The organism is Allobosea sp. P5_A5 (assembly GCF_056400625.1).
This window is the reverse complement of record NZ_JBFUKY010000001.1, coordinates 1-55,149: the sequence shown is the minus strand read 5'-3', so window position 1 is coordinate 55,149 and position 55,149 is coordinate 1. Positions and strand designations below refer to the sequence as shown.

Sequence of the window (55,149 nt, the reverse complement as noted above, 5' to 3'; positions counted from 1 at the left end):
CAATCCCAGGCGTAGAAGACGTTGGCGCCGACCGTCAGCGCTTCGGCATAGGTGTAGGACACCTTGCCGTAGACTTCGGTGAAGTCGGTATTCTTCGGCGTCCAATAGGTGCCGACCGGGAAGATGAACTGCTTCTCGCGCGGATAGTAATACTGCCAGACGCCGAAATCGAAGGCGACGTCGCCGAATTTCGGCCGGATGCCGCCATAGAAGTCGACCTCGGCGTTGGGCTTGGTCACGAGGTCGACGTTGGAGCCGGCGACGCCGATATAGAACAGGTTGTTATAGATCTGCAGCTCGGCGCTGGCCTGGATCGCCGGCTTGCGGTCGGTCTGCGAAATGCCGCGGAAGTTGTAGTCGGTCACGCCTTTGACGCTGACCGCAACGTCGAACCAGGTGAATGACGGAGCGACGGGAACCGGCGGCGCGTCCTTCCTGCTGGGCAGGTCGGCGGCCTGTGCACCGACGCAGATTACCGACAGCGCAAGTGCCGCCATGGTGGAACGAAGACTACCTAAACCCATCTGCCCGACCCCTTTGCGCCGTCACGCTTTCGCCATGATCAAGCAGGCGAAGGGGGAATTTGGGCAAGACGAGCTTTTTGGCAGGCTGCATGCCAAATAAGCAAAAGCCCCCGAAGCCGGGGGCTTTTGCGCCTAAGCAGTGAGCAACACGAAAAGTTCGCCGCGATGTTGCTATTTTAGCACGTCAGACTGCAGGAAATTGCGTCTCAGCGGATTGCGCCCGACTGGCTGGCGTAAGCCGCCGGCGACCCGTCGAGGCTGCTGGTCTTGAGGCTGTTCGCCCGGCGGGGCGGCAAGGTCGTACGAACACTGCCCGTGGCAGCCGGAACCTCGACCGCGACATCCGCCACCGGCGCGGTCTGCGCCGTGTCGGGAGCCGAACCTCCGAAGAAGGGAACGAACCCAAGCGTCCGCTGCATCAGCGTCTTGTCGGTTGCCGGCGCGGGGGTGGCGCTGGCCAAAGCGGGGCCCGGCTCCGCATTGCCGGGCTGCACACGCGCAAGCTGCGCCGTGGCCGACGACAACACGGGCTTCGTCGCAGGCTTGGCAGTTTCGGCTTTGACAGGGTCAGGCTTGGTCAGGTCGGCTCTGGCTGGCTCCGGCTTCACGACATCCTCCGCCGGCGCGGCCGAGACAGCGGCCAGGATCGCGCTGTCATCGGCCGAAGTGGCGCGGACGGTCGCCTTCGTCCGGCCCTTGTCGTCGAGAATGACCACGCGCGGACCGGATGCCAGCGCATCCTCGCGGCTGATGCCGACATCCCGCGAAGCCCAGGACGCCTTGCGGTTCAGGGCGTCCGAGCCGCCGGCCGTCAAGGCCTGCTTGAAGGACGGGTGCTGGTCGCCATCGTCATAGACCAGCCGGATGGCGGGCGTGCCCTTGGCCACCAGCGCCGCAACGCGGGACGTATCCTGACGGTCCTTCTGCGCGACATCGGCAGGCTCGCTGCCGCCATTGAAGACGTAGCGGCTGCCCGAGACCGAGACCACCGGTTCGTCATGCGTCACTTCGAAATAATCGGTGCCCTGCTTCAGGTTCTTCCAGAAGGCGATGTTCGGGTCGAGGCGATGCTGGGCGAGGTTCTCCGGCGTCATCCGGAACGGCAGAGCCTGCATCTGCACGGCACGCTGGCCGCCATTCTGCGCTTCGCGCACCAACGCGTAGATCTCGCCGATCTGGTCGTCCGTCATCGAATAGCAGCCCGCCGAAGAGCAGGCGCCATGCACCATCAGCAGCGCGCCGGTGCGGCCGAGCGAACGATCATACGCATTCGGGTAGCCCATGTTGAACGAGACGTAATAAGAGGAGTTCGGGTTCATCTGCGCCGGCGTGATGGCGTAGAAGCCTTCCGGCGCCATGCGGTCGCCTTCGCGCGTCTTCGGGCCGAGCTGACCCGACCAGCGGCACATCGGATAGGTCTTCAGCAGAGCGTAGCGGCCATCGCCCTTGCGCTTCCAGACCTCGAGCTCCGACTCCTTCTTATAGGAGCGGATCAGGACCGGCTGGTCCTTGCTCATGCCCTTCTCGGACATCAGCGCATAGGTTGCGCTCGGGATCGGGATATTGTGCCGGGAAGCACCGGCAGAGCGCTGCTCCTCGCAGGCGCCCAACGTCAACGCAACAAAAGCCAGGATCGCGAGTTGCTTGAATGCCACGTCGTCATTCCCATCGAACGGCAGGCCGGATAAGACGACCTGTGACTTCGCAAGACGGCCAAATTGTGCCGGTCGTCCGGTTGTAGAAGCGTTAGCCTTGAGAGACCCTTACCACAGCCGGCCATTGTCTGGCCACATGGTGAACGACGGGTAAAGAACCGTGCGCCGCCGCACCGGCCACAGGGTCAAAGATGGCGCCCGATCGCCAGGAACTTTTCAGCCCGCTTATCCATCAATCCGGTCGCATCGAGATCGGCAAGCTCCGCAAGGGCTGATTCGATGGTATCCCCGACGCGGTTCAACGCCAGCTGGTGGTCGCGATGGGCGCCACCGACCGGCTCCGGCACAATCCTGTCGATGACACCAAATCGCAGCAGATCCTGCGCGGTGATCTTCATGCCGGTCGCGGCGTCCTGCGCGCGCGACGTGTCGCGCCACAGAATCGAGGCCGCGCCTTCCGGCGAAATCACCGAATAGATGGCGTGTTCCATCATCAGGACCCGGCTCGCGGCTGCGATCGCGATCGCGCCGCCAGAGCCGCCCTCGCCGATGATCAGCGCCACGCTCGGCGTCGGCAGGCCGAGCCAGGCTTCCGTCGAACGCGCGATCGCCTCGGCCTGGCCGCGCTCTTCCGCGTCGATGCCCGGATAGGCCCCGGCGGTATCGACGAAGCTCAGCACAGGCAGGCCGAAACGGCCGGCGATCTCGGCCAGACGCACCGCCTTGCGATAGCCCTCGGGCTTGGGCATTCCGAAATTGTGCCGGATCCGGGTTTCCGTGGAGTCGCCCTTCTCCTGACCGATGACGCAGACCGGCTTGCCGCGAAACCGACCGAAACCGCCGATGATCGCTTCGTCCTCGCCGAAGGCTCGGTCACCCGCCAGGGGCGTGAACTCGGCGATCAGCGCCGCGCAGTAATCCTTGAGATGGGGCCGCTGCGGATGGCGCGCCACCAACGTCTTCTGCCAGGGCGTCAGCGCGGCATAGATTTCCTTCAGCGACTGGTTCGCCTTAGCGTCGAGCTTGCTGATCTCCTCCGAGAACGAGATTCCGTCGCCTCGCGCTTCCAGCGCCCGCAACTCGTCGGCCTTCGCCTCGAGTTCGGCGACCGGTTTCTCGAAATCCAGATAGCTACGCATCGTGATCCAGTTCAGCTTCCGCGCCATCACGGCAGGCGGATCGGCGGTCTGTCGTCAAACCGGGCATGAAAAGCGGCGGACCTTGGTCGTGACCAGGCAAAATTGTCAACCCGTGCGCCATCAGCCCGCGGGGAGCGTCTCGCGCGCCGTCTGCGGCGGCTCCGAAAGGCGCGGCGCCGGCTGCGGCAGCAGGACCGGACGCAGGGCGAAGCTGCGGCGCGTCGCACGGAGAGGCGCGCGCCGATAGAACTGCTTCGTCGCGTCGATGACGTGCACGCCGGCGAAGGGCATCGCGAGATTGGCGCCGATCTGCTCCAGAATCCCCGCCGAACGCATCAACAGCCGCCGCTGCAGGGGCGGAACATAGAGCACCTCGGCCCAGTGCTCGGGCGAGAACTCGGCGCCGCGCAGCAGCGTCGTCAGCTGCCGGCGGCTGAAGGGGCGGCCTTGCCCGAACGGGGTCCCGTCCATCCGTGCCCAGAGACCCCCGCGATTGGGCACGACCAGAATGAGCCGCCCGCCCGGATTGAGAACGCGGGAGACCTCTTCAAGCAGATCGTCGGGGCTTTCGGTCTCCTCCAGCGCATGGACCAGCACCACGCGGTCGATCGAGGCTGTCGGCAGCGGCAGCAACGTCGGCTCGACCAGCGCCGAGGCGGAAAGCCCGGGCGAAGGCCAGTTCACCACGCCCTGGGCCGCCGGCATGAAGGCGATGCTGCGTTCTGCTTCCATGCCCAGCACCGATAGATAGGGCGTGGAGAAGCCGAGGCCGAGCACGCGCTGGCGCGCGCAATCAGGCCAGAACCGCAGCATCGCTCGCCCGATGAAGCGGCGCGCCACATGCCCCAGCGGGCTGGCGTAGAAACTGCGCAGGTCGACGACGTCGAGTGGCATGGCGCTGACATGGCCGGTGCATGCGAGGATGGCAAGGGGCGGGGTCAGCAGGAGACGGTCGCGGCAGGATACTGCCGCCTCATGCTCTGAGCCCGCGCCTCCGGGTTGATCGCCGCGCGCGCTTGGCCCATGCAGGGGCCAACGATCCCCGAAGGCTTTTCGCCGCCAGCCGGAGAACTCCCATGCCGCTCGATCTTCATGTCTTCCGCACGCTCAGCGACAATGCCGGCGCGCTGCTGCACGATCCGGCGACCGGCGCCTGCGCCGCCGTCGACGTGCCGGATGCCGGCGAAGTGCTTGCCGCGGCCCGCGCCAAGGGCTGGACGATCAGCGACGTCTTCATCACCCACGCCCATCACGACCACACCCAGGGCGTCGCGATGGTGAAGCAGGCGACGGGCGCCACTGTCGTCGGCCCGCAGGACGCGAAGTCCGCCGCCCCGCTCGACCGGATCATCGGCGAAGGCGATACGGTCTCGCTCGGCAGCGATAGCTTCGATATCTGGCATACGCCCGGCCATTCCGACGGCCATCTCAGCTATGTCAGCCTTGGGGCCAAGATCGCGCTCGTCGGCGACGTCGTCTTCGTCATGGGTTGCGGCCGGGTGCAGCCCGGCCAGATGGACGCGATGTGGACCTCGCTCTCGCGCCTGATGGCGCTGCCCGGCGATATCCGCCTCGTCGGCGGCCACGATTACACGCTGGCCAATGCGCGCTTCGCCCACTCGGTCGACCCGTCAAACGCGGCTGTCTCGGCCCGTTTCACGGAGGCGGAGACCGCAAAGGCGGAGGGTCGCTTCTGGGCGCTGACGACGGTAGCCGAAGAGCAGGCCACCAATCCGTTCTTCCGCGCCGGCGAAGGCGCCTTGGCGGCGGCGGTCGGCCGGGTCGGCGCACCCGCTTCCCAGGTCTTCGCTGCGCTGCGCGAAGCCAAGAACAAGTTCTGAGGGACTTGCCGGCAATGCCGCATCGTCTCGAAGGGCTTACTGCGGCGGAGGTGATCCGCCTGCTCGACCTGAAGCCACACCCCGAAGGCGGGCATTATCGCGAAACCTTCCGCGACAAGGCCGGTCCCGAGGGGCGCGGCCATTCCACCGCGATCTACTACCTGCTCGACACCGGCGAAACCTCGGAGTGGCATCGTGTCGATGCCGCCGAAATCTGGCACCACTACGCCGGCGCGCCGCTCGTCATCACCGTTTCGCCCAATGGCCACGATGCCTCGGCGCACCATCTCGGCTCCGACCTCGCGGCAGGCCAGCGGCCTCAATTCGTGGTCGAGGCCGGCTGGTGGCAAAGCGCGACCTCGCTGGGCGCCTGGACCCTGGTCGGCTGTACGGTGGCGCCGGGGTTTGCCTTTTCCGGCTTCGAGATGGCCGCGCCGGACTGGCGGCCGACGCCGCGCAGCGTTTCGAGGGGATGACGATGACGACCGCGAATGAGGATAGCCGGCTGGCGCTGGAATGCGAACGGCGCATCATCAATGCCTGGCCGGCGCTCTCGACCCTGATCGTCGGCGACTGGGTCCTGCGTTTCGCCAACGGATATTCCGGGCGGGCGAACGCCGCCACGCCGCTGGTCGATGGTGCGGACCTCGACGACACCATGCTCGACCTGATCGAGGAGCTTTACCGCGCCGACGGCCTGCCGCCCTGCATCCGCCTCACCCCGCTGGTGGCGCCTGCCGCCCGCGAGGCCGTGCTCGCGCGCGGCTACAAGCTCAAGGACGCGTCCTTCGGAATGATCGCCCCGCTCGAAGGCATCGCGGTGTCGTCGGAAGCCGAATTGCAGATCGAGGCGCGGCCCGAGGCGGAGTGGCTCGCCGGAGTCGCGGCCCTCCAGACGGGCGCGAAGACGCATATCGGCAATCTCGCGGCCATCGTCGAGAAGGTGCGCCTTCCGGCGGCCTTCGCGACCTGGCTGATCGAGGGCGAGCCCGTCGCCTTCGGCATGGGCGTGGCGGAGCGCGGCATGGCGGAGATCGGGCTGATCTGCGTCGATCCCGACCATTGCGGCATGGGGCTCGGCCGGAGCCTCGTACAAGGGCTGATGGGCTGGGCCGGGGCGATGGACTGCCACAGCGCCTACCTTCAGGTGGAGCAAGGCAATGCGGTCGCCAACAGCCTCTATGGCAGCCTCGGCTTCCGCGAGCTCTATGCCTACGAGACCCGCATTCTCGCGTGAGCCTCAGCGCGTCAGCAGCGCCGTGCCGTAAAGCCCGATCGCGAAGACGATGTGCCCGACGATGTTGAGCACCCGGATCTGCGTGGCGTTCGGGCGTTTCGAGGCCGCGATGCCCATTCCCATGCCCGGCTGCAGGATGAACCAGCCGCAGCCCACCGTGGCGAGCCCGACGATCAGCGCCGGCAGGAAGCGTGGCTCGCGCGCCCAGTCGAGCCCCCAGATCGCCAGCAGCACCGCCGCGAACAGGATGCCGACGAGATAGTGGAACAGCCAGCCGATCGCGGTTTCGCCCACGACCGCAGGCGCCTGGCCGATATCCTCATGCGCCACCTGTCCGCGCAGCAGATGCGCGAACCAGCGTCCCGGCGGCGCCCAGTTCGGCTTCGGAAGTCCAAACAGCCGCAGGAACTGCGCCCACAGGTCCAACAGCACCGTCGCCCCAACGCCGATCACGATCGCCCGACCGATGAATTCCAGCATAGTGTCCCCCAGCGCGCTCTGCGGCGCAGCCTTACTCTTGGAGCGATCTCGCGAAAAGCCGTCAAGAGCGCTGGGCGCAACGCCCTGCTGCCTCGTATGCAGCGGCCTGCGCCAGGGGTAGCGGGAACACCGCAGGTCGCTCCAGGGTTGCGTTGTCTCGACAGCAGCAGGGGAATGTCCGAATGAGCGGTGAAGCGGCCGAGAAATCGAACAAGCATCCGGCAGGGCCGCACGGGGCCGCCGAACTGCCCTCCGTCGTGGTGACGAGCTACAATCTCGAGACGCGCGACGAGGATGGTTTCGTCGGCGATAAGGCGAGCCGACGCGCTTTCTTCGAGCATCTCGATGCGTTGCGGACGCATTTGAAGAAAAAGGGCGACGACCCGCTCCAGGGCGAGACGGCGGCGATCAGCAAGAAGGAACTCGACGCCCTGCTCAAGGATGGCAGCGCGGCGCAGGCGGCGGTGGTGCTCAGCGCGGTCGAGAATTTCGCCCAGTCGCTCGCCTTCGTCATCCGCCGCTTCACGCGGCTGAAGACCTGGGCGGAGATCGAGCGCATCGCCGTCGGCGGCGGTTTCCGCGAAAGCCGGATCGGCGAACTCGCGATTGCCCGCGCGGCCATCATTCTGCGGACCGAAGGCCGGGAGATCGACCTGGTTCCGATCAGCCACCATCCCGACGAGGCCGGATTGGTCGGCAGTGCGCATCTCGCGCCGAAATGGATGTTCGAGGCCTATGACAGCCTGGTCGCCGTCGATATCGGCGGCTCCAATATCCGCGCCGGCATTGTCGAGCTGCGTCAGAAGAAGGCGAGCGATCTGAGCAAGGCCAAGGTCTGGAAATCCGAACTCTGGCGTCATGCCGATGAGGAGCCGAGCCGCGACGAGGCTATCAAGCGCCTCGGCAAGATGTTGAAGGAGCAGATCGCCAACGCGACGCGGGAGGGCCTGCGCGTCGCGCCGTTCATCGGCATCGGCTGCCCCGGCCTGATCGACGGCGACGGTAGCATCGAGCGCGGCGCGCAGAACCTGCCCGGGAACTGGGAAAGCAGCCGCTTCAACCTCGTCGAGAGCGTCAGACAGCTCGTACCAAGCATCGGCGACCACGACACGGAGGTCGTGATGCATAACGACGCCGTCATTCAGGGCCTTAGCGAAATGCCGACGATGCAGGATGTCCGGAACTGGGGCGTACTGACGATCGGAACGGGCCTGGGCAATGCGAGCTATCGCAACCGAAACAGCCCCGATCCGAAACCAAAGCGGACGAAGAAGGCTTGAAGATTTCCAAATCCGCGCGCGGCCTGCCATCATCAGGTCGCCTTTGCCGGTGAAGAGGCGAGACTTATTGCCCGCCTTCTCCGGAGTGTTTCCTTGCCGGTCCAAGAAACGCGCTTCTCGACTTGCCAGCCTGCGATTGCCATGACGAGGCTGGCAGCGTCGTCGGATCGTTCGGGCGCCGATCATGTGGGCTCAGTTCACTTGGGCCTAAATCCTTCAGGCAAGCGGGACCGCGCGACCATGGCCACGTCTTCGACCGGATCGCATCGGACTCGGCGCAGCATCCGGACGATGCTCGCGATGCTTCTGCTGTTCTGCGGCATGGCTTTGACGCCGGTCGCGGCACAGCAGCCGGCTGCTCCGGCGCAGGCCACGGTGCCCGCCCCGGCGGCAGCGGACCCTGGCAGTCTCCGCGCCCGGCTCGATGCGATCCGCAGCGAGTTGACCCAGATCGAGACCGTCGTCGATGCACCGAGCGCCAACGATGCCGATCTCCAGCGGCAGCGCCTGCGCCTACAGCCCTCCCTCGAACAGGTCCGCGCGCTGATCGAGGAGCAGACGCCCCGCGTCGATCAGGCCAAGGCCAAGCTCGACCAGCTCGGCCCCAAGCCCGAGGGCAGCGCCCCGCCCGAAAGTCCCGACATCGCCCGCGAGCGCGAAACCCGGGCAAAGGCCTATGGCGACGCCGACGAGACGCTACGGCTCGGCAAGGCGGCCCTTCTCCAGGCCGAGCAGCTTCAGACCACGATCGGCGACAAGCGGCGCGACATCTTCGCCAAGACTCTGTTCGCGCCGGGGCCCTCCATCCTCAACCCCGATATCTGGGCCAACGCCTTGGCGACCGCGCCGGAGGATCTGCGCGCCTCCGGTTATATCTTCGGCGGCTGGCTGGAAGGTGTGAACGACGCGCTGTCCGGCTCGCGCGGTCTCGTCGTGCTGCTCGCCTTGGTCGTCGCTCTCTTGTTGTATCTCGCCCGCGCCCGCTACCTGCCGCGCTTCAAGGCTCGCTACACCAACATGAACGAGGTGGGTGGGCTTCACACCCTCTATGTCGCGCTTGCTCATATCGTCGCGGGGGCGGCCCCGCCCGTCCTGGCGAGCTGGCTGATCTACAAGGCCCTGGCGACAACTGGGCTGCTGCCGTTGCGCATCCAGCCGGTCATCGTGGCCTTCGTCATGGGCCTGGCCTTCTTCGCCTTCGTTCAGGCCCTGGCCGACGCGCTGTTCGCCTCGGGCAACCGCCAGCGCCGCCTGATCAGCGTGATGGATTCCACGGCGCGTAGCGTCGTCTGGATCGCCTCCTCGCTCGCATTGGTGATGGCGATCGGCAAGGTCTTCGAGGCCTGGCTGCAGGCGATCGCGGCGGGCCTTGCGATTTCGATCATCGTCAAGGCGAGCTTCGCCATCCTGTTCGCACTCGCGCTGATCGCCGGGCTCTACCAGATCCGCGATGACGAGGAGATCGAGCAGGAGGCCTGCCTCGGTCCTTACGTTCCCGTCGATGGCGCCAAGCTCGGCCCGGTTCGCATTCTGGGCTGGATGGTGGGCATCGCGATTATCGCGGCTGCGCTCGGCGGCTATGTCGTCTTTGCGTCGTTCCTGGCCGAGCAGGCCCTATGGCTTGGCGTCGTTGCCTGCCTTTACCTGCTGGTTCACCAATTCATCGACCTCGGCATTCCGCGCCTGCTGGTCGGAAAGGGCCGGCTGGCGATGACGCTGAAGGCCGGCGTCGGGCTGCGCAGCGCCACGCTGGACAAGATCTCGGTCATCTCGGTCGGCGTCCTCAAGCTGCTGCTGATTATCGTCGCGCTCCTGCTGGTTCTGGCGCCATGGGGTCTGGAATCGACCGACTTCCTCGTCTCGGTCCGGGCCGCCTTTTTTGGCGTGCAAGTCGGCGGCGTCACCATCTCGCTGTCGACCATCGTCATCGGCGTTCTGGTCTTCGCGCTCGGCATCGCAGTGACGAAGGCGATGCAGCGCTGGCTGGAAAATCAGTTTCTGCCGACGACGGCGCTCGACCCCGGCCTGCGCAACTCCATCACCACGGCGGCGGGCTATGTCGGCTTCATCGCGGCGGTCGCGATTGCCGTGTCCGCAATCGGTCTGAGCCTGGAGCGGCTGACGCTGGTCGCCTCCGCGCTTTCGGTCGGTATCGGTTTTGGCCTCCAGTCGGTGGTGTCGAACTTCGTCTCGGGCCTGATCCTGCTGTGGGAGCGGCCGATCCGCGTCGGCGACCAGGTCGTCGTCGGCGATGTCGAGGGCATCGTGAAGCGCATCAACGTCCGCTCGACCGAGATCGCCACCTTCGACCGCGCCAGCGTGATCGTGCCGAATTCGAACCTGATCTCCGGCGTGGTCCGCAATCGCGTCCGCAACGATCGCTCGGGCCGCGTCCTGATCTCGCTGTCCGTGCCTCGCACGCTGGACGCCGCCGCCGTGCGCACCATGCTGGCCGAGGTTTCCGGCAATCATGGCGACGTCATGCAGAAGCCGCCGCCGACGATTCTGTTCAAGAAGCTCGGCACGACGACAATGGATTTCGACCTGGTCTGCGTCGTCGCGGATGTCGAGATCGTCGGTCGCGTCAACAGCGACCTCAACTTCGCCATCCAGAAGCGCCTGACCGAGCTCGAGCCGGCCGCTGCGACGCCGGAGCTGGTGGTCCGGGGCCTCGAAGGCGTCGAGCACTCACTGGGCGAGATCGCCAGCGCCGTCGGGCGCGGCGAGGCACCGCGCAAGCCCACTCCGCGCAAGGCTGCGCCTGCCCTTTCGGCCACGCCGCGTCCATTGCCACTCCCGGATCCGGACGAGGACGAGGGCGATCAGAAAGACACCCCGGAACGGCCTGCCACAGCAGCGCCGGCCGAGCCGGCCAAGGACGACAAGGAATGACGCCATGCCTAGCCTGCCTCTCCCGCGCCCTCTCTTCCGCGCTGTCGTGAGCTGCCCCGTCGCCATCGCGGGCGCGCTTGCTCTCCTCGGCATCGCGGGTTGCGCCGAGCCTCAGCGTCAGCCCCAGCAGCCGGCCTTCTATCGCGATCTCGGCTCCGCCTCGGCACAGGTCGACCTCGAACAGGCGCGTGCCATGATCTCCGCCTATCGCCTGAACGCCGGCCTGAGCACGCTGACGCTCGACCCCGCTCTGGTCGAGGCTGCGCAGCGCGAGGCCGACATGATGGCGCGTGCCGACAAGCCCGCCCAGGCCGACGCGGTGAAGGCGCGCCTGGTGCGGACGGGCGTGCCGGGCGCCGAGGCGAACCTTTCGGCAGGGTATCGCCGGCTCGCCGAGGCTTTTTCGGGCTGGCGCGATTCGCCCCAGCACGACCGCGTGATGAAAGACCCGCGCGCCAGGCGCATGGGGCTGGCCACGGCCTACGCTCCCGGCTCCAAATATCAGGTCTACTGGGCTCTCATCCTCGCCCCCTGAGGGCGGGCCCACCCCAGGCTCAACCGCAACTTGGGGTTGTATCTTAGTTCTTCATCAACCATTACAACACTGAGTTGTAATCTCTTGAACACGCCAACCGGCGCGACTCCGAGGGATTACAATGGGAAGACGCATTCTCCTCGCCGCCCTCGCAATCCCGCTGACGGCCTGGGTCTCGAGCGCACAAGCCCAGTCGACCGGTCTGGTGGATGTTTGCACCGGACTGGGCGTCACCCTCCCGGTGCTCCAGCCTGTCGCGGGCGTCACCTCCAACCTGCTTGCGGGCCTGCTCGATCCGGTGCTCAACGGCATCGTCGGCAGCGTGAACCTCAATCTGCGTGACGCGCTGAGCGGCAAGCAGATCGGCCTCAACATCCGCGACCAGAACGGCAATCTCGTCACCGCGCCGGGCGGCTGCAAGCTGAAGGCCGACAGCATCACCGTCGACAAGCCCGGCGGCATCGCCGTCGGCGGTGGCGAGATCAGCGGCCTCAGCAGCACGACCCGGCCCAAGGCCAGCGCCGCGGATGCGGACGCGATCGCCTTCGGCAACGGTGCCAACACCTCGATCGCGGCCACCGGAGCCGTTGCGATCGGGCTGCGAGGCGCTGTGACGGCGGCGGACGGAGTCGCGATCGGGCGAGATACTCAGGTTTCCGCAGCCGGCGGCATCGCGCTTGGAGCCGGCTCCGTCGCCCTGCGCGGCGGCCTGGCCGGTGCGGTGGAAAGCTTCAGCGGCGCCACTGTGGCATCGGCACAAGGCGCGCTCTCGCTTGGCAGCGTCGGCAACGAGCGTCAGATCACCAACGTCGCTGGCGGCACGCAGGCAACGGACGCCGTCAACCTGCGCCAATTGCGTGCTGTCGCGGGCAACACGGTCACGGCGCTGGGCGGTGGCGCCAGCTACGACGCGGCCGGCACTTTCACCGGCCCGAGCTATGTGCTGGGCGGGACGACCTATACCAATGTCGGCGCCGCGCTTGCGGCACTCGACCAGGGACCGAGCGGCACGAACGGCGCCATCGCCACCAACAACACCAGCCATTACGTCGCCGCAGCAGCCTTGGGGGCCGATGCGCTCGGCGTCGGATACGGGACAAGCGCGGCCGGTTTGCGTTCGGCAGCGATCGGCACACAAGCGCAGGCGGCAGGCGCCAACGCCGCCGCATTCGGTGCGAGCGCCAACGCCGCAGCCGATGGCTCGACCGCGCTAGGCGCGGGAGCCAATGCCCAGTCCATCGGCGGCGTCGCCTTGGGCGCGGGCTCGGTCGCGGCGCGCTCCGGGCTTGCCGGTGGCCGCGAGATTTTCAGCGGCGCGACTGTGGCCTCGGTGCAGGGCGCGGTGTCCGTCGGCAGCGCCGGCAACGAGCGTCAGATCACGAACGTCGCAGGCGGCACGCAGGCGACCGATGCGGTCAATCTGCGTCAGCTCGGTGCCGTCGCTGACAATGCCGCGACCGGTCTCGGCGGCGGCGCCAGTTACGACGCTTCGGGGAATTATACCGGGCCGCGTTATATCCTGCGCGGTGGGATCTACACCGATGTCGGCACGGCGCTCGTCGCACTCGACCAGAACGCCGCCGGCACCAGCGGAGCCATCGCGGCCAACAACACCAGCGGTTATGCCGCCGCCGCCGCGCAGGGACGCGACGCGCTTGGCGTCGGTTATGGCAGCAACGCGACCGGCGACCGTTCGGCGGCCGTCGGAACGCAGGCCCAGGCCAGCGGCGCGAATGCGACCGCGCTCGGCGCCGGCGCCAGCGCCAGCGGGGACGGCTCGACGGCCATCGGTGCCGGCGCCTCCGCCACACGCCCGCGCCAGGTCGCGATCGGCACCGCGACCTCGACCTATTCGCTGCCGGGGCTTTCGTCCTCGGCCAGCCGTGCGGCCCAGAGCGGGCCGACGCAAGTCGTTACCACCGACGCCGCCGGCAATCTCGGCTCCGTCCCTGTCAATATCGCCGCGCTCGACCGGCGCGTGGACGGGCTCGGCCAGCGTGTCGACGGGCTCGCCGCCTATGGACGCGAGAGCAGGCGCGAAGCGCGCCAGGGCATCGCCGCCGCTATGGCGATGACCGGCGCGGCCATGCCGTCGCGGCCGGGTCGGACGAGCTGGTCGGGAAACACCGCGACCTTCAAGGGCGAGTGGGCGGCCGGCTTCGCGGTCGCGCATCGGCTCGACATCGGCATTCCCGTGGCGCTGAACGCCGGCATCAGCCTGTCCGGAAACAGTTTCGGCGGCGCTCGTTTCGGCCTCAGCGGCGAATTCTAGCCGCGCGCGTCACCGCTCCCGCCAGCGGATGTCAGTGCTGCGGCGGCAAGCCCTTACGCATGAGGCCGGCGGCGGCTAGCGTGAGAGCATGCCGCCGCGCAAGATCTCGACCCTCGCAACCGACCAGGCCCGCCGCATCTGGCTTCATGCGCAGCGGCTCGACAGCCGCGCGCCCTTCGGATCGGGGCCGACCGCGGCGCGTGCAGCGGTCGAGCAGCTCGGCTACGTGCAGATCGACACGATCAACGTGATCGAGCGCTGCCACCATCATATCCTCTATGCCCGCATCCCGGCCTATCGCCGTTCGGATCTCGCGCATCTCCAATCGGTCGAGAAAAGCGTCTTCGAATATTGGACGCATGCGCTCTCCTATGTCCCGACGCGCGATATCCGCTTCTTCCTTCCGGACATGAGGGCCCATCGCGAGGAGCCGAAACGCTGGTCCGCCGTCGGCGCGCGCGATGAAACGCGCAAGCTGCTGCGCCGCATCCGCAAGGACGGACCGATCAGCATCCGCGACATCGACGAGGAGCTTGTCGAAAAAGCGCATCTCTGGGCCAGCAAGAAGCCCTCGAAGGGACTGCTCGAACGCGCCTTCTACGACGGCGAACTGGCGATCTCGGCCCGATCCGGCATGCTGAAGACCTACGCCCTCTTCGACGCCCATTTCGGCTGGGACAAGCGCCCGTCACCTGCGACCGAGCGGCAGGTCTCGGTCTATAAGCTTGACCGGGCCTTACGGGCTCAGGGTGTCGTCAGCCTCGATTCGATCTGCCACCTCGACGCACCCGCCAAGAAAGGCGTCGCGGCGCAGATCGCAACCCGGCTCCGCAACCGGACCCTCGTGCCCGTCGCCGTCGACGGCGCGGGTAAGACCGCTCATTGGGCTGCCCCGGAGACGTTGGGGGCAGCACCGGAGCCCGAGCCCGGTCTCGTCCATATCCTCTCGCCGTTCGACCCGCTGATGATCCAGCGCAAGCGGACGAGCCTGTTCTTCGGCTACAACCACGCCTTCGAGGCCTATCTCAAGCCCGAAAACCGCGTCTACGGCTATTTCGGCTTGCCGGTTCTGGTCGGCGATGAGGTCGTCGCCGTGCTCGACCTCAAGACCGATCGCATGGCGGGCAAACTGCTGATGCAGCGCTGGACCTGGGCGAAAGGTCATGAGCGGGCGGAGACGCGAATCGCGATCGAGGAGGAACTTCAGCGTTTCGAGCGCTTCCAGCTCGGTCGGGACGACAATGTCCTGGCGGAGGAATCGCCCCTCACGCTCCCAGAAGGTCGATCAGCGGCGGAATGAGGGGCTCGTCGGCGGGCGGCATCGCGAGATCCCGCAGCTTGCCGGGGCGCACCCATTTCAGCGCCTGACCCTCCTGCGACGAGGGCGTGCCCTCCCAGCGCCGGCAAATGTAAAGCGGCATCAGAAGATGGAAGTCCGGATAGGCGTAGCTGGCGAAGGTCAAAGGCGCGAGGCAGGCCTCCTTCACCGTAATGCCGAGTTCCTCCGCCAGTTCGCGGATCAGCGCCGGCTCCGGTCGCTCGCCGGGCTCCAGCTTGCCGCCAGGGAATTCCCATAAGCCCGCCAAGGCCTTGCCCTCGGGCCGCTGCGTGACGAGGACGCGGTTGTCGGCATCGATCAGCGCGCAGGCAACGACGAGGAGCAGTTTCACGGACAGCAAGTCTCAGTTGCCGGAGAGGATGACATGAACAGGCTCGGTTTCCTTGCCCGTCAGTGTCACCGTGTCGTAGACCGAGCCGCCCTCGCGGGTGAAGGCGGTCTCGTCGCCCCAGATGATCTGCGTGGTCAGATAGTAGCTGCCCGGCGCGACGTTCTCGAAGCGGAACTTGCCGTTCGCCTCGGCCTTGGTCGTGCGGGTATACTCCGAATACAGGGGATCGACGCCATCCTCGCGCGGATAGGCCGCGTGCGGAATGTATTTGCGGTTGCCGTAGAGGTTGGCGAAGCGCTCGCGGGCGAAGCCGGTGGCGGGGATCAGCCGCACCACCTGCCCCGCCGCATTGACGACGACCGCGCTAGCTTTGGTGCGGAAGGCATGACCCGTGATGACGCCGGTCCCGCTCTTCTTGATGAAGGCGGCCTCCTCGGTCGAAAACGCCACCGTCGACGGCTTGCGCTCGACGCAGGCCGTCAGCAGGGCAGCGGCAAGACCAGCCGCCACGATCGCATATTTCATCTGCCCTGCCCCACCTGATCGATCGCCGCCCACATGCGATGATGCCGCCGCCGATGCGTGGCTGCAACCATCGAGAGCACCCGACAAACCCGCTTGTCCTCAGGAACGATAATCGCCGTTGATCTCGACATAGGCCTTGGTGAGATCGCAGGTCCAGACCGTCGATTTGCCGCGCCCGATGCCGAGGTCGGCGGTGATGACGATGGTGTCGCCCTTCATGTACTCGGACACGGCCGCCTCATCGTAGGACGGCGCGCGGGCGCCTTGCCGGGCCACGACGATCTCGCCGAAGCCGATGTCGAGCGTGTCCCGGTCGGCCGGCTCGCCAGCCTTGCCGACGGCCATGACCACGCGGCCCCAATTGGCGTCCTCACCGGCGAGCGCGGTCTTGACGAGGGGCGAATTGGCGATGGAAAGCGCTACGCGCTTGGCCGAACGCGAGGATGTCGCGCCGCTGACGCGCACTTCGACGAATTTCCGCGCGCCCTCGCCATCCTTGCAGACGAGATGCGCGAGTTCGAGCAGGATCGAATTCAGCGCGCGCTTGAAGCCGGAGAGGCGCGGATCGCCGATCTCGGTGATCGGCGGCGCGCCCTTGGCCTTACCTGTCGCAAACAGCATCAGCGTGTCGGAGGTCGAGGTGTCGCTATCCACCGTGACCGCGTTGAACGAACCCTTCACGCCCTTGGAGAGCAGAGCCTGCAGCACCGGTGCGGCGATGGCTGCATCGGTGAAGACGAAGGAGAGCATCGTTGCCATGTCCGGTGCGATCATGCCGGCACCCTTGGCGATGCCGGCGATGACGACCTCGTGCCCGTCGATCTTCGCCTTGCGGGTCAGTGCCTTTGGAAAGGTATCGGTGGTCATGATCGCTTTGGCCGCGTCGATCCAGGGGCCATCGGCGGCGCGTTTCGCGCAATGCTGCAGCACGCCTTCGAACTTGGTCGCGTCGAGCGGCTCGCCGATCACGCCCGTCGAGGCGATGAAGACCTCTTCGGGCTTGCAGCCGGCCGCCTTCGCGGCGATCTCGGCCGTCAGCTTGACGGAGTCGCGGCCTTTCACGCCCGTAAACGCATTGGCGTTGCCGGAATTGACCACGACGGCCCGCGCCGAGCCTTGGGCCAGATTCTCGCGGCACCAGTCGACCGGCGCGGAGGGGCATTTTGAGCGGGTGAAGACGCCGGCGACCTGGGTTCCCTCGTCGAGCAGCGCGAACCAGACATCCTGCCGCCCCTTGTAGCGGATGCCGGCCTCGGCCGTGGCGAAGCGCACACCGGCGATCGGCGGCACCTTGGGCTGGCGCTTCGGCGCCAGAGGAGAAACGGGAACGTCCTTGCCGGCCATCGGGCATCTCCTGCGGATCGGCCGTCCCGAATCGGATCCAGGCCCGGCCCCATCTGAAGCTGCCTTGCCCTCTGCCGCAGAGCGATGACGAAAACAAGAAGGGCGGCCTTCCGGCCGCCCTTCGATTTCAAGCTGGCGTCGTGCTCGGGCTCGACCCGAGAATAACGAGTTCGACCGATCAGTTCTTCTTCGGCTGCGCCGGAGCCGGCGCCGCAGGGGCGGCCGGGGCCGGCGTCACGGGAGCAGCCGGCTTGTCGAGGCGCTCGATCGTGGCCTTTTCACGCAGCGCCAGAACCAGATCCTGCTGCGACTTGCGCTCCAGATACTGGTCGATCTGCGGCTTCACTGCTGCGAAATCCGGCAGCGGCTTGCTGCGCTTGTCTTCGAGCTTGATGACATGCCAGCCGAACTGGCTCTTCACCGGGTCGGAGACCTCGCCCTTCTTCAGCTTGAAGGCAGCTTCAGCGAATTCCGGCACCATCTTGTCCTTGGTGAACCAGCCGAGATCGCCGCCCTCCTTGCCGGAGCCGGGATCCTTCGAGATTTCGCCGGCGACCTTGGCGAAATCCTCGCCCTTCTTCAGCCGCGCCTCGACCGCCTTGGCCTGGTCCTCGGTCTCGACGAGAATGTGCCGGGCATGGGCCTCCTCTTCCGGCGCCATGGCCTTGGTGGTGTCGTCGAACAGCTTCTTGGCGGCGTCTTCCGTCACCGCCTTCTTGCCTTCGCTGGTCAGGTATTGATCGAGCAGCACCTTGTCGCGGTAATAGGCGAGGCGCGCCGTGAAATCGGGCGTGTCGCCGATCTTGGCTTCGGCAGCGGCCTTGGACCCCAGCTTGAGGTCGACGAGATAATTGATCACCTCGTCGCGGCGCCGCTCTTCCGGCAACTGAGCCAGGCGATCGCCGAGATCCTCAGTCGCGAGATCGACGTCCTTCTGCGTGATCGGCATGCCGTTGACCTTGGCGACGACGGTGTCCGCCGCAACCGGGGCGGGCTGCGCCAGGGCAGGACCCGCCATCAGCACGACGAGGCCGAACGCGGCGATGAAACGGTTGGACTTCATGCGGAACGGCCTTTCGCAGGGGAACCGGAACGATTGCCGGTGCACTGCCAGTTGAACGCGGCAAAGGCAAGGCGGATCCGCTACGGTAAGGCAAGCGGCCGCGGCTATGGATGCAGCATCGCCGCGGGGCCCTGCCGCATCCGCCGCGCCTCTCTTGGAAGCATCGGTGAAACGCACCACATGCAGCACGAATTCATCCGCGCCTTCGGCCTGTCGGGGACGAAACGCGTGCTGGACCCTGCCCGCGCACGCGGCTAAACACGCGGTCGCATTTGAGAATACCCGCGCTTCGGCCCGGGCGTGGCCTTTCGGCTGGCGCCCGCCTGGGCGTCGAGACACCATCTGAAAGGCCCAACATGCTTGGCGCGCTCGCAAAGAAACTCTTCGGCTCGTCGAATGACCGCCGCGTCAAGGGCTATCAGCCCCGCGTCGCGGCGATCGGCGCGCTCGAAAGCGAGATCGCCGCGCTGAGCGACGAGGCGCTGAAGGCCCGCACCGAAGAGTTCAAACAGCAGATCGCTGCCGGCAAGACACTGGACGATCTGCTGGTCCCGGCCTTCGCGACCGTACGCGAGGCCGCCAAGCGCGTGCTTGGCCAGCGGCCTTACGATGTGCAGCTCGTCGGCGGCATGGTGCTTCACGAAGGCTCCATCGCCGAGATGAAGACCGGCGAAGGCAAGACGCTGGTCGCGACGCTGCCGACCTATCTCAACGCGCTTGGCGGCAAGGGCGTGCATGTCGTCACGGTCAACGACTACCTTGCCCGGCGCGACGCCGAGTGGATGTCGAAGCTCTACAACTTCCTCGGCCTCACCGTCGGCATCATCGTGCACGGGCTGGACGACGAAGACCGCCAGAAGGCTTATGCCTGCGACATCACCTACGGCACGAACAACGAGTTCGGCTTCGACTATCTGCGCGACAACATGAAGTACGAAGTCGGGCAGATGAGCCAGCGCGGCCACCATTTCGCGATCGTCGACGAGGTCGACTCGATCCTGGTCGACGAAGCCCGCACCCCGCTGATCATCTCCGGCCCGCTCGATGACAAATCGGATCTCTACGTCTCGATCGACAAGGTCCTGCCGGGTCTCGTCCCGACCGATTACGAGGTCGACGAGAAGCAGCGCACCGTCGCGCTGACCGAGGACGGCAACGAGCATATCGAGGTGCTGCTGCGCGAGGCCGGCATCCTCGTCGAGGGCGATCTCTACGACGCCCACAACATCACCATCGTCCACCACGTCAATCAGGCGCTGCGGGCGCACAGCCTGTTCACGCGCGACAAGGACTACATCGTCCGTAACGACGAAGTCGTCATCATCGACGAGTTTACCGGCCGCATGATGCCGGGCCGGCGCTATTCGGAAGGCCTGCACCAGGCGCTCGAGGCGAAGGAGGGTGTCACCGTCCAGCCCGAGAACGCGACGCTGGCCTCGATCACCTTCCAGAACTATTTCCGGCTCTATTCGAAGCTCGCCGGCATGACCGGCACGGCCGCGACCGAGGCCGAGGAGTTCTTCCAGATCTACAAGCTGGAGGTCGTCGAGATCCCCACCAACGTCCCGGTCTCGCGCAAGGACGAGGATGACGAGGTCTATCGCACCTTCGAGGAGAAGGTCCGCGGCGTCATCCGCGAGATCCAGTCGGCGCAGGACAACGGCCAGCCGGTGCTCGTCGGCACGACCTCGATCGAGCGCTCCGAGCTGATCGCCGACATGTTGGAGAAGGCCGGCTACAAGCTGCTCGACTTCACCGACCCGACCGCGCTCGAACCGGTTTATGCCGCAGCGCGCGAAGGCAAGACGATCAAGGCCTTCGCCGTGCTGAACGCCCGCTTCCACGAGCAGGAGGCTTATATCGTCGCCCAGGCCGGCGTGCCCGGCGCGATCACCATCGCGACCAACATGGCCGGCCGCGGCACCGACATTCAGCTCGGCGGCAATGCCGATATGCGGATCAGCCATGATCTCGCCGGTGTCGAGGAAGGCCCCGAGCGCGACGCCAAGGCCGCCGTCATCCGCACTGAGGTCGCCGATTTCAAGCAGCGTGTCCTGAAGTCGGGCGGGCTCTACATCGTCGGCACCGAGCGCCATGAAAGCCGCCGCATCGACAACCAGCTGCGCGGCCGCGCCGGCCGCCAGGGCGACCCCGGCCGCTCGAAGTTCTTCCTGTCGCTGCAGGACGATCTGATGCGCATCTTCGGGTCCGACCGAATGGATGGCATGCTGACCAAGCTCGGCCTGAAGGAGGACGAGGCGATCGTCCATCCGTGGATCAACAAGGCCGTCGAGAAGGCGCAGGGCAAGGTCGAGGCGCGCAACTTCGACATCCGCAAGAACATCCTGAAATACGACGACGTCATGAACGACCAGCGCAAGGTCGTCTTCGAGCAGCGCCGCGACTTCATGAAGCAGCCGACGGTGCGCGAGACCATCGACGACATGCGCCACGGCACGGTCGAGGATCTGGTCGCCCGCCATATTCCCGAAGAGGCCTATCCCGAGCAGTGGGACACGCCCGGCCTCAAGCAGGAGGTGGTGCAGTATCTCAATCTCGAGCTGCCGATCGAGGATTGGGCCAAGGAAGAGGGCATCGCCGATGGCGAGCTGCGCGAGCGCATTCGCAAGCTGGCCGACGAGGATTATGCCGGGCGCATCACCCGCAACAGCGAGGAGGTGATGACCTATGTCGAGAAGCAGGTGCTGCTGCAAACGCTCGATCAGCTCTGGCGCGAGCATCTCGTCACGCTCGATCATTTGCGCCAGGTCATCGGCTGGCGCGGCTACGCCCAGCGTGACCCGCTGCAGGAATACAAGGCCGAGGCGTTCGAGCTGTTCGACGGGCTGATCGGCCAGCTGCGCCAGCAGGTCACCGGCCATCTGATGCGCATCGAGGTGCGCTTCGACCAGCCCGAGGAGCAGGCCCCCCTGCAGGTGCAGGATGGCGGCGCGGCAGCAAACCCGTTTGGTGGCAGCGGCGGCGTGCAGTTTACCGCGCTCGATACCGATACCGCCGTGCTCGATCGCAACCCCGACGACCCCGCCACCTGGGGGCACGTCAGCCGCAACGAGCCCTGCCCCTGCGGCTCGGGCAAGAAATACAAGCATTGCCACGGCCAATACGTCTGAGCATCATCGCATCCTGAGCTGTCGGCCACCGCTCAGCCGGCCCATCCATGCTAGAAGCGCCCCGGTGCAGGCGGCCTGCCAGGCGCGAAGGGGAATCGGATGGAACTGTCGGCCTACAATGTCGCCGTCATCGTCGTGGTGGCGCTGGTCGTTTTGACCATCGCGCGCGGGGTTCGCACCGTCCCGCAGGGCTATAATTACACCGTTGAGCGCTTCGGCCGCTATTCGCGCACGCTCGGTGCCGGACTGGGTCTGATCGTGCCCTTTATCGATCGCATCGGGCACCGCGTGATCGTCATGGAGCAGGTGCTCGACATTCCCTCGCAGGAGGCGATCACCAAGGACAATGCCGGTGTCCGGATCGACGCCGCCGCCTTCTATCAGGTGCTCGACGCGGCCAAGGCCTGCTACGAGGTCGCGTCGCTGAACGACGCGCTGATGGTCCTGACCATGACCAATATCCGCACCGTGGTCGGCTCGATGGACCTCGACCAGCTGCTCTCGCATCGCGACGAGATCAACGAGCGGCTGCTGCGGGTGATGGATGCGGCCGCCTCGCCTTGGGGCGTGAAGGTGACGCGCATCGAAATTCGCGACATCCTCCCGCCCGCCGACATCGTCGGCGCGATGAACCGGCAGATGAAGGCCGAGCGCGAGAAGCGCGCCGCCGTGCTCGAAGCCGACGGAATGCGCCAGGCCGAGATCTTGCGGGCCGAGGGCCTGAAGCAATCGCAGATCTTGGCGGCAGAGGGGCGCAAGGAAGCCGCCTTCCGCGATGCCGAAGCGCGCGAGCGTTCGGCGCAGGCGGAAGCCGCCGCCACCGCCATGGTCTCCGAGGCGATCGGCAAGGGCGATATCCAGGCCGCGAACTTCCTCATCGCCGAGCGCTACACCGATGCGCTGAAAGCGATCGCGATGGCGCCCAACAGCAAGGTGGTGATCGTGCCGATCGAGTCCGCAGCGCTCGCGGGCACGGTCGGCGGCATCGCCCAGCTCACCAAGGCGGTCTTCGGCGAAGAAGCCATCGCCGCGCGTCGTGCCCCCGGCTCGGTGCCGGGTTCCGGCCGCATCGAACGCTGAGGAGCCTTGGACCCATGCCCGACTGGCTGACCTCCCATAATGGCTGGCTTTGGGCGATCCTCGGCCTTGTCCTGATCGCCGGCGAAACGCTGGCGCCGGGCGTCTTCCTGATCTGGCTCGGCGTCGCCGCCCTGGCGACAAGCGGGCTCGTAGGCCTTTTCGGGCTCGGCTGGCAGGCGGCCGGCATTGCCTTTGCCATCCTGGCCGTGATCTGCGTCGCGGCCGGGCGCATGCTCACCCGGCGCAGCGCTGAGGAGCCCGACGCCGCGACCGGCCTCAACGATCGCGGCCGCCAGCTCATCGGCAAGGTCTACAGGCTGGATGCGACGATGATCGGCGGCGAGGGACGCATCCGCGTCGGCGATTCCTCCTGGCGCATCACCGGGCCTGAACTGCTCGCCGGCAGCGATGTCCGTGTCGTGCGGGTCGATGGCGCGACGCTGGTCGTCGAAAAGGCATGAGCGTTCCACATGCGCGAGGATCAACCCTGACGCGGCGTTGCATCTGAAGCATTGGCGTTCGACATGGTCGGGATTATAGCAACCGCTCCTTTACGAGCGTGACCTCCATGACCATCGCCGCCGAACGCCTTTCCCTGCCCAAGGACCGCATCAAGGTCCTGCTGCTGGAAGGCATCAACGATTCCGCAGCCGATCTGCTGACGCAGGCTGGTTATTCCAACATGGAGCGGCTTCCGAAGGCGCTCGATCAGGCGGCGCTGATCGAGAAAATCCAGGGCGTCCACGTCCTCGGCATCCGCTCGCGCACCCAGCTGACCCCGGAGATCTTCGCCGCGGCCGACCGCCTTTTCGCCGTCGGCTGCTTTTCCGTCGGCACCAATCAGGTCGATCTGGAAGCCGCGCGTCATCGGGGCGTGCCCGTCTTCAACGCGCCCTTCTCCAACACCCGCAGTGTCGCCGAATTGACCATCGGCGAAATCGTCATGCTACTGCGCCGCATTCCGGACCGCTCGCGCTCTGCCCATGACGGCGGCTGGGACAAATCGGCGAACGGCTCTTTCGAGGTCCGCGGCAAGACGCTCGGCATCGTCGGCTACGGCAATATCGGCAGCCAGCTTTCGACCTTGGCCGAGGCGATGGGCATGCGGGTGATCTATTACGATCACACCGACCGTCTGCGCCACGGCAACACCGAGCCGGTCGACAGCCTCGACACGCTGCTCGCCACCGCCGACATCCTCTCGCTGCATGTGCCCGAAACGCCGCAGACGGCCGGCATGATCGGCGCGGCTCAGATTGCCCGGATGAAGCCCGGAGCCTACCTCATCAACAACTCGCGCGGCACGGTCCTCGATCTGGATGCGCTCGCCGCCGCCTTACGTGAGAACCGGCTGGCCGGTGCCGCCGTCGACGTCTTCCCCATTGAGCCCGCCTCAAACGCCGATCGCTTCGTCACCCCCTTGCAGGGCTTGTCGAACGTCATCCTGTCACCCCATGTCGGGGGCTCGACCGAAGAAGCGCAGGAGCGGATCGGCGCAGAAGTAGCGCGCAAGCTCGTCGATTATTCCGATGTCGGCTCGACCGTGGGCGCGGTGAATTTCCCGCAGGTCCAGATTCCCGTCCGCAGCACCGGCACCCGCTTCATCCATGTGCAGCGGAACGTGCCGGGTATGCTGCGGCGCCTGAACGACGTCTTTGCCGATCGGCACGTCAACATTGCCGCCCAGAACTATCACACGGATGGCGAGGTCGGTTACGCGGTGATCGAAGTCGATGGAGTGACGAGCCAGACGGCACGCGATCTCTTGCGCGAGATCCGCGCGCTGGACGGCACGATCCGCGCCCGCCTGCTCTATCAGCGCGACTGAACGCTTTAGCTCTCTTCATCCTTGGCGCCGGGCTTGATCGGCGTCTGGACGGCGATGGGGTCGCTTGCCGGGAACGTGTCTTTCAGCGCCTTTTCAAGCATCCCGTCCTTGCCGAGCTTGCGCTCGATCTCGCGCTGCTCCTTCTGTTCCTGTTTGAGACTCTCGGTCGCCGGGTTGGTCGTCTCGGTCATGATGGGATTCCCCTTGATCGGCGCCGCCCAGCGGCGCGCTTCGACGGATCAACGCGGCATGATCCCGGCCGTTCCGCCATGAGCCCTGCACAGGCGCGCCATGAGCGTCAGCGTGCAGCACTGGACCGGGGCTTGCCGGCTTCCCATCTGATGGAGCGAACGCTTCACGCGCCGCATTCGGCGCCCAGCCCGGATACGCCGCCATGGTCGCTCTTTCCGTTCTCGATCTCGTCCCCGTCGTCGAAAGCGAGGGCCCGCGCGAGGCACTGCTGAAATCGATCGATCTGGCTCGCCATGCCGAAACCTTGGGCTTCACGCGCTATTGGGTCGCCGAACACCACAACATGGTCGGCATCGCGAGTGCCGCCACCGCAGTAGTCATCGGCCAGCTCGCCGCTGCGACGAACACGATCCGCGTCGGCTCCGGCGGGATCATGCTGCCTAACCACTCGCCGCTCGTCATCGCCGAGCAGTTCGGCACGCTCGATGCGCTCTTTCCCGGCCGCATCGATCTCGGTTTGGGCCGCGCGCCCGGCACCGACCAGATGACCTTGAGGGCACTGCGCCGCAGCCCGATGGCGTCCGACAACTTCCCGCAGGACGTTCTCGAATTGCAGGCGCTGCTAGCCCCCGCCGGCCCGAACCAGGCCATCCGCGCCGTGCCGGGCGAGGGTTCGAACGTGCCGCTCTGGATACTTGGTTCCAGCCTTTTCGGCGCGCAGCTCGCCGCGGAATTGGGCCTGCCCTATTCCTTCGCCTCGCATTTCGCGCCGGATGCGCTGATGCAAGCGCTGGAGGTCTACCGGGAGCGCTTCAAACCGTCCGAGCAGCTGGCGGCGCCCCATGCGATGCCCGGCATCAACGTGATCGCGGCCGACACGGACGAGGAGGCGACCTATCTCGCGACCTCGCTCCAGCAGCGTTTCGTCGGCATGGTGCGGGGCGCCAGAGGCAAGCTGCAGCCGCCGATCGACGACATCGAAACCTATTGGTCACCGGCAGAGAAGGCCCATGTCTCGCAGATGCTGCGCTACGTGATCACCGGTTCGCGCCGCACCGTAGAACGCAAGCTCGCCGCCTTCCTACGCGAGACGCGGGCCGACGAGGTGATGGTGACCGCTCCGATCTTCGACCATGAGAAGCGCAAACGCTCCTTCACGATCCTGACCGAAGCAGCAGCCGCGATCGCACCGGCGAAAGCGGTGGCCTGACGAAAGATCAAAGGTCCCGCCGACGCATCGCTTTGAGGTTCGACAAGACGATTTTGCAAAAATGCCGGATCGGTTTATGTCCGGCTGATGAGCGAGACCGATCGGCGCGTGGCCGTTTTCGAAGGCCAGTTGAAGGGGGCGGGGCTGCGCATGACGCAGCAGCGCCGCCTGATCCTGCGCGTGCTCGCGGAAGCCGACGACCACCCCGACGCCAAGGGCATCTTCACCCGCGCCTTCACGCAGGACCCGACGCTGTCGCTCTCCACCGTCTACCGCACCATGAAGGTGCTGGAATCGCGTGGCGCGATCGAGCGTCATGCCTTCGAGGACGGCATCTCGCGCTATGAGCACACCAGCCAGGATCATCACGACCACCTGATCGACATCGACACGGGCGACGTAATCGAGTTCTCGTCCGACGCGATCGAGGAGCTTCAGCGCCGGATCGCGGCCGAGCTCGGCTATGAGCTGGTCCGCCACCGGCTCGAGCTTTATGGCCGCAAGAAGCCGGCGGCGCGTAAAGCGCGCCGGTAGAATCGGCCTGATACAGCCTCATCGTCATTGCGAGCGAAGCGAAGCAATCCAGGAAGACGGGGTTGAACGTTTCCACCAAGTCCCCTGGATTGCTTCGCTACGCTCGCATTGACGAGAAACGAGCAGCTTACCCTTCCAGCACGGCCTTCATATCCGGCCCCACCGGCACGATGCCCGTCGGGTTGATGTTGCGGTGGCTCTGGTAATAGTGCCGCTTGATGTGATCGAAATTCACCGTCTCGACCACGCCATCCATCCGATAGAGCCGGCGCAGATAGTCCGAGAGCTGCGGGTAATCGGCGATGCGGCGGATATTGCACTTGAAGTGCCCGACATAGACCGGGTCGAAGCGGATCAGGGTGGTGAAGAGCCGCCAATCGGCCTCCGTCAGCTGATCGCCGACAAGATAGCGCCGCGAGCCCAGCCGCTCCTCCAACACATCCAGCGTCGCGAACAGCGGTGCCACCGCTTCCTCATAGGCGGCCTGCGTCGTGGCGAAGCCAGCCTTATAAACCCCGTTATTGACGGTGTCGTAGACGCGCTCATTGATCGCATCGATCTCTTCGCGCAACGCAACGGGATAATAATCGCCGGCCTTGGCGCCGACCTCGTCCCAAGCCGAATTCATCATCCGGATGATATCGGCCGATTCATTGCTGACGACGGTGTTCTGCTGCTTGTCCCACAGCACGGGCACGGTCACGCGGCCCGAATAATGCGGATCAGCCCGGGTATAGACTTCGTGCATGTAGCGCGCCTGCCCGATCGGGTCGGGAATGACGCCCTCGCCCTCCGCGAAGGTCCAGCCGTTCTCCGCCATCAGCCAGTGCACGACCGAGAGCGAGATCATGCCCTCCAGCCCCTTGAGCTTGCGGAAGATCAGCGCGCGGTGCGCCCAGGGACAGGCGAGCGAGACGTAGAGATGATAGCGACCGGGCTCTGCCTTGAAGCCGCCCTTACCAGCCGGGCCGGGGGCGCCATCGGCTGTGACCCAGTTGCGGAAGGCGCTTTCCGAGCGCTGGAACCGCCCGCCGCTCTTTTTGGTATCGTACCACTGGTCTTGCCAGCGGCCCTCGACGAGCAGACCCATGATCGTCTCCTTTTCCGCTTTCTCAACCGTCAACCATATCGTCGTATTCGGGGTGCTTCGCCGCCCAGGCCTCCAGAAATGGGCAACGCAGCACAGCCTTGCGCCCGCTGGCGCGGATCAGATCGAAGACGCCCTTCGCCAGCCGCGATCCGACGCCCTGCCCCGACAGCGCATCCGGCACCTCGGTGTGGATCAGGATCAGCCGGTTTCCGTCGCGCTGATAGGCGACGATCCCGGTTCCGCCGTCGAGCGGCATCTCGAAGCGGTCCTGCTCGTGTCTCTCGACGACATCCATGGCTGATTCCTACGCGACTATCCTTGCGCTTCGGAACGCCAGGGATAGCTCCAGGTTTCCGTCAGCGTCTTGTTGCCGCTCTTCAGGAAGGCCCGCATCTCGGCAAGCTGGCCGGGATCGACGACGATATCGATGAAGGCGCGAAACCCTTGCGTCTTCGGATTGGGCACGATGAAGGCCCGGTCGATCCGGCCATAGGCGATCGAGGGCACGATCTCGACCTTCTCCGGCTGTTTCAGATAGTAATCGAGGTCGCCGCCGGCGAAGTCGACGATGAAGCGGCGTGCTCCATCGGTGACCGGCTCGCCTGAACCCAGCGCCTTCGGCCGCGCCTGATAGGTGTTGATGACGCGCCCGCCCGGATGCAGGTCGCTGGAATCCAGCATCGATGTCAGCTTGTAGGCGAAGGCGAATTCCTTGCCTGGCTCGAGCGGCGCCTTCGGCTGCCACAGCGCGACGATGTTGTCGTTGGTCTCGTCTGTCGTCGGCATCTCGATCAGCTCGACGACGCCCTCGCCCCAATCGCCTTGCGGCTCGATCCAGTAGGACGGCCGCAGCTCGTAGGCGAGGTCGAGATCCTGGTAATGCTCGAAGGTGCGGTCGCGCTGCATCAGGCCGAAACCGCGGACATTGCGCTCGACGAAGGAGGACACTGCCTGCTGCTTCGGATTGCGCAGCGGTCGCCAGATCCATTCCCCAGTACTCGAATGCACCATCAGCCCATCGGAATCATGCAGTTCGCTGCGATAATCGTCGAAGGAGCGCCGGTCGTTCTCGCCGGTGAAGAACATCGAGGTCAGCGGCGCCAGACCCAGCTTCTCGATCGGCTTGCGCGGGAACAGCGTCGCATAGACATCGACCACCGCGTCGGCGTCGGGATAGATCGTGAAGCGATAGGCGCCCGACAGCGAAGGCGAATCCAGGAGCGCATAAACCACGATGCGCTCAGCGGCAGCGGCAGGCGCCTCGATCCAGAACTCGCGGAAGATCGGGAACTCTTCATTCGAGGTGCCGGCCCCGACCGAGAGCCCGCGCGCCGAAAGCCCGTAGCGCTGATCGCGCCCCAGCACCCTGAAATAGCTCGCCCCGATGAAGGAGATCAGTTCGTCGAGGACACGCGGATCGTTCAGCGGATAATGCAGGCGAAAGCCGGCAAAGCCCAGATTGACCGGCAGCGGCTTGTCGAACTTCACCTTGCCGTAATCGAACAGGCTGGCGGAATAGGGCACCGGCGTCGGCACGCCGTCGCGCACGACATTCACCGTCACCGGCCGGGTGAACAGGAAACCGGGATGGAACATCTGCATGCGGAACGGCGAGCCGTTCTGCAGCAGCGCCCGCTCCGGCCGGAAGCGGATATCGCGCCAGGAATCGTAATCCAGCTTGGCCAGCGCCTCGGGCAGCATCGGCGGCGCCTCATAGGGAACCGCCGAGACCTCGCGCGCCCGCCGCTGCACATCCTCGAAGCCGAAGCGCGGCTGCGGCGGCGCCTGGACCGGGGGCGGCTGGTTCTGCGGCTGTTGGGCCAGCAGGGCCGCAGGCGCGACCGAGAGGCACAAGGTGGCGGAAAGCCCGCCCAGAACGTGGCGGCGGTCCAGCATGGTCATCGTCAATCCGTCGTCTCGTCGCTCGCTGCGGTGAACACTCGTATCGCGGCGGCGAGTTAAGGCCTTTGAATAGGGCCGGTCTAGGGCAGTGCGATTGACAATGGATGAAGAGTTGGCAAGCTTTGCTCCATGGCCGGATGCGGCCAGCCGCTCGCGCCCGGAAGGGCATGGTGAACGCATCCTCAGACCGTTGGTGTCCTGATCCCGATCGACTCCTGGACGGATATCGGCAAGGCGAGCCCCGATGATCGACCGTCCGAGCGAAAAGGATCATGACGATGCGCGATGTCCGCGATGCGAAACTGATGGCCAAAAGTCTGCGCGCGGCCATGGCCGAGCGGCAGGTGCCTCTCAGCCATTCGGAAACCCTCGAGATCGTGGCGCGCCAGTTCGGCTACGACAACTGGAACGTGCTGGCGGCGAAGATCGACTTAGCCGCGCCGATCGCGAATGAGGACCAGTCGCAGGAGGCCGTGCGCCTGCAGATGGGCATCGCGATCCTGCGCATCTTCGACGAGGCGAAGGCGAGGGAGTTCTATCTCGACTTCCTCGGTTTCCACGCAGACTGGGAACATCGCTTCGCGCCCGACCTGCCGCTCTATATGCAGATCTCGCGCTCCGGCCTGATCCTCCATCTCTCCGAGCATCACGGCGACGCTAGCCCCGGCTCGACCGTCTTTGTCTGGATGGACGGCATCGAGGCCTTTCACGGGGAGCTTGCGAGCAAGCGCTATTCCTATTCGCGGCCGGGCATCCAGAGCGACGGCCCGGGCGGGCCAACGCTGGAAGTGCCCGACCCTTTCGGCAACCGGATCCGCTTCTGCGAAAAGCGCGGATAAAGCTGCGCCGGCAAGTGGTTAACGACGGTTAACCTGTCGTGTCCGGCACGCACACCGGTGCTGCGAAAAAAATCGGCACCGGGCTCACAAACCTCTTGTGGTGGGGGGCGAGCATCCGTATATCCGCCTCACCCAATTCGCACGTGCCTGTGGCCGCGTGCTGGTCGGTGGGCATCCGGACAAGTGCCGGACAGCCGCCAGGGGATTGGAAGACGGATGGAGGGGATGGACATCCCTCAAATCACGCTTCCCGGTTTTCGTAAGAAAGCCGTTCCCCGACACAGACCAGCAGCCGGAGGCTAAACCGGCGAACCCCGAATCTCCACGGGGGACGTAGCTTAAAGCAACGACGGAGCGGGCTTTTTTGGTCTCGTTGGTCCTCCAAAGGCCAACACCGAAGAGGCTTGTCCTTCATTGCCGGCCGTGCGGGGTTTTCCCCAATCGAATGGTGTTTCGGGTCTGGACGTTTCGTCCGTTGTCGTCGGCGTCTCCACAGCGCCTGGCGATGGCTGCGATTCATTCGGCGAATACATCGCATCGGCGCCGCTCGCGCCGTAGGGGAGTCGCGTCTCATGACCGACCGTATCCGTGAATTCCTGCGCACCCGCCGTGATGACGGCCCGTGCGTCGTTATCGACACCGACGTCGTTCGCGAGAACTACAAGGCGTTCTCCCGTGCGTTGCCCGACACCCGCGTGTTCTACGCGGTGAAGGCCAACCCGGCGCCGGAAGTGCTCGGGCTGCTGGCCAAGCTCGGCTCCTGCTTCGACTGCGCCTCCGTCGTCGAGATCGAGCTCGCGCTCGCTGCTGGCGCCACCGCCGACCGCATCTCCTTCGGCAACACCATCAAGAAGGAGCGCGACGTCGTGCGCGCCATGGAGCTCGGCGTGCGCCTGTTCGCCGTCGACTGCACGGCCGAGGTCGAGAAGGTTGCCCGCTCGGCGGACAAGACCGACGTGTCGGATGCACGCATCTTCTGCCGCATCCTCTGCGACGGTGCCGGCGCCGACTGGCCGCTCTCGCGCAAGTTCGGCTGCGTGCCCGAGATGGCCGCGGACGTGCTCGAGCACGGCCATCGTCTCGGCCTGTCGGCCTATGGCATCTCATTCCACGTCGGCTCGCAGCAGGCTAACGTCAACGCTTGGGATTCGGCGCTGGCTTCGGCCTCGGCGGTCTTCAAGGAGTGCGCCACCCGTGGCATCTCGCTGTCGATGGTCAACCTCGGCGGCGGCTTCCCGGCGCGCTACCTGAAGCCGATTCCGGGCGTGCCCTCCTATGGCGACGCGATCTTCCGGGCGCTGTCGAAGCATTTCGGCAACCAGCTGCCCGAGACGATCATCGAGCCGGGCCGCGGCATGGTCGGCGAAGCCGGCCTGATCGAGGCCGAGGTCGTGCTGATCTCGAAGAAGGCCGAAAGCGACGACGTGCGCTGGGTCTATCTCGATATCGGCAAGTTCAACGGTCTCGCCGAGACCATGGACGAGGCGATCCGCTATCCCATCCGCACCGCCCATGACGGCGATGCGACGGTGCCTTGCGTGCTGGCCGGCCCGACCTGCGACTCGGTCGACGTGATGTACGAGAAGACCCCGTACATGCTGCCGTTCTCGCTGGAGATCGGCGACAAGGTGCTGATCGAGGGCACGGGTGCCTATACGACGACCTATTCGGCCGTCGCCTTCAACGGCTTCCCGCCGCTGAAGCAGTACGTCATCTGACGCGGGAGGGTCGATAACGACACTCCCCTTCCAAATTGGGTCCGGCGAAGCGCCCTGCGAAAGCAGGCCGTCCGAAGGAAACGGGCGGAGCGTTCATGTGCCTCCAGAAGCGAGGCCATGCATGTGGCTCCCGCCGGACCCTCTTCCACCCATCCCTATCGATGTGGCCGCGTTCTCCGACGCGGCGCCGGGAAGGTCCGCTGCGTGCGGGCGCTCCGGCCGGAGGTGCGTCATGATCCGGATCCGCGACGAGATCGCTGCCGATATCCCTGCCCGCGAGGCGCTGCTCGACCGTTGTCTCGGCGAGCGCCGCACCGCCAAATCGAGCGAGCGCCTCCGTGAAGGCCGCCTGCCGGCGCAGGGTCTTGCCCTGACCGCCGAACGCGACGGCGAAGTCGTCGGCACCGTCCGCCTCTGGCATGTCGAGGCCGGCGGCGTGCGCGCGCTGATGCTCGGCCCGCTCGCGGTCAAGCCGGACTTGCAGGGCGCGGGCGTCGGCAAGGCGCTGATGCGCGAGGCGCTGTGGCGCGCCGCCTGTGGCGGTCATGGTGCGGTCATTCTCGTCGGCGACGCACCCTATTATGCCCGCTTCGGTTTCGATGCGGGCCTGACCCGCGAGATCGCGATGCCCGGCCCGGTCGAGCGCGAGCGTTTCCTCGCCATCGAGCTGCGCCAGGGCGCGTTGTCGGGTGCGCGCGGCGTGCTCGTCGCCGCCGGCCAGCCTGTCGCGTCGGCAAACACCGTCGAGCAGGTTGCGCGCGCCGCCTGAGCCGCCGCATTCGTCATCGCGCCGTCACGCCTGAGCGCTTTCCATGCTTCGCGCAGGAAAGCATCGGGCGTTGACGGCGCGTCTTTGCGTCCATACCAGCCTTCCCGAAGCTGCTCTTCAAGCTTGAATATCCCCGTACCAAGAACCCAGGAGTTCGGAAGAATGACGAATTGGCCCGTCTACGGCGAGATCACCGGCCCGATCGTGATGATCGGCTTCGGCTCGATCGGCCGCGGCACGCTGCCCATGATCGAGCGGCACTTCAAGTTCGACAAGAGCCGTTTCGTCGTCATCGCTCCCGACGATTCCAACCGCCATCTGCTCGACGAGCGCGGCATTCGCTTCATTCAGGAGGCGATCACGCTCGAGAATTACAAGACCATGCTGGAGCCCTTGCTGACCGCCGGCGGCGGCCAGGGCTTCTGCGTCAATCTCTCCTGCGACACCGGCTCGCGCGACCTGATGGAGTTCTGCTCCAGCCTGGGCGCGCTCTACATCGATACGGTCAACGAGCCTTGGCTGGGATTCTATTTCGACGAGAGCAAGGGGCCGGGCGAGCGCTCGAACTATGCGCTGCGCGAGATGACGCTGGCGGCCAAGCGCGCCCGGCCGGCCGGGACGACCACGGCCGTCTCCTGCTGCGGCGCCAATCCCGGCATGGCCTCCTGGCTGGCAAAGAAAGCCCTGACCAATCTCGCCGCCGATCTGCGCCTCAATGCGACCCAGCCCACCACCCGCGAGGAATGGGCGGCGCTGATGCAGCGGGTCGGCGTCAAGGGCATCCACATCGCCGAGCGCGACACCCAGCGCTCGAAGAACCCCAAACCGCCGGGCGTGTTCGTCAACACCTGGTCTGTAGAAGGCTTCATTTCCGAGGGCCTACAGCCGGCCGAGCTCGGCTGGGGCACGCATGAAAATTGGATGCCGGACAATGCCCGCACCCATGAGACCGGCTCGCAGGCGGCGATCTACCTGCTGCAGGCCGGCGCCGAAACTAAGGTCCGCAGCTGGTGCCCGACGCCCGGCCCGCAATACGGCTTCCTGGTGACGCATAACGAATCGATCTCGATCGCCGACTACTTCACCGTCCGCGACGAGACCGGAAAGGCCGTCTATCGCCCCACCTGCCACTACGCCTATCACCCCGCGAACGACGCCGTGCTGTCATTGCACGAGATGTTCGGCAATGCCGGCCGGCCGCAGGAAGAGCACCATATCCTCGAGGAAAACGAGGTCGTCGACGGCATCGATGAACTCGGCGTGTTGCTCTACGGGCACGACAAGGGCGCCTACTGGTTCGGCTCGCAGCTCTCGACCGACGAGGCACGCACCTTGGCGCCCTACCAGACCGCGACAGGCCTTCAGGTTACCTCGGCTGTGCTCGCGGGCATGGTCTGGGCGCTGGAGAACCCGCGCGCCGGCATCGTCGAGGTCGAGGAGATGGATCTCGACCGCTGCCTCGAAATCCAGAAGCCGTATCTCGGGCCTGTTCAGGGCTACTACACCGACTGGACCCCGCTCGACGGCCGCCCGGGTCTGTTCCCGGAGGATATCGACACCAGCGATCCCTGGCAGTTCCGGAATATTCTGGTTCGGTGATCCTTGTCATTCCGGGGCAGGCGCGCAGCGCCTGAACCCGGAACCCACGACTGGGTTCGTGGGAAGGTAATCGCGTGGCGGCCCGTCATGGGTTCCGGGTTCGCCCTGCGGGCGCCCCGGAATGACGAAGGGGTCAGCCCACCCGCTTCAGCTTTACCCCGGCGAGCAGCACACCACCCGCCAGGAAAAACACGATCAACACCGCGAGCCCGGCGCGCTGGCTGGCAAAGACGCTCGTCGCCAGCGCCACCAGGGTCGGCCCCATGAAAGACGTGACCTTCCCCGACAGCGCGAATAGCCCGAAGAACTCGCCGATGCGACCCTCGGGCGCCAGCCGCGCCATCAAACTACGCGATGCCGCCTGCATCGGGCCGGCCACGAGCCCGATAAGCAGGCCGAGACCCAGATAGATCTGCTCCGGCAGCGAGGCGAAAAGCCCGTCCCCGGGAACTGGCGGCTGCACGGGCACGACGAAGAAGACGTGGTCGGCCCCCAGCGAGAGGATGCCGATGCAGGCGAAGAGCAGGCAGGCGATCGAACCCAGCACGACAGGCTTGCCGCCGATCGCATCGTCGAGCTTGCCGCCCATCCAGGCACCGAACGTTCCTGTTACCGTCAGTAAGATGCCAAAGATGCCGAGCTCGATCGTCTGCCAGCCGAAGACACCGGCCGCATAAATGCCCCCGAAAGCGAAAAGCGCGACCAGCGCGTCCTGATAGATCATGTTGGCGAGCAGGAAGCGCCCCAGCGCGGGCAGCTGCGGCAGTTCGGCGAGCGTCGCCTTCAGCCGCCCGACGCCGCCTTGCGCGGCCTCCTTCAGACCCATACCCGTCTTCGGCGAATCAGGCGTGATCAGGAACATCGGCGCCACGAAGACCAGGAACCAGAGCGCGGTCAGCGGCCCTGAGAAGCGGTCTCCCTCGCGCGCAGCCGCATCCAGCCCCAGAACCGGCGTGATCCCGGCCAGCGTCTTGCCGGTGTGCGGATCGGCCGCCAGAAGTCCGAGCGTGAGCGCGAGCGAGACGAGCCCGCCGAGATAGCCGACCGCCCAGCCGGTCCCCGACAGCCAGCCAAGGCGTTCGGGCGGCACCAGCCGCGTCATCATCGCATTGTTGAAGGTCGTCGCGAATTCGGCCCCGATCGTCGCGACGATGAAACCGGCCAGCGCGATCGGCACCGCCCATCCTGAACCGGGGGCCGCGAACCACAGCATGCCAGAGCCCAGCACCAGCAACCCGCCGAAGGCCGCGATCCAGGGCTTGCGCGGCCCTGTCCGGTCGGCGATGCCGCCGAGCAGCGGCGAAACCAGCGCGATGCAAAGGCCGGCGAAGCCGGTCGCATAGCCCCACAGCGCCTGGCCTTCCGCCGGATCGCCCGCCAACGCCGAAGCGAAGAACGGCGCGAAGACGAAGGTCGTGATCAGGGTGAAGAAGGGCTGCGTCGACCAGTCGAAGAAGATCCACGCCGCGACAGCCCGGCGCGGCGGCCAGATCTGCGGCCGGCGCGAGGAGGCGGCAGGCTCCGCCGCGAGGCTGTCGGGCGGAACGGTGCTCACTGCAGCGTCGTATCCGCGTCGCCGCCGCTGCGCGCCAGCTCGATCTCGGTGATCGCGACCAGCACCTCGGCGCGGTCCTTGAGGCTACCGGCCTCCAGCAGCGCCTGCTTCTCGCGCGGTCCGAACGGGCACATCATCGACAAGGCATTCACCAGCGCCTCGTTGGGAGCCTCGTTGACGCCCTTCCAGTCGATCTTGAGCTCGTTGGCCTTGGCGAAGGCGCGCAACGCCTTGAGCAGCCCGTCGCGATCGACCTCGTCCTCGCCGGCACGGGCAATGAAGTCGACCGCGAAGGGTTCGCAATCCACCTGCGCCTGCCGATAGGCGGTATCCGCCAGCAGCTCCTCGACAATCCGGAAACGGCTGATGCCGGTGAGCGTGACGACGTAACGCCCGTCGCCGGTCTCGGCGAACTGGGTGATCCGACCGAGGCAGCCGACCTTCAGCAGCGCCGGCACGTCGGGCTGGCGCCCATCATCCGGCTGCGGCTGGATCATCCCGATGATCCGGTCCTTGCGCAGCGCATCGTCGATCATCGCGAGATAGCGCGGCTCGAAGATATTGAGTGGCATCTGCCCGCGCGGCAGCAGCAACGCCCCGCCGAGCGGGAAAAGCGGCACTGTTCCGGGGCAGTCACCCGGCCCGCCATAGACCATGTTCATGCCCATCCGCCTTTCGTCCTTCAGGAGAACAGCAGGGTCGAGAGCTTCCGCCGCCCGGTGACGCTGGCTGGATCCATCGGCCCCCATGCCTCGAAGAACTGCAGCAACTGCTTGCGAGCACCATCGTCGTTCCAGCTTCTGTCGGCCTTGATCAGGGCGATCAGATGGCTCACCGCCTCGTCGCGACGGTCGCGGGCATTCAGCGCCAGCGCCAGGTCGTAGCGGGCCTGGTGGTCGGCCGGGTCGGCCGCGACCCTGGCTTCGAGCTCGCCCGTATCGCCAAGCTCCGCCGCCTGCTCGGCGAGTTCGATCCCGGCACGAACGGCAGCGATCACCGGATCCTGTGCCTTGTCCTGCGGTGCCAGAGCCAGGATGCCTTTGGCGCCCTCGATATCGCCGGTGTCCAGGTGCAGCCGCGCAAGGCCCGCGATTGCGGCGAGGTTCTCCGGCTGCAGCTGCAGCGCCCCAGCATAGAGCTCGCTGGCGCCCGCCGCATCGCCCGCCGTCAACGCTTCCTGCGCCGCCATGACGAGTTCCTCGGCCTCGCCCGGCCCGACCGGCCCGGCGATCTTCTCGATGAAAGCCTTGATCTGGCTCTCAGGCTGCGCGCCCATGAATCCATCGACCGGCTGGCCCTGCTTGAAGGCGATGACGGCAGGAATCGACTGGATGCCGAGCTGGCCCGCGATCTGCGGATGCTCGTCGATATTCATTTTGACGAGCTTGACCTTGCCCTTCGCCTCCTTGACCACCTTCTCGATGATCGGCGTCAGCTGCTTGCAGGGCCCGCACCACGGCGCCCAGAAATCGACCAGCACCGGCTGCCGAATCGACTCGTCGATGACGTCCTGCCGAAAGCCTTGGGTGGTGGTGTCCTTGATCAGGCTGGGCTGCGCGCCCGCCTCGCCATTGACCAGCATGGATCGCCCTTCGTGATACGGTCGTCGTTCGTTGGTTGAAGCGCTCTCGAAAGCGCGCCCCATAGATGGGAAGCCTTAGCCGTTCTGTCCATCGTCGGGTACCGGCAAATCGACGATCATCGGCTCATGGCCCGTCCCGCGCAGAAAGGCCAAAAGATCGTCGCGCGCAATGCGAAGAGTCGCGGTGTTGACGAGCGGGTGAAAATTCACCGCCTCGCCTGTCATGAGGTTGGCGTCGAGCACCATGGCGACGTCGCCGGCGCGGTCGTTGACCACGGCAAAGGCCGTTACCGAGCCCGGCGTCACGCCGAGCTTCTCGAAAAGCAGTTCGGCCGAGCCGAAGGAGAGGCGGCCGCTGGCACCCAGCCTTTCATGCAGCCGCTTGAGATCGATCCGCGCATCCGAGCGGGCCGAGATCAGGAAGAGCCGACCCTTCTTGTCCTTCAGGAACAGGTTCTTGGTCTGCAAGCCGATCATCAGATCGCGATGCGGCGCCGTCTCCGCCACGGTAAAGACCGCGGCATGGTCAGTGCGGTGAAAGGCGATGCCGCTTTGCGTGAGACGGGCGCAGAGTTCGTCCGGGGTGAGAGGCTCGGTCATTCAGCGATCGCAGGAGCGGGGGACGTAAGGGGCGAAGGACGTTGGGCGGTGGTCATGAAGCCGGCACTGCGGAAGCCGCGCCCCGCGCCGACTGCGTAGCCGCGACGGATGCGATCGACAAGCGCTGCAGCCCGTCTCGCGCGACGCCGACAAAAAATCTTCATCGAATCGCTTGCGCTCCCGACTGCTTTGGGGCAGAAACCCGGCCACGCGCTGCGGCGCAACTGTCCTGACGCGGGAGTAGCTCAGGGGTAGAGCACAACCTTGCCAAGGTTGGGGTCGAGGGTTCGAATCCCTTCTCCCGCTCCAGGACAAAGCCAATCTTATCAAAGCATTGGACGCGAAGCGCTTCGGCGCTGACGCGTGCCGTTTTTCTGCGGGGTCCACATGGGGTCCACGCTGGCGGAATTGCTTACCTCGCGCGGCCTGGAGGACGAACCATGCGCATCACCGAAATCACTGATCTGCCCATGCTCGACCAGATCTTGATTTCTGTGGGCGCACAGCAGACGACGTTCCAGCGGCTGGTTGAAGGCCAATGGATCAGCGGGCGTTTCGCGAATGGCATTCGCGTCGACCAGGCAACGCATGGCGCCGGCCAAAAACATGCCCATGTCTATGGACGAAAAGGCACGGAGATCGGGGTGGTGAATGTCGACGGCTCGGCTAGCCATGGGTCGAGATGCTGCCTACACCCTAAAGATGCTGCGGCGCTGAAAGCGCGCGGCTTCAATATCAAGCCCGGGAACATCGTCGAGTGGATACTGCTGCCGACGCAGCCCAGGCTTCTTTTGGAGGGGTAAGCTGGCAATTCAGCCGTTGCCGACGAAACCACCCCCATCATCCATAAGTCCCGCTGACTCGTCTTTCTTCGCTCCGCGCGCGACGATATCGAGCGACCCGTCCGGCAACGGGCGTTGGAGCGCGCTCGCCTGCTCCCATGGCACCGTCATCCAGGCCTCACACTCCTCGGGCGTCGTCAGTATGACGGGCATCGCTTTGGGATGGACTGCGCCCACTTCGGCATTCGGTTCGGTTGTCAGGAATGCATAGAGGTCGATCGTTTCCACGCCGGTCTTGATCTTGCGGACGCTGGTCCACTGCGGGCACCAGATGCCAGCGAAGAACGCGGTCGGCCGGTCCGCCCCGAAGGCGAACCAGATGTCCTGCTTCGAGGCGTGGTCGAACTCGCTGAAGCTGGTGAACGGGACCAGGCAGCGGCTCTCGGTGCCGAGCCATGGCCTCCAATGCGCGCTTGAGGTGTTGCGGACGTTCGTCGTGCCGCCATCCGGCTCGACCTTCAGCAGCGCGGAGAAGTCAGCATACTTGCCCTTAGACCGCAGCCTGTCGGCTCGCTTGGTCGCAGCTTGGTAGATCGCCTGCTTGGACGAAGGCATGCCCCAGCGCGTCATCGTCAGACGTGGCGGTCCGCCGTCGCTATCGTTGCGGATGATGGGGGCTGGATAATCCGGGAAGATGCCCGACTGCGGGACGACCTGCGCCTCCACGTCGAACGCCGCAAAGAGCTTGCGCATCGCATCTACGTTGCGGGTGTGGCTGTAGAGGTTGCACATCGGGACAGGCTAGCCCTGGAACAGCCGCATGTCAGCTATTGAACCCAGCCGACCTTTCCGCTCCATAATCGTTATAGTATATCGTTCCCATGACCACATTTTCTGATACGCAGGCCGTCGCCCGCTACGCCGAAAACCCGCCGCGCATGGTGCCGGGTTATGTCGATATGCAGCGAATGGCTATGCTCCTGCTGGCGGAGCGAGCGCCGGCTGACGCCCAGGTGCTGGTCGTCGGCGCCGGCGGCGGTCTTGAACTCAAGGTCTTCGCTGTAGGACAACCTCAGTGGTCGTTTGTCGGTGTCGATCCCGCCGCCGCGATGCTCGATCTCGCTCGGAAGACCCTCGGCGACCATGTCGGCCGGACACGGTTTCACGAGGGCTTCATCGACAGCGCACCCGCCGGCCCGTTCGACGGAGCGACCTGCATCCTGACGCTGCACTTCATCGAGCGCGAGGAGCGACTTCGCACGCTCAAAGAGATCCGGCATCGACTGAAGCCCGGCGCTCCCTTCGTCGCCGCGCATTACAGCATTCCTGACGGCGAGCTTGACCTCTGGCTGTCGCGTTACGCGGCGTTCTCGATATCGTCAGGCATCGATCCGGCCCAGGCTAATGCGGCGCGCGCAGGAATCGCCGAGCGTCTGCCGATCCTCTCTCCGGAGAGCGACGAACAGCTTCTTCGCGAGGCTGGATTTACCGAGATCAGCCTCTTCTACACCGGCTTCGCATTCCGGGGATGGGTCGCGTACGCCTAACCGACCTGCCGCTCAATCGTTGAATTCGTGGGCCATCCGGTCATACGCGTCCTCGTCGGCTGCATCGTCGGCGAACGCATTCCCAACCTCCCGCTCGTCAACCAGGACGCCGCCGAAGTGGCCGACGAAGGCGCGCGCCAAGCGTGGTTCCTCGAAGGCCAGCCGGACGTTCTCCGAGCCCGGGACACGATCGACGACCCGGAAGCCGATCTCCCATTCGCCGCACCAGCTATCGATCCTGCGCAGGCGCTCGGGAGTCTCCGCCTCCGACAGCTTCATTTCCACCTGGTGAATGAACGCACTCATGCCGCAACTCCTACAACGGGAACTTCGTCGATCCGCGTCGTGTAGCGCGGCGACCTCAGCTCGAATTTTGTGATCCACGCTTTTCGCTGGCGCTCAATGCCAGCTGCTGCCGAGAACACGGCGCCGCGACCATGTTTGGCGTTGCAGGCGTCCAGCGCGTCCATGAGCCTGCCGGACTTCTCACGATTAAGCCCGCCGATCAGCGCGCGCTGCGAGGCTTCCAGCGGCACAATGTCGACCGTCATCAGGCCGGCCTTGGCGTAGCGATAGCCGCTCTTCCAGATCCGCCGGGCGCCCCACTTCGCGGCGCGGATTAACGTAAGCGTGTCGTTGCTGGCCTCCGGGAAATCCACTGTCGTTGAGACGCTGCGCGCTGGCCCGTGGTCGTGCGGAGAGGTGTGAAAAAATACCGTGACGTGGTCCGTCGCCAGGCCGTGGTTGCGCAGCTTCTCGCCCAAACGGGTCGCATGCGCTGCGATAGCCTCTTGCATCATGTCCAGGCTGTCGACGCGGCCTGCGAACGACCGCGTGACGGCGCATCCCTTCCGGGTCGGCGCCACAGTCTCCAGATCAATGCACGGTGTCCCGCGCAGCTCATGGATGATGCGTTCGCCGACGACAGTCAGCGTCTTGCGGGCGAGTTTTGGATCGAGCGCAGCGACATCGGCGGCCGTCCGACATCCGAAGGCAGCAAGCTTCGCTTGGCTGGCACGACCAATGCCCCAGATATCCTCCAGCGGAAACAGTGGCAGCCATTCGCCACGCGCTTCCTCGCTGGTGAGGTCGCAGACCCCGCAAAGCTGTGGCGTGCTCTTGGCAATCTTGTTGGCGAGCTTCGCCAGTGTCTTCGTCGGGCCGATCCCGACGCAGGTTGGCACGCCGATCCATGTGGAGACGGTCGAGCGCAGGTCGCGGCCCATCTCCTGGCGGTGCTCAGGCGCCACCGGCGTCATGTCCAGAAAGCTCTCGTCGATCGAGTAGACCTCGATGTCAGAGGCGAAGCGCTCATAGACGGTGTTCATCCGCCGGCTCATGTCGCCGTAGAGCGTGTAGTTCGACGAAAAAACGACGACGCCCTCGCGCTTCACCAGATCGCGGATGGTGAACATTGGCGCACCCATCTTGATCCCGAGCGCCTTGGCCTCCGCCGTCCGCGCCACCGCGCATCCGTCATTGTTGGACAGGACGATGACCGGCCTACGCTTCAGCTTTGGATCGAACACGCGCTCGCAGGAGCAATAGAAGCTATTCCCGTCGATCAGGGCGAAGCTGGCGGTCATCTCCGGAAGCGCCGCACCGCATTGGTCACGACGCCGAAGATATCAATCTCGGGATTAGGGCCAGGGTCGTAGTCGGGGTAGCGTCGGTTGCCGAACGCGAGACTTGAGCGGCCTCCGGTGATGCGGAACACCTTGATTGATCGCTCGCCATTCACATCGACCACGACGGCATCGCCATCCTTCGGAACGAGGCTACGATCGACGATGATGAGGCTGCCAGGGAAAATGCCGACATCGATGCAGGAATCGCCTGCCACGGTCATTATGAAGGTGGCCGGAGCGTTCTGGATCAGCGTTCGCGATAGGTCGATGGGCTGGTCGAGGAAGTCGTCCGCAGGCGACGGAAAACCCGCTCGAACCGCTTTGAGATAGACCGGAAGATAGACCGGAGGACCGATTAGGGCGGGCGAAATGTGCATCGATTGCATTCCGTTCAATGAGAACGTAATGAGAACAAATCGCTTTCGAGAGTCAAGCCGTGGCAAACGTCGATACGTTCTTCCTCCAGCCCTTCCGGACGCATCGGAAGCGGCTCGTTCCCGCGCAGCGCGTGCTCGCAAAGACAAGGCATCATGCTCTGAACGAAGGCGAACGGCTGGGGAAAACGGCGGAGGGCGTGGCCGTCATCCATGTCACTGCCGACGACGAAACCGGCGAGGTCAGTGCGCTCGACGTCCTCGCGCGTCACGGCCTGATCCCGGAGGAATTCGAGGAGCAGATCCGCGCGCTATGAAACCTGAGTTCTTGCTCCAGCACTCAAGCCCTCGCTTCATTCCGGAGTGGGAGCGCCACATGTTCTGGACGGTGACATGCGAGGGCGTCAGCGTCGGGACGATAGTCCAGCACCAGACTGCAGCGGGCGTCCTGCCGCCTTGGGCATGGACCATTCATATCCATGCCGGGCGCTACGCGAATGGGGTGCGGCAGGCTACGGCGGTCGAAGGCAGTGGCGTCACCCGCGACTACTGCCTGCCGGCGATGCGCCCGGCCCTAGAAACCTATCTCGAATTCATAGGCCCGGAAGGTTGGGCTCATCACCTCGAGCATATGGAGCGCATCGCTGCTCCGCGCGGACATTGGGTTCCAGACAATCCGGGAATCTGAAATAGGCGGTCACATGCCTACCTACCCGCCAGCCAACCCGCCGATGACCTTTTCTGTGCTCGCCGGCCGAGATGTCTCGACCTGGTCGGAGGAATGGAAGCTGGAATGCGAGGTGCGCTTTCTCGCCGAGTTGCCGCTCACCCGGCGCAATGACGCGCTCGACGGCGTGCCCGATCAGCTGCGCGGGATAAAGCAAATTCGCGGAGAGGCCGCCGTCGCGCAGCTGCGCGCGCTCATCGATCGATACGCAGCCCTGAAAGGCAGCCTGTCTTAGCCGAGCTCGAACACGCTGGCTTCATCGGCGTCCTCGCGTTGTCCTTTAAATGACGCGTGCCTTAGACTGCCTTCATCGGTCCATGCCCGGAACGCGACCTCGGCTACAAGCGCTGGGGTCAGCCAGCGCAGCCCGCGCCTGCGCTCAGGCGTCGTGACGGCGGATTTGTCGATGACTAGGGCATCCATCTGCTTCCGCAGCGCGGTCGCGCTGGCTTGGGAGAAACCGGTCCCGACGCTGCCGACATAGGCAAGCCCATCAACGCTCCGCGCTGCCAGCAACAGCCGGCCGACGCCGCCAAGCGCTGCGGTCGAAGGCTCATAGCCGAGGATGACGAAGCTTTCGGACTGGATGCATTTGATTTTGAGCCAGTCACCGCCCCGGCCGGATTGGTAAGGCGCGGATCGACGCTTGGCGATGATGCCTTCGAGACCCAATTCGCAGGCAAGCTTGAGGAATGGCCCACCCTTTGTGTCGATCTCCTCGCTCAGGCTGATCGAGCCATGCGGCTGCGAGGCCAGGGCATCCGCCAGCATCTCGCGCCGATCGGTCAGCGGCATCGGGCGCAGGTCATGGCCGTTGAGATAGAGCAGGTCGAAGGCATACAGCCGTGCCTCTGATGCGAACCGTTTCCCGCCGCGTCCGCCGAGCGCCTTCTGCAACGCTCCGAAGTCAGAAGCGCCGCGCTCGTCAAGCACAACTGCTTCACCGTCGAGGATAGCATTGTCGAGCCCGAGTTCGAGGGCATCATGAGCGATGGTCGGCAAGCGGCTTGTCCAATCCTGGCCGCCGCGCGTGAGAATGTGGACCTGCTTGCCGACGATATGCACAGCCAGCCGGTAGCCGTCCCACTTCACCTCAAAGGCCCAGTCGTTGCCGGCGGGCGGTTCGCTTCGCAGCAGCGCCAGGCAGGGCTCTATGCGATCGGGCATCGGATCAACAAAGAGATCCGCAGCAAGCTTCCGCTTCCGCCGGGAGAGCGGCCCTTGGACGATATCACCGCCCAGCCCGGCCCTGAGAACTCGACGCGCACACATGAACACAACCACGCAACGAAACGAGTCGCCGAGGGGCCGCTAAGTGATTTGTTTCGATGATGTCAGACCAGCAGAATTCGGAGAACGATTTCTGCAGTGGTCAGCGCGTCAATGACGGTCTGCCTATCAGCATCGCCGCGCTGATGAGCGCTCTTACTCAGCTTTTGATATTGCGCTTCAAGCAGCTCACTGGCCTTTACCGCTACTGCCAAATCGCTTTCGGACCATCCTCGAGCGCGCTTTTGAATCGCATTGCGGTAGCGCGATTTCCTAGGCACCAGTTCGGGCTTGGCGGGGTCAGTGGCGAACCATGCCTGCGCCCGCACCTCCGCGTCAGGACTCAGTGAGTGAAGCACTTGGGTGATCAGTTCGCGCCCGGAATGTGCCGCCTGACGTGCCGCATCGGCGGTAACCGATTTGGCAGCGCGCCAAGCGCCTCGCCTCATGCCGACGAAATCGGGTGACAATTCCGCAAGAGCCCGGTCCAGGTCATCAAGCGCGCCTCGTGTGAGCGCCGTCTTGCCTGCTGCGGTGATCTGCCTCCACTCCTCCGGCGCCGATAAATCCGCGTAGGTTGGAACTATAAGGTTCAAGTCCTGAAGCTCGCGAGCGCACCGCATCGCTTGCGCCCTCTCTTCGAGAGTGAACTCCCCAGCCCCGATATGCCGCTCCAAATCGGAGGGCCTGCCAGGAGCTCCAATCACGTTGCCGATATGCTGTTGCACGATCGAGCGCCCGTAAAGGTGCAGCAGCGCCATCATCATGTCGTAGTCGGTAAAGCGCGTGCTCAAAGGCCGCTCATCGTCAAAACAGATCATCCTTGAAGGGCCGAATCGTTGTCGGATCGTCCAGGAGCTTTTCTGGAAGGGCACCGCGGGTCGTGCAGCTAAACTGCTCGCCGCCTTTTAAGGTCCGCTATCGGCCCAGAGCCGCCAGGAAAAGCTTGAAGTTGCTGATCACCGATGGACCCGTACTGCATAAAACGCCCTACTCAAACGCCTCATCATACCTGCGCTCTTGTTTCTTTTCCCATTCGCGCTCCTTTGTCACCGCGTCTTTCAGCTTCGCGTAGGCCGCCATTGCTGTCGGCCGAAGCCCCATCTGGCCATCGCTATCGAGATCCAGGAGCAACTTCGCGCGCTTCTCGATAATTGCGGCACGCGATCCACTCCAGCTGTTGGGTTGGAACCTGACGATAAACCGTTCCAAGACAGCAGCCTTGTTTGGAGCGGCACGCAAGATTTCCATAGCCGCCGGTATCCAAGCTGGTTCGTCCTCTTCCGAAGCGGGAGGGACCATGTAGGGAACATATGTAGCAACCCGTTCAAATCGGGCGCTTGGGTCTTTTTGGCACCACGACATCAGCGCTGGAGTCGGAATCTTGCTAAAGATGCCCTTCGGGCGATCTTCATCTTCGAACGGATCGCTCCATTGCCGTCGAGAGCGGGACGGCTTCAAAAGAGCTGCGTCGAGGCAGGCCTCCGGCTGGATTGCAAAAACAGTCGATAGAAAGTCATTGAAAGCATACGGTGAAACATAACGTCCAACTGACGATCTTCGGTACTCTCGGACAATGTTCCGAGCGGCAGCGGGGCCTGAGCGACCCTTCAGGCAGATAGAGGCAATCTTTGCTAAGTCGTAATCCAGTTTATTTTCGTCATCGCTGAAACGCACCCGTGCAAGAAGCGACAGGCCGAGCTTGAGAACATGAGGTGACCACGGCCTTGGTTCTTTGTCGTCTCGGTGGAAGTACATGCCGAGAATATCAATCGCCACCAGATGCCCGTCTTCCCTGCTGGCTAGCGAGCCGAGCAGTTTAGCTAGCATTTCTGGATCAGCATTCTCGGTAACGCGGCCATACATAAGGCATCGGTACTGCCAGATCGACACTCGGCCGCCGTCTAGAGCAAGCTGCAAGCGAGCCATACCGGCGATATCGAGGCCTGCTGCCACCTGGATCGGCGGGAAAAATGGGCCAAGCACATCATCCTCAACGGCAGCATCCAGCAGCTTTGTCGCCAGTGCTGGCGATTTTTGTTGGACCCCTTCTATGAAGCCCAACATCGCCTGCGGATTTCGATCAGGTTCGGCAACTTGAGCTACAGCTTGCCTGAGCGATTGCCACATTGCTTCCGGATCGAAGGCTCCAAGCCCCATGCCTCGCCCGAAAACGCCTAGATAGGCGCCACTCCCTGAGGCGACCACCGACAGCAGTTCTGCGAAAAGGGCCTCATCTCCCGCAACCTGCCGCCCATATTCTTCTGCCAGTGCATCAGCTTTGTCGCGCGCCGCCGAATAGTCCTTCTCTTTGCCGATCTCCAGCTCGATCAGGTCGATTGCCATATGGCTTTGGCAAAAGACGAGTGCTTTGATCCTCTCGCTCAGGTTCGACGGGGCAAGCTTACGCTCCAATGCCTTTAGCTTTTCGAGTTTCTGCTTTTTGTTCTGCTTGTCAGCAAAGCGGATAGACCGGCGAACAGAAATCCACGCATCTTGCCAGTATTCCTTGGCTGAGGCCGCATCAACGAGGCGCTCCACGGCTTCGGGGACGTTCGCATCGGTACAAAGTCCCGGCAGAAGGGGCGCGAGTTCGATGCGCAGATCTTTCGCGCAGAATCCGGCATTACTGAACAGGTCGACCGCGAGGTCGATCGATCGCGAGAACCATTTCTCTATCTGGGCTGGAGTACGGGGTTCATACCCCAAATCTCTCGCGAGATTGCCGAAGTCAGCGATCAGACGCGGCGAGAATTGGCCCGTTTTCAGCATCTTCGCCAGAAGTTTCGCTCCCATCGCCTGCTCGCGGCTATCGGCCGAACCGAGCAGCGCGCGAATTTTGGAAAGGCGCTGGTCAACCGTTGCATGTGTTCGCGAAGACCGCGCCTGGAAGAGAGCGCGCAGCGCGCCGATTGAGCTGTCATGGTTGTCATTCGGCTTCTCGACCTTCGCAAAGGTCACGAGGACGTCTACACTTCTACCGAAGAGAACTGCATCATACGCAATGTGATGAACGAGATTCACCGCATAACGTCGACGAGTTCCCCTTTCATCCAGGAGGACGCTTTTCTCCCCAGCAGCCAACGAGCGCTCAATAGTCTGCAATGCCGCCGCAGGAGCCAAAGAGGCGACGTTGACTAACATGGTCATGCCAACCTCGTTTAACGCATCGATATCGCCCAGAAAACCTTCCCGGCCGAGCCAGCGCTCCGCCACTGCCACAGCGTCAGCGCTGTCATGAAGATATCCAAGCCGACGTGAGAACGATCGGGCGAGACGCTCCGAAGCCTCGGTCACGAGACGGGCCTCGATCGAGGCTATCGGCAACAACTTCAGAGCGGATATTGCCAGCCGATTGCCGATAGCGTGCGGCAGCACCGCCCGCCATTGGCTACGCTGTTGCACGAGGTCGCGCCCCTTGAGTGTCGCCACATGCCGGTAAAGTTCGTCCGGTGACTGGCCGATTAGAGCCGCTAGCAGCGGCAATTCCGCCTGATCGCCATCACGACTCTCGGCATCGAACGAATAAACAAGCGAACAGGCTTCTGCGGCAGCCAGCAGATGGGAATCATGCTCGTTCCGTTGCTGAAAGAGGCGCTTGAAGAGCTCTGCGTCATTCAAACGGCTTAGCGACTCCCCGGGCTTGTAGGTCCGGGCCAAAGCCAGGGCAATCCTCGCGTTGCCGCCGGAAATGTCGGAACGCGCGATAGCGGTGGCATCAAGCGAAGGCAGTTCCGGTACATGTAGCCGAATGAGCTGTTCAATCAGATCGGCCGAAGCCGCCTCGATCTTGACGGTCTCGCTTCCTTCAGGCTCATCGTCGCGGATGTCGTATTCGACGGTGAGTACGCTGACGAGGCTTCCGGCCGCACGGCACAGCTCCGTCAGGCGACGATGGAGGTCTGACGGGCAATTGTCGACTACGACGACTGTTGGGCGCTTTTGAGCAACCAGTTGGCTTACCAAGGCCGTGGGCAACGGATCGGGACTATCCGCCATGTCGGCATATATGACCGCCGAGCGGTCTAGCGGGTTTTCTCCGATACCCTCAAACAATGCCTGGACAAACCGTGTCTTGCCGACACCGGATAAGCCTACCAATCGCACGGACTTCCGAGGTTTCCCGAGAATGTCCCGGACGTGCTTCAGGCCATCGAGAGCGGTTAGCGTTTGCGAGCGGTTGCCACTGACAACCAGACGAACCCTTTCGTCTGACAGATAAGGCGCTTTGTCCCCCTCTGGGGCAACAGCCCACTGGCCGTACGATTGCCAGCCGGACATTGGGCGCCCGGCCTTTGCCCTGATCCAAGGGATGAGACCTGGATGCTCCGTGAGCCAGGTCACAAGGCGGCGGCGGTCATAAAAGTCGACTTTAAGAGAAGAGCCGTTGGCGACGCCCATCACAGCCTGGCGCATTGCGTCCCTACGCAGCTTCAGGGCCGCGTCGGTTACCGATGCTCCGGAGCTCACGATCACATAGGCGCCGGATCGATCGACAAGCTCTTTGAGAGATGGCCGTATAATTCCGCCTGGAGCCATCTCCTCGCGAATGGCAGATGCAGCGAGGTCGGGCTTCTTGACCTGATAGCCAGTGTTCTGTGACGGAATGAAGCCGGTGAGAGCGCTGTTAGCTTCGACACGCACGTCGATACCGCCATCCGCGGCATCCTGGTGTCCAGACCAGGTCACTGCCGAGGGAGACAGGCCCCTCATCCTTATTGTCGCCTCGCAGAGCCTTCCTACAAGCTCACGCAATACGTCATCCGGCAATGCGGCGATATCGTCGGGGGTAATTTCGAGCATGTAGCGGCCGTACCATGAGATTTGTTAGGCGAGCGCAACTAGCGCCGTCTCACTTTTTTGTGAAAGATGGAATCCGTTCCTCGATTTGGTAGCGACGGCTGATGAGCACTAGACAAGCTGTCGATGCGTTTCGAACGTCAACCGAGCCGCTACTGGCGATGTGGTCGATCGGCGACCTGCGCTCTCTCGGTAGCTTAATCTGGATCGATGGAAGGCCGATTCTCACGCTTTTTTTAGAGGCCGACTCCGTAGATGACTCTCTTTTCGCCGACCCTGACTTGCCACTCTTCAGAGCGACTAAGCCGCCTCTTCAAGTCACAATCACGGGCTCAGCTCCGCACCTTGGAACTATAACATTAGAATGCTGTGCAAGGTATAATGTCCGCACAAACCGCAATTTTCATACGGGGAATGCAACATACCGCCTAGATTTTCTTCCGACGACGATTTGGGCCGGCTCATCGAAATCAAGCGTTGATGGGCGTGTGACAAGCGCGATCGGAAGCGACACGCGGCTGGCAGGATTCTTTGGAACGCCAGGGCTCAATGTGCTTCGCAAATACGATCCGAGCCTGAAAGAGATATATAATGTTCTGGGCAATCCAGAGCACATCTGGACCGCTAAGGGCCCCGAAGTTTCGCAGGTACCGCTAGGAAGCTCTGGTTGGGAGCTTCGCATTTATACAGATGCTAGTGAGACATCTTCTGCAACCAGTGGGCATACCATAAATTCATTGGTAAACCTGTCGGTCAGCTGTTCTACCCCAACTTCGATCTCAGAGGCATCCAAGCATTTAAATGGTGTTGAGGATATAATTTCGACGTTTTCGATCGAATCGTTCACGTTCCAATTCGAACAATATGTCACGGACGATTTCGAGAGAATTGCCCTGGTCTGGCGACTTGGAGAAAATCGGCTGCTATTCCGGTCGCCGATGAGGCATCAAATACTGATTGACTTGGAGGACGGTGAGACGCTGCGCGACGTATGTAGGAAATGGTTCACTGCATCTCCGACGATCAGCCTTTCTCGCTGGCTTTTCGTCCGAGCGCTGCGGGAGAGCGAAGATGGACTAGCTCGATTTGTAGCTGTAGCCCAAGCTTTCGAAGTGTTAGGGCGGGAACTCGGGCCAACAAATAGAATGCCTAAGATTCTTCTAAGACGGGCGGCGGCATTGATCAAGAATGCGCTTAAGGGGCAGTTTGATGAGAGCTTCATAGAGAGGGCGACGAACCTAATAAAATCCAGCAATAAGGCGTCTTATTCGGATGTACTCGCCCATATCATAGGGGGCGCGGTGGAGCGGCTTAATCTAGGCTCGATCGAGCAAGTGCAGGCGCTGAGCAAGAAGATTTCCGAGACCAGAAATGCGGTGATCCATATGTCGGATGATGATAAAGGTAAACTATCAGACGCCTTCGCTCGGGTAAATAAACTTAGCCTGCAACTTTGTTTTTGGTATGCAGTATGCCAGGCAGATCAGATGAAGCTGAGTATGCCTAATATCGGAATGTTCCTTCTAAACAATCGCAATGCCCGTCATGGCCTTCCAAATGAGGTCCTAGAACGAGATTAGTCATAGCGGCTCAGAAGCTGCGCCGTGGCAATGGATGTTTTTTCCGCATGTGGATCCTACGGGCCGGGCCACACGCGGCAGGATATCGATGGTTCGGTGCTGTCGTCGCCCTCGTCTTCGCAGACCGCTTCCGCGTCGTGCCCGTCTTCCAGATCGGCGTCCCCGTCGATCGCGTCAGCGACCGCTATCAGCCCTTCGATGACGGCGCCCAGGCGGGGCGTATGGGGCCAGCGCCGGCGGCGCGTTGCTCTAGCTGAGAGGCGACGCTGCGGAAGATGGCCAGGATAGCGACGCGGTCGGCTTCGCGTTCGGCGAGCGGCAAGGCTCGGCGGTCAATGTCTGGTGTCGGGCGCGGTGCTGATGCCAAGGCTGCAGTTAATAGTCGGAGATCGATCAAGCTCATGCCGTCGCTCCTGTCATGATGCGCTCGAAGTCCTCAGCGAGGTTGGCGCCGATACCTCCTGCATTCACGCGGGACCCGTTCGGGTCGTGCTCGTCCACGATGCTCCCAGCGGCATTTGCGGCCTGCGCCTTGATCAACAGCCCCACGATGGTTTTGGCCTCAATCCCACGCGCTCGCATCGCGAGCTTCGTCAGCGCGTACCTCGAACGCCAGAGCTCGCCTTCGGCCTCATTCAGACCTGAACCCTCGCGAGCGTCGGCGGTATCGCGCTCGAATTTCACAGCGAGGTCGTAAAGCCGGCGATGCTCGCCTTTTTGCCACGCGGGTCGATGGCCGTGGTTCCAACGCCGCCCGCATTGACGGTCGCTGAGGATGTCCTCCGTCTTTGGGACGCGGACGGGCAGCGTCTTGCCGCTCCGAGGGCTGACGAAGCGGGGAAGCTCAATCGGGTTGCCGAGGATGTCGGCCGGCTCGGCAAGCGAATACCACTCAATCTGCCCGAAGACCGAGATACCGAAGGGGACGGGCAGACCATCGGGAATGCTAGGAGCCAATCGGAGAGCTGCTTCGCGGACTGCTGGCAGCGCGGCTTGCGCGTCCGCATACCGTTTCCGGGCGGATGCAAGCTCCGCTCCGAGTGCGAGCAATTCCGGGTTCTCTGCCAGTCGGGAAGCCTCGAGCGCGGTTGCTAGCGCAGCAGAGGCGGGGAGCGGATCTGCGACCGCAACCGCCACGCCGACAGGCGCCGCTGCAGCAATCGTGATGCTGCCGGTCCGGCCAAGGAACAGACGACGCGTGAGGTTCATTGCTCAGGCTCCGGTGCTGACGAGCGCGCCGCGAAGGGCGTCGATGCGGGACGGGTTGAAGTGCTGGCGGTAATGCTCGCGCTCGATCTCGAAGCGGATCGCGGCGCGGTCGTTGCGGAAGGACGCGGCAAGGGCGGCGGCGTCCCGCTCCATCAGGGCGACGCGGGCCTTCGTCTCGGCGCCGATCGCGACGCGTTGGCGAAGCGCATAGGCCTCCGCCTTCGCCTCAGCCCAAGCCTTCGTCAGCGAGCGGGACAGGGTGCGGTTGATCTCGGAAGCCGCCTCCTGGCGAGCGCGGCCGAGCTGGAGAGCGAACCGCCCGATCTGATAGGCCCGGCGCATGATGGCGGCTTTCTCGAAAGAGATGCGGCCGGCGGTGAAGGAGGCGAGTGGCAAGGCCTAATCCCTTTAGGCTAGGTGTAATTCCTAGTTCACTATGTGGGAATACGGGACTTGCCGTCAATAGCTAACTATGAAAAAAAACTAGCCAACTAGAATTGGGAGTGGTCATGCTCACAACGGGAAATCAACTTCGTGCAGCTCGTGCGCTTGTCGACGTGGGCCAGGGGGCGTTGGCTGAAGCGGCCGGCGTCAATGTGAATACGATCAGCAGCATGGAAAAGCGGGGCGCTAGCACACTTTCCAGCGGCCTTGACGTCATTCGGCGTGTCCAGGCTGCACTTGAGGCTGCCGGGGTGGAGTTCCTAAACCATGGGAGTCCAGGCGTTCGGCTGGGCCAGCCCGTTATCGCTATCGAGAGCGCGGCCGATCTTGAAAAGGTGCCGCGAGAGATCGGGGCGCTGGTGCGAATTCCGACATCCGCCGTCGACCTATGGGACGCGCTCAGCGCTCGCGGCTTTCATGGCATCCGGTCGGACGGCCAGCATCACGTCATGCGGCGCGACTTCCATGATGGCGCAATCGCTGTGAACCGCGCGCCGGGCGCCTGAGCTCGCCGATGAGCGAGCTGGTCGAAGGCATCAAATTGCTGGGCGGCATCGCGGGCCTTGGGACCGCAGCGTTCACTCTGTACGATCGACTAGTACGGAACAGGCCGCTTCTGTCTTTGACAGCTGCTGCGCACCTCTATGATGACCATGGGGTGCCGTACCTAAGGCTGGCCAACAGGTCAGACCGCGAACTCGTCGTCACATTTATAGAGACCACTAAAGTCGCTACCGTTCATCTTCACGATGACACGCGAAGCATAATCGAGCATGAGCTAGGCAATCGCCACGCCCGCTTGATTGCGCCGGGAGAGACGGCTTTCTTCGAAATCTATTTGGACGAAGAGTTCCGGGAATCCATGCTGTCATCGTCGGCGGTGATCAGCTTCTGCGTCATCTGGCATTGGGCGGCTGGCTTCACATGGCTCGGCGGATTGCCTCTGACCGTGAGCGTCCGGTCCGATGATCTGGCACTCGTTTTGACGGATGCTGCGCGAAGAAATGTGCCCGCGCCCAATCAGGTCGCATCTCCACGGATGCTCAGCGTCTAAAGCAGATCATCATCGCTGATGAGCTGGATTTTGCACATGCCGACATAGCCGCTGTCGAACCAAGTCCCAACGAGCATGTCGTCTTCAGCAAATCGGTGCAGATCGGAGCGGCAACGAGGGTCGTGAGCTGCGCTAAGCCTAAAGTGCCCTTCGCCCTCCTGTCGCCCCGTCAGAACGAAGCGGCGGCCATCATAAATGTATTCCAGAGCAATTTCGTCGCCGTCTATTCGCACGGTACATTTGCCGGTATCCATTCCGTCGCCATAGTACCATGCGACTTCGGACTTGGCCCAAATCGTCATCTTTCACCTTTCTCAAGCTGCCAGTGTCGGGATGCCCGACACATCGACCTCGCGCTCGGCATGCCAGGTGTCATAGGCGCCCTGCATCCGCACCCATAGCGCGGCACCGTTACCGAATAGCCTCCCGAGGCGAACGGCGACGGCGCGCACCTCGTTGACGGGAAGCGGCCAAGAGGCCATTTTGGCCATCATGAACCCGCATTGGCCATCTTGGCTTCGAATCTCCGGCGCGCTCGCCAGCGTCGTGTTTACGGCCGCGCTGCTATTCCTGTTTGCAGCCTATGCGGTCCGACCATTTACGGAGTGGTTCGGCGAGCAAACACATGCGTGGCCAACCTGGGCGAATTCAGCTTTCATCGTGATCGGCATCAGTGGCCTTTACGCTGCCGGATTTTATTTTCACCGGCGCGATCAGCGGAAAGCCGACCGCGCGAACCGCTGAGCATAGGGCGCGCCAAGGTGGCCGGTGTCATAGCCCCGGCTCTGTAGCAGTGCATGCACGATCCGTTCAGTCGCCTTGCCGCCCGTTTCAGCCGCTGCCCGACCGCGACTGTTCCGCGCCAGTACGTCGAGCACCGGAGCGATATTACTGCCCGGCAGCAACAGCATCCGGGCGACGTCGTTGTTTCGCGCCTCGTCAGCGGTCACGTCCAYCACCGACTTGACCGCCTTGCCGCCCTTCAGCAAGGCTTGACCTGCTACCGCTTTCGGTCCGCCCACCGAACCGACGATTGCGGTCACTCCGGCGCTCTCGCCCCCTTTGCCGTCCCGAATCTTGACCAGCGCCTCGGCGGCATCGCGCATCTTCGTCTGACTGCCCTGAACGACGTGGTCATAAACCTCCTTGAACGCCGCTTCTCGATCGACCGCGTTGATGACTTGGTTCGCCTGGTCTTCGCCGAAGAGCTGCGTGAGCTTGGATCGGTTCCAGTCGCCCTCGCCTTTCACCATGTTTTTGACGGCAAGATAGTCGTTGCTGTGGTTGCCGACGATCCGCTCCATATCGGCGCGCACTCCCTGCCGCATGCGGAAGATTTCACCCGAAGGCCCGACGAAAAGCCCCTCCGGCTGAACCCCGGCTTTGATAGCGTCAGCCATTTCCTGCGGCCAAAGCGTCGTCTTCTCGTTGCTCAAAATGGACGATCCCTGCTTCAGGCCTTCGGATTGGCGCGAGAGTTCCTGGAAGCGAGCATCGACATGCTTGATGCCTTCCCGGCCGGCGGCGAGGTCGCCCGGCACGGCTCGCGCGAGGTAGTCGTCGACGGCCTGTCGCGCGAACCCGATCTGGCTCTTGGTCTCGCTGCCGAGCGCCGTATCCTCCATCTCGTCCAACGCCTTGCGGACGCT

55 protein-coding genes, 1 tRNA gene and 1 pseudogene (1 of these 57 only partly in view) are annotated in these 55,149 nt (G+C 64.2%); 28 read left to right on the top strand and 29 right to left on the bottom strand.

Annotation, left to right across the window (positions count from 1 at the left end; translation table 11 throughout):
* From AC1DR6_RS00285 to AC1DR6_RS00270, 4 genes are all read right to left on the bottom strand, one after another.
* Positions 1-524, bottom strand: partial view of a TorF family putative porin gene (locus AC1DR6_RS00285; protein WP_476827180.1) — the 5' portion only. The gene continues 385 nt to the left of window position 1, outside the view; only the first 524 of its 909 coding nucleotides appear in the window; the start codon lies at positions 522-524; its stop codon lies beyond the left edge, outside the window.
* A gap of 206 nt (positions 525-730) precedes the next feature.
* Positions 731-2,179, bottom strand: a complete 1,449-nt coding sequence (locus tag AC1DR6_RS00280) for a L,D-transpeptidase family protein (RefSeq protein WP_476827179.1) — start codon at positions 2,177-2,179, stop codon at positions 731-733.
* 185 nt (positions 2,180-2,364) lie between these two features.
* Positions 2,365-3,318, bottom strand: coding sequence for an acetyl-CoA carboxylase carboxyltransferase subunit alpha (locus tag AC1DR6_RS00275; protein WP_476827777.1), 954 nt, complete (start codon positions 3,316-3,318; stop codon positions 2,365-2,367).
* Positions 3,319-3,438: 120 nt separating this feature from the next.
* Positions 3,439-4,212, bottom strand: coding sequence for a class I SAM-dependent methyltransferase (locus AC1DR6_RS00270; protein ID WP_476827178.1), 774 nt, complete (start codon positions 4,210-4,212; stop codon positions 3,439-3,441).
* A 182-nt stretch (positions 4,213-4,394) separates the two neighbouring features.
* Between AC1DR6_RS00270 and gloB the strand changes: the two genes are divergently transcribed.
* Genes gloB through AC1DR6_RS00255 form a run of 3 tightly spaced genes read left to right on the top strand, consistent with a single transcriptional unit; the run spans position 4,395 to position 6,396 of the window.
* The gene (gene gloB, locus AC1DR6_RS00265) at positions 4,395-5,159 is read left to right on the top strand and encodes a hydroxyacylglutathione hydrolase (RefSeq protein WP_476827177.1); all 765 of its coding nucleotides are present in this window, start codon (positions 4,395-4,397) and stop codon (positions 5,157-5,159) included.
* Between the two features lie 14 nt (positions 5,160-5,173).
* Positions 5,174-5,635, top strand: coding sequence for a cupin domain-containing protein (locus AC1DR6_RS00260; RefSeq protein ID WP_476827176.1), 462 nt, complete (start codon positions 5,174-5,176; stop codon positions 5,633-5,635).
* Between the two features lie 2 nt (positions 5,636-5,637).
* Entirely contained in the window at positions 5,638-6,396 is a 759-nt protein-coding gene (locus tag AC1DR6_RS00255) for a GNAT family N-acetyltransferase (protein ID WP_476827175.1), read from the top strand.
* A 3-nt stretch (positions 6,397-6,399) separates the two neighbouring features.
* On the opposite strand, the gene AC1DR6_RS00250 is transcribed toward AC1DR6_RS00255, so the two are convergent.
* Positions 6,400-6,876, bottom strand: coding sequence for a DUF2938 domain-containing protein (locus AC1DR6_RS00250; protein WP_476827174.1), 477 nt, complete (start codon positions 6,874-6,876; stop codon positions 6,400-6,402).
* 182 nt (positions 6,877-7,058) lie between these two features.
* On the opposite strand from AC1DR6_RS00250, the gene AC1DR6_RS00245 reads away from it, so the two are divergent.
* The 5 genes from AC1DR6_RS00245 to AC1DR6_RS00225 all read left to right on the top strand — a co-directional run bounded on the left by AC1DR6_RS00245 (position 7,059) and on the right by AC1DR6_RS00225 (position 15,155).
* Complete coding sequence (locus tag AC1DR6_RS00245; protein WP_476827173.1) at positions 7,059-8,156, top strand: ROK family protein; 1,098 nt, start codon at positions 7,059-7,061, stop codon at positions 8,154-8,156.
* A gap of 291 nt (positions 8,157-8,447) precedes the next feature.
* Entirely contained in the window at positions 8,448-11,048 is a 2,601-nt protein-coding gene (locus tag AC1DR6_RS00240) for a DUF3772 domain-containing protein (RefSeq protein ID WP_476827172.1), read from the top strand.
* A 4-nt stretch (positions 11,049-11,052) separates the two neighbouring features.
* Positions 11,053-11,583: a CAP domain-containing protein gene (locus AC1DR6_RS00235; RefSeq protein WP_476827171.1), complete on the top strand. Its 531-nt coding sequence runs from the start codon at positions 11,053-11,055 to the stop codon at positions 11,581-11,583.
* 121 nt (positions 11,584-11,704) lie between these two features.
* Complete coding sequence (locus tag AC1DR6_RS00230; RefSeq protein ID WP_476827170.1) at positions 11,705-13,855, top strand: YadA family autotransporter adhesin; 2,151 nt, start codon at positions 11,705-11,707, stop codon at positions 13,853-13,855.
* Positions 13,856-13,943: 88 nt separating this feature from the next.
* Positions 13,944-15,155, top strand: a complete 1,212-nt coding sequence (locus tag AC1DR6_RS00225; protein WP_476827169.1) for a winged helix-turn-helix domain-containing protein — start codon at positions 13,944-13,946, stop codon at positions 15,153-15,155.
* Here AC1DR6_RS00225 and mutT read toward each other — a convergent pair.
* The 4 genes from mutT to AC1DR6_RS00205 all read right to left on the bottom strand — a co-directional run bounded on the left by mutT (position 15,121) and on the right by AC1DR6_RS00205 (position 18,457).
* Entirely contained in the window at positions 15,121-15,525 is a 405-nt protein-coding gene (mutT, locus tag AC1DR6_RS00220; RefSeq protein ID WP_476827168.1) for an 8-oxo-dGTP diphosphatase MutT, read from the bottom strand. The genes AC1DR6_RS00225 and mutT overlap by 35 nt on opposite strands.
* Before the next feature lie 12 nt (positions 15,526-15,537).
* Entirely contained in the window at positions 15,538-16,050 is a 513-nt protein-coding gene (locus AC1DR6_RS00215; RefSeq protein WP_476827167.1) for a peptidase associated/transthyretin-like domain-containing protein, read from the bottom strand.
* A 99-nt stretch (positions 16,051-16,149) separates the two neighbouring features.
* Positions 16,150-17,394 carry a bifunctional glutamate N-acetyltransferase/amino-acid acetyltransferase ArgJ gene (gene argJ, locus AC1DR6_RS00210; RefSeq protein ID WP_476827166.1) on the bottom strand — a complete coding sequence of 415 codons (1,245 nt, stop codon included), beginning with the start codon at positions 17,392-17,394 and terminating at the stop codon, positions 16,150-16,152.
* A gap of 178 nt (positions 17,395-17,572) precedes the next feature.
* Positions 17,573-18,457 carry a peptidylprolyl isomerase gene (locus AC1DR6_RS00205; RefSeq protein ID WP_476827165.1) on the bottom strand — a complete coding sequence of 295 codons (885 nt, stop codon included), beginning with the start codon at positions 18,455-18,457 and terminating at the stop codon, positions 17,573-17,575.
* Between the two features lie 356 nt (positions 18,458-18,813).
* On the opposite strand from AC1DR6_RS00205, the gene secA reads away from it, so the two are divergent.
* From secA to serA, 4 genes are all read left to right on the top strand, one after another.
* Positions 18,814-21,588 (top strand): preprotein translocase subunit SecA, encoded by a 2,775-nt coding sequence (gene secA / locus AC1DR6_RS00200; protein ID WP_476827164.1) that lies wholly within the window; start codon positions 18,814-18,816, stop codon positions 21,586-21,588.
* A gap of 99 nt (positions 21,589-21,687) precedes the next feature.
* Positions 21,688-22,668, top strand: coding sequence for an SPFH domain-containing protein (locus AC1DR6_RS00195; RefSeq protein WP_476827163.1), 981 nt, complete (start codon positions 21,688-21,690; stop codon positions 22,666-22,668).
* Between the two features lie 14 nt (positions 22,669-22,682).
* Positions 22,683-23,129, top strand: coding sequence for an NfeD family protein (locus AC1DR6_RS00190; RefSeq protein WP_476827162.1), 447 nt, complete (start codon positions 22,683-22,685; stop codon positions 23,127-23,129).
* A gap of 107 nt (positions 23,130-23,236) precedes the next feature.
* The gene (gene serA / locus AC1DR6_RS00185; RefSeq protein WP_476827161.1) at positions 23,237-24,496 is read left to right on the top strand and encodes a phosphoglycerate dehydrogenase; all 1,260 of its coding nucleotides are present in this window, start codon (positions 23,237-23,239) and stop codon (positions 24,494-24,496) included.
* 5 nt (positions 24,497-24,501) lie between these two features.
* Here the strand turns inward: serA and AC1DR6_RS00180 are convergent, their stop codons facing one another.
* Positions 24,502-24,687: a hypothetical protein gene (locus AC1DR6_RS00180; RefSeq protein ID WP_476827160.1), complete on the bottom strand. Its 186-nt coding sequence runs from the start codon at positions 24,685-24,687 to the stop codon at positions 24,502-24,504.
* Positions 24,688-24,890: 203 nt separating this feature from the next.
* Between AC1DR6_RS00180 and AC1DR6_RS00175 the strand changes: the two genes are divergently transcribed.
* Both AC1DR6_RS00175 and AC1DR6_RS00170 read left to right on the top strand, forming a co-directional pair.
* Positions 24,891-25,898, top strand: a complete 1,008-nt coding sequence (locus tag AC1DR6_RS00175; protein WP_476827159.1) for an LLM class flavin-dependent oxidoreductase — start codon at positions 24,891-24,893, stop codon at positions 25,896-25,898.
* A gap of 87 nt (positions 25,899-25,985) precedes the next feature.
* Positions 25,986-26,432 (top strand): Fur family transcriptional regulator, encoded by a 447-nt coding sequence (locus tag AC1DR6_RS00170; RefSeq protein WP_476827158.1) that lies wholly within the window; start codon positions 25,986-25,988, stop codon positions 26,430-26,432.
* Between the two features lie 127 nt (positions 26,433-26,559).
* Here AC1DR6_RS00170 and AC1DR6_RS00165 read toward each other — a convergent pair whose 3' ends face one another.
* The 3 genes from AC1DR6_RS00165 to AC1DR6_RS00155 are packed head-to-tail and all read right to left on the bottom strand — an operon-like array spanning position 26,560 to position 29,424.
* Positions 26,560-27,522, bottom strand: a complete 963-nt coding sequence (locus AC1DR6_RS00165) for a glutathione S-transferase family protein (protein WP_476827157.1) — start codon at positions 27,520-27,522, stop codon at positions 26,560-26,562.
* A gap of 22 nt (positions 27,523-27,544) precedes the next feature.
* A complete protein-coding gene (locus AC1DR6_RS00160; protein WP_476827156.1) occupies positions 27,545-27,817 on the bottom strand; it encodes a GNAT family N-acetyltransferase in 273 nt (90 codons plus the stop codon).
* Positions 27,818-27,834: 17 nt separating this feature from the next.
* Entirely contained in the window at positions 27,835-29,424 is a 1,590-nt protein-coding gene (locus AC1DR6_RS00155; RefSeq protein ID WP_476827155.1) for an OpgD/OpgG family glucan biosynthesis protein, read from the bottom strand.
* Between the two features lie 278 nt (positions 29,425-29,702).
* Here AC1DR6_RS00155 and AC1DR6_RS00150 point away from each other — a divergent pair, with 278 nt between their 5' ends.
* From AC1DR6_RS00150 to AC1DR6_RS00135, 4 genes are all read left to right on the top strand, one after another.
* Positions 29,703-30,263, top strand: coding sequence for a glyoxalase superfamily protein (locus AC1DR6_RS00150; protein ID WP_476827776.1), 561 nt, complete (start codon positions 29,703-29,705; stop codon positions 30,261-30,263).
* 572 nt (positions 30,264-30,835) lie between these two features.
* Entirely contained in the window at positions 30,836-31,981 is a 1,146-nt protein-coding gene (locus tag AC1DR6_RS00145) for a type III PLP-dependent enzyme (protein ID WP_476827154.1), read from the top strand.
* A gap of 232 nt (positions 31,982-32,213) precedes the next feature.
* The gene (locus AC1DR6_RS00140) at positions 32,214-32,750 is read left to right on the top strand and encodes a GNAT family N-acetyltransferase (RefSeq protein ID WP_476827153.1); all 537 of its coding nucleotides are present in this window, start codon (positions 32,214-32,216) and stop codon (positions 32,748-32,750) included.
* A 162-nt stretch (positions 32,751-32,912) separates the two neighbouring features.
* Positions 32,913-34,349, top strand: a complete 1,437-nt coding sequence (locus AC1DR6_RS00135) for a homospermidine synthase (RefSeq protein ID WP_476827152.1) — start codon at positions 32,913-32,915, stop codon at positions 34,347-34,349.
* 133 nt (positions 34,350-34,482) lie between these two features.
* Here the strand turns inward: AC1DR6_RS00135 and AC1DR6_RS00130 are convergent, their stop codons facing one another.
* From AC1DR6_RS00130 to AC1DR6_RS00115, 4 genes are all read right to left on the bottom strand, one after another.
* Positions 34,483-35,904 (bottom strand): MFS transporter, encoded by a 1,422-nt coding sequence (locus AC1DR6_RS00130; protein WP_476827151.1) that lies wholly within the window; start codon positions 35,902-35,904, stop codon positions 34,483-34,485.
* Entirely contained in the window at positions 35,901-36,572 is a 672-nt protein-coding gene (locus AC1DR6_RS00125; protein WP_476827150.1) for an LON peptidase substrate-binding domain-containing protein, read from the bottom strand. The genes AC1DR6_RS00130 and AC1DR6_RS00125 overlap by 4 nt, the downstream gene beginning before the upstream one ends.
* Positions 36,573-36,586: 14 nt before the next feature.
* Positions 36,587-37,486 carry a thioredoxin gene (gene trxA, locus AC1DR6_RS00120; protein WP_476827149.1) on the bottom strand — a complete coding sequence of 300 codons (900 nt, stop codon included), beginning with the start codon at positions 37,484-37,486 and terminating at the stop codon, positions 36,587-36,589.
* A 75-nt stretch (positions 37,487-37,561) separates the two neighbouring features.
* Positions 37,562-38,086, bottom strand: a complete 525-nt coding sequence (locus AC1DR6_RS00115) for a prolyl-tRNA synthetase associated domain-containing protein (RefSeq protein WP_476827148.1) — start codon at positions 38,084-38,086, stop codon at positions 37,562-37,564.
* A 234-nt stretch (positions 38,087-38,320) separates the two neighbouring features.
* Here AC1DR6_RS00115 and AC1DR6_RS00110 point away from each other — a divergent pair.
* Both AC1DR6_RS00110 and AC1DR6_RS00105 read left to right on the top strand, forming a co-directional pair.
* A tRNA-Gly gene (locus tag AC1DR6_RS00110) sits at positions 38,321-38,395 on the top strand.
* Positions 38,396-38,526: 131 nt separating this feature from the next.
* Positions 38,527-38,889 (top strand): hypothetical protein, encoded by a 363-nt coding sequence (locus AC1DR6_RS00105; RefSeq protein WP_476827147.1) that lies wholly within the window; start codon positions 38,527-38,529, stop codon positions 38,887-38,889.
* A gap of 9 nt (positions 38,890-38,898) precedes the next feature.
* On the opposite strand, the gene AC1DR6_RS00100 is transcribed toward AC1DR6_RS00105, so the two are convergent.
* On the bottom strand, positions 38,899-39,660 hold the full coding sequence (locus AC1DR6_RS00100) for an SOS response-associated peptidase (protein ID WP_476827146.1): 762 nt from the start codon (positions 39,658-39,660) through the stop codon (positions 38,899-38,901).
* Between the two features lie 89 nt (positions 39,661-39,749).
* Here AC1DR6_RS00100 and AC1DR6_RS00095 point away from each other — a divergent pair, with 89 nt between their 5' ends.
* Complete coding sequence (locus tag AC1DR6_RS00095) at positions 39,750-40,415, top strand: class I SAM-dependent methyltransferase (RefSeq protein WP_476827145.1); 666 nt, start codon at positions 39,750-39,752, stop codon at positions 40,413-40,415.
* Between the two features lie 12 nt (positions 40,416-40,427).
* Here the strand turns inward: AC1DR6_RS00095 and AC1DR6_RS00090 are convergent, their stop codons facing one another.
* The 3 genes from AC1DR6_RS00090 to AC1DR6_RS00080 are packed head-to-tail and all read right to left on the bottom strand — an operon-like array spanning position 40,428 to position 42,486.
* Positions 40,428-40,721, bottom strand: coding sequence for a hypothetical protein (locus AC1DR6_RS00090; RefSeq protein WP_476827144.1), 294 nt, complete (start codon positions 40,719-40,721; stop codon positions 40,428-40,430).
* Complete coding sequence (locus AC1DR6_RS00085) at positions 40,718-42,001, bottom strand: Y-family DNA polymerase (RefSeq protein WP_476827143.1); 1,284 nt, start codon at positions 41,999-42,001, stop codon at positions 40,718-40,720. The genes AC1DR6_RS00090 and AC1DR6_RS00085 overlap by 4 nt, the downstream gene beginning before the upstream one ends.
* On the bottom strand, positions 41,998-42,486 hold the full coding sequence (locus tag AC1DR6_RS00080) for a LexA family protein (RefSeq protein ID WP_476827142.1): 489 nt from the start codon (positions 42,484-42,486) through the stop codon (positions 41,998-42,000). Before AC1DR6_RS00080 ends, AC1DR6_RS00085 begins: the two co-directional genes overlap by 4 nt.
* Here AC1DR6_RS00080 and AC1DR6_RS00075 point away from each other — a divergent pair.
* From AC1DR6_RS00075 to AC1DR6_RS00065, 3 genes are read left to right on the top strand one after another with little or no spacing between them, the layout of a single operon-like run.
* A complete protein-coding gene (locus tag AC1DR6_RS00075) occupies positions 42,480-42,734 on the top strand; it encodes a hypothetical protein (RefSeq protein WP_476827141.1) in 255 nt (84 codons plus the stop codon). The two genes, AC1DR6_RS00080 and AC1DR6_RS00075, sit on opposite strands and share 7 nt — an antisense overlap.
* A complete protein-coding gene (locus tag AC1DR6_RS00070) occupies positions 42,731-43,105 on the top strand; it encodes a hypothetical protein (protein WP_476827140.1) in 375 nt (124 codons plus the stop codon). Before AC1DR6_RS00075 ends, AC1DR6_RS00070 begins: the two co-directional genes overlap by 4 nt.
* 13 nt (positions 43,106-43,118) lie before the next feature.
* The gene (locus tag AC1DR6_RS00065; protein ID WP_476827139.1) at positions 43,119-43,379 is read left to right on the top strand and encodes a DUF7696 family protein; all 261 of its coding nucleotides are present in this window, start codon (positions 43,119-43,121) and stop codon (positions 43,377-43,379) included.
* Here the strand turns inward: AC1DR6_RS00065 and ligD are convergent.
* The 3 genes from ligD to AC1DR6_RS00050 all read right to left on the bottom strand — a co-directional run bounded on the left by ligD (position 43,376) and on the right by AC1DR6_RS00050 (position 49,216).
* Positions 43,376-44,311, bottom strand: coding sequence for a non-homologous end-joining DNA ligase (gene ligD / locus AC1DR6_RS00060; protein ID WP_476827138.1), 936 nt, complete (start codon positions 44,309-44,311; stop codon positions 43,376-43,378). The two genes, AC1DR6_RS00065 and ligD, sit on opposite strands and share 4 nt — an antisense overlap.
* 167 nt (positions 44,312-44,478) lie before the next feature.
* Positions 44,479-45,234, bottom strand: coding sequence for a pPIWI-associating nuclease domain-containing protein (locus AC1DR6_RS00055; RefSeq protein WP_476827137.1), 756 nt, complete (start codon positions 45,232-45,234; stop codon positions 44,479-44,481).
* 169 nt (positions 45,235-45,403) lie between these two features.
* Complete coding sequence (locus tag AC1DR6_RS00050; protein ID WP_476827136.1) at positions 45,404-49,216, bottom strand: hypothetical protein; 3,813 nt, start codon at positions 49,214-49,216, stop codon at positions 45,404-45,406.
* 485 nt (positions 49,217-49,701) lie between these two features.
* Between AC1DR6_RS00050 and AC1DR6_RS00045 the strand changes: the two genes are divergently transcribed.
* Complete coding sequence (locus AC1DR6_RS00045) at positions 49,702-50,793, top strand: HEPN domain-containing protein (RefSeq protein WP_476827135.1); 1,092 nt, start codon at positions 49,702-49,704, stop codon at positions 50,791-50,793.
* Between the two features lie 399 nt (positions 50,794-51,192).
* Here the strand turns inward: AC1DR6_RS00045 and AC1DR6_RS00040 are convergent, their stop codons facing one another.
* Both AC1DR6_RS00040 and AC1DR6_RS00035 read right to left on the bottom strand, forming a co-directional pair.
* Positions 51,193-51,930, bottom strand: coding sequence for a hypothetical protein (locus AC1DR6_RS00040; RefSeq protein WP_476827134.1), 738 nt, complete (start codon positions 51,928-51,930; stop codon positions 51,193-51,195).
* Positions 51,931-52,005: 75 nt separating this feature from the next.
* Positions 52,006-52,398, bottom strand: coding sequence for a hypothetical protein (locus AC1DR6_RS00035; RefSeq protein ID WP_476827133.1), 393 nt, complete (start codon positions 52,396-52,398; stop codon positions 52,006-52,008).
* Positions 52,399-52,511: 113 nt separating this feature from the next.
* On the opposite strand from AC1DR6_RS00035, the gene AC1DR6_RS00030 reads away from it, so the two are divergent.
* Both AC1DR6_RS00030 and AC1DR6_RS00025 read left to right on the top strand, forming a co-directional pair.
* Complete coding sequence (locus AC1DR6_RS00030) at positions 52,512-52,952, top strand: hypothetical protein (protein ID WP_476827132.1); 441 nt, start codon at positions 52,512-52,514, stop codon at positions 52,950-52,952.
* Between the two features lie 8 nt (positions 52,953-52,960).
* Positions 52,961-53,500, top strand: a complete 540-nt coding sequence (locus AC1DR6_RS00025) for a hypothetical protein (RefSeq protein WP_476827131.1) — start codon at positions 52,961-52,963, stop codon at positions 53,498-53,500.
* Here AC1DR6_RS00025 and AC1DR6_RS00020 read toward each other — a convergent pair.
* Together AC1DR6_RS00020 and AC1DR6_RS00015 are read right to left on the bottom strand one after the other, a co-directional pair.
* Positions 53,497-53,802, bottom strand: a complete 306-nt coding sequence (locus tag AC1DR6_RS00020; RefSeq protein WP_476827130.1) for a hypothetical protein — start codon at positions 53,800-53,802, stop codon at positions 53,497-53,499. The genes AC1DR6_RS00025 and AC1DR6_RS00020 overlap by 4 nt on opposite strands.
* Before the next feature lie 12 nt (positions 53,803-53,814).
* Positions 53,815-53,946 (bottom strand): annotated as a pseudogene (locus AC1DR6_RS00015) (helix-turn-helix transcriptional regulator); the annotation flags it as partial.
* Positions 53,947-53,983: 37 nt separating this feature from the next.
* Here AC1DR6_RS00015 and AC1DR6_RS00010 point away from each other — a divergent pair.
* Entirely contained in the window at positions 53,984-54,244 is a 261-nt protein-coding gene (locus tag AC1DR6_RS00010; protein ID WP_476827129.1) for a hypothetical protein, read from the top strand.
* Here AC1DR6_RS00010 and AC1DR6_RS00005 read toward each other — a convergent pair.
* Positions 54,214-55,125, bottom strand: a complete 912-nt coding sequence (locus AC1DR6_RS00005; RefSeq protein WP_476827128.1) for a hypothetical protein — start codon at positions 55,123-55,125, stop codon at positions 54,214-54,216. The genes AC1DR6_RS00010 and AC1DR6_RS00005 overlap by 31 nt on opposite strands.
* Between the last annotated feature and the right edge of the window lie 24 nt (positions 55,126-55,149).

What these genes read in the sequence shown, in the direction of transcription:
- AC1DR6_RS00160 (WP_476827156.1), bottom strand. Translation starts at nt 27,817, where the DNA reads ATGGATGTCGTCGAGAGACACGAGCAGGACCGCTTCGAGATGCCGCTC.
- AC1DR6_RS00125 (WP_476827150.1), bottom strand. Translation starts at nt 36,572, where the DNA reads ATGGGCATGAACATGGTCTATGGCGGGCCGGGTGACTGCCCCGGAACA.
- AC1DR6_RS00245 (WP_476827173.1), top strand. Translation starts at nt 7,059, where the DNA reads ATGAGCGGTGAAGCGGCCGAGAAATCGAACAAGCATCCGGCAGGGCCG.
- AC1DR6_RS00195 (WP_476827163.1), top strand. Translation starts at nt 21,688, where the DNA reads ATGGAACTGTCGGCCTACAATGTCGCCGTCATCGTCGTGGTGGCGCTG.
- AC1DR6_RS00150 (WP_476827776.1), top strand. Translation starts at nt 29,703, where the DNA reads ATGCGCGATGTCCGCGATGCGAAACTGATGGCCAAAAGTCTGCGCGCG.
- AC1DR6_RS00235 (WP_476827171.1), top strand. Translation starts at nt 11,053, where the DNA reads ATGCCTAGCCTGCCTCTCCCGCGCCCTCTCTTCCGCGCTGTCGTGAGC.
- AC1DR6_RS00270 (WP_476827178.1), bottom strand. Translation starts at nt 4,212, where the DNA reads ATGCCACTCGACGTCGTCGACCTGCGCAGTTTCTACGCCAGCCCGCTG.
- serA (WP_476827161.1), top strand. Translation starts at nt 23,237, where the DNA reads ATGACCATCGCCGCCGAACGCCTTTCCCTGCCCAAGGACCGCATCAAG.
- AC1DR6_RS00165 (WP_476827157.1), bottom strand. Translation starts at nt 27,522, where the DNA reads ATGGGTCTGCTCGTCGAGGGCCGCTGGCAAGACCAGTGGTACGATACC.
- AC1DR6_RS00095 (WP_476827145.1), top strand. Translation starts at nt 39,750, where the DNA reads ATGACCACATTTTCTGATACGCAGGCCGTCGCCCGCTACGCCGAAAAC.
- AC1DR6_RS00155 (WP_476827155.1), bottom strand. Translation starts at nt 29,424, where the DNA reads ATGACCATGCTGGACCGCCGCCACGTTCTGGGCGGGCTTTCCGCCACC.
- gloB (WP_476827177.1), top strand. Translation starts at nt 4,395, where the DNA reads ATGCCGCTCGATCTTCATGTCTTCCGCACGCTCAGCGACAATGCCGGC.
- AC1DR6_RS00025 (WP_476827131.1), top strand. Translation starts at nt 52,961, where the DNA reads ATGAGCGAGCTGGTCGAAGGCATCAAATTGCTGGGCGGCATCGCGGGC.
- AC1DR6_RS00275 (WP_476827777.1), bottom strand. Translation starts at nt 3,318, where the DNA reads ATGCGTAGCTATCTGGATTTCGAGAAACCGGTCGCCGAACTCGAGGCG.
- AC1DR6_RS00055 (WP_476827137.1), bottom strand. Translation starts at nt 45,234, where the DNA reads ATGATCTGTTTTGACGATGAGCGGCCTTTGAGCACGCGCTTTACCGAC.
- AC1DR6_RS00205 (WP_476827165.1), bottom strand. Translation starts at nt 18,457, where the DNA reads ATGAAGTCCAACCGTTTCATCGCCGCGTTCGGCCTCGTCGTGCTGATG.
- secA (WP_476827164.1), top strand. Translation starts at nt 18,814, where the DNA reads ATGCTTGGCGCGCTCGCAAAGAAACTCTTCGGCTCGTCGAATGACCGC.
- AC1DR6_RS00085 (WP_476827143.1), bottom strand. Translation starts at nt 42,001, where the DNA reads ATGACCGCCAGCTTCGCCCTGATCGACGGGAATAGCTTCTATTGCTCC.
- AC1DR6_RS00260 (WP_476827176.1), top strand. Translation starts at nt 5,174, where the DNA reads ATGCCGCATCGTCTCGAAGGGCTTACTGCGGCGGAGGTGATCCGCCTG.
- AC1DR6_RS00230 (WP_476827170.1), top strand. Translation starts at nt 11,705, where the DNA reads ATGGGAAGACGCATTCTCCTCGCCGCCCTCGCAATCCCGCTGACGGCC.
- AC1DR6_RS00100 (WP_476827146.1), bottom strand. Translation starts at nt 39,660, where the DNA reads ATGTGCAACCTCTACAGCCACACCCGCAACGTAGATGCGATGCGCAAG.
- argJ (WP_476827166.1), bottom strand. Translation starts at nt 17,394, where the DNA reads ATGGCCGGCAAGGACGTTCCCGTTTCTCCTCTGGCGCCGAAGCGCCAG.
- AC1DR6_RS00190 (WP_476827162.1), top strand. Translation starts at nt 22,683, where the DNA reads ATGCCCGACTGGCTGACCTCCCATAATGGCTGGCTTTGGGCGATCCTC.
- AC1DR6_RS00145 (WP_476827154.1), top strand. Translation starts at nt 30,836, where the DNA reads ATGACCGACCGTATCCGTGAATTCCTGCGCACCCGCCGTGATGACGGC.
- trxA (WP_476827149.1), bottom strand. Translation starts at nt 37,486, where the DNA reads ATGCTGGTCAATGGCGAGGCGGGCGCGCAGCCCAGCCTGATCAAGGAC.
- AC1DR6_RS00225 (WP_476827169.1), top strand. Translation starts at nt 13,944, where the DNA reads ATGCCGCCGCGCAAGATCTCGACCCTCGCAACCGACCAGGCCCGCCGC.
- AC1DR6_RS00070 (WP_476827140.1), top strand. Translation starts at nt 42,731, where the DNA reads ATGAAACCTGAGTTCTTGCTCCAGCACTCAAGCCCTCGCTTCATTCCG.
- AC1DR6_RS00180 (WP_476827160.1), bottom strand. Translation starts at nt 24,687, where the DNA reads ATGACCGAGACGACCAACCCGGCGACCGAGAGTCTCAAACAGGAACAG.
- AC1DR6_RS00105 (WP_476827147.1), top strand. Translation starts at nt 38,527, where the DNA reads ATGCGCATCACCGAAATCACTGATCTGCCCATGCTCGACCAGATCTTG.
- AC1DR6_RS00030 (WP_476827132.1), top strand. Translation starts at nt 52,512, where the DNA reads ATGCTCACAACGGGAAATCAACTTCGTGCAGCTCGTGCGCTTGTCGAC.
- AC1DR6_RS00065 (WP_476827139.1), top strand. Translation starts at nt 43,119, where the DNA reads ATGCCTACCTACCCGCCAGCCAACCCGCCGATGACCTTTTCTGTGCTC.
- AC1DR6_RS00135 (WP_476827152.1), top strand. Translation starts at nt 32,913, where the DNA reads ATGACGAATTGGCCCGTCTACGGCGAGATCACCGGCCCGATCGTGATG.
- AC1DR6_RS00250 (WP_476827174.1), bottom strand. Translation starts at nt 6,876, where the DNA reads ATGCTGGAATTCATCGGTCGGGCGATCGTGATCGGCGTTGGGGCGACG.
- ligD (WP_476827138.1), bottom strand. Translation starts at nt 44,311, where the DNA reads ATGCCCGATCGCATAGAGCCCTGCCTGGCGCTGCTGCGAAGCGAACCG.
- AC1DR6_RS00255 (WP_476827175.1), top strand. Translation starts at nt 5,638, where the DNA reads ATGACGACCGCGAATGAGGATAGCCGGCTGGCGCTGGAATGCGAACGG.
- AC1DR6_RS00240 (WP_476827172.1), top strand. Translation starts at nt 8,448, where the DNA reads ATGCTCGCGATGCTTCTGCTGTTCTGCGGCATGGCTTTGACGCCGGTC.
- AC1DR6_RS00170 (WP_476827158.1), top strand. Translation starts at nt 25,986, where the DNA reads ATGAGCGAGACCGATCGGCGCGTGGCCGTTTTCGAAGGCCAGTTGAAG.
- AC1DR6_RS00175 (WP_476827159.1), top strand. Translation starts at nt 24,891, where the DNA reads ATGGTCGCTCTTTCCGTTCTCGATCTCGTCCCCGTCGTCGAAAGCGAG.
- AC1DR6_RS00140 (WP_476827153.1), top strand. Translation starts at nt 32,214, where the DNA reads ATGATCCGGATCCGCGACGAGATCGCTGCCGATATCCCTGCCCGCGAG.
- AC1DR6_RS00115 (WP_476827148.1), bottom strand. Translation starts at nt 38,086, where the DNA reads ATGACCGAGCCTCTCACCCCGGACGAACTCTGCGCCCGTCTCACGCAA.
- AC1DR6_RS00090 (WP_476827144.1), bottom strand. Translation starts at nt 40,721, where the DNA reads ATGAGTGCGTTCATTCACCAGGTGGAAATGAAGCTGTCGGAGGCGGAG.
- AC1DR6_RS00215 (WP_476827167.1), bottom strand. Translation starts at nt 16,050, where the DNA reads ATGAAATATGCGATCGTGGCGGCTGGTCTTGCCGCTGCCCTGCTGACG.
- AC1DR6_RS00050 (WP_476827136.1), bottom strand. Translation starts at nt 49,216, where the DNA reads ATGCTCGAAATTACCCCCGACGATATCGCCGCATTGCCGGATGACGTA.
- AC1DR6_RS00020 (WP_476827130.1), bottom strand. Translation starts at nt 53,802, where the DNA reads ATGACGATTTGGGCCAAGTCCGAAGTCGCATGGTACTATGGCGACGGA.